General features: G+C 72.5%; 50 protein-coding genes and 1 pseudogene (1 of these 51 only partly in view). 26 read left to right on the top strand and 25 right to left on the bottom strand.

What is annotated here, in order from left to right; all coding sequences use genetic code 11:
• The 4 genes from AB0D46_RS18495 to AB0D46_RS18480 all read right to left on the bottom strand — a co-directional run.
• Positions 1-489, bottom strand: the 5' end (the start) of a protein-coding gene (locus AB0D46_RS18495; RefSeq protein WP_362878588.1) for a lantibiotic dehydratase C-terminal domain-containing protein. Its footprint begins 666 nt before the window's first position; 489 of the gene's 1,155 nt are visible here — the first part of the coding sequence; its start codon is at positions 487-489; its stop codon lies off the left edge, out of view.
• A 29-nt stretch (positions 490-518) separates the two neighbouring features.
• A complete protein-coding gene (locus AB0D46_RS18490) occupies positions 519-3,200 on the bottom strand; it encodes a lantibiotic dehydratase (protein ID WP_362878586.1) in 2,682 nt (893 codons plus the stop codon).
• A gap of 113 nt (positions 3,201-3,313) precedes the next feature.
• Positions 3,314-3,496 (bottom strand): thiazolylpeptide-type bacteriocin, encoded by a 183-nt coding sequence (locus AB0D46_RS18485; RefSeq protein WP_362878585.1) that lies wholly within the window; start codon positions 3,494-3,496, stop codon positions 3,314-3,316.
• Between the two features lie 60 nt (positions 3,497-3,556).
• Positions 3,557-3,748 (bottom strand): thiazolylpeptide-type bacteriocin, encoded by a 192-nt coding sequence (locus tag AB0D46_RS18480; RefSeq protein WP_362878583.1) that lies wholly within the window; start codon positions 3,746-3,748, stop codon positions 3,557-3,559.
• 530 nt (positions 3,749-4,278) lie between these two features.
• On the opposite strand from AB0D46_RS18480, the gene AB0D46_RS18475 reads away from it, so the two are divergent.
• Both AB0D46_RS18475 and AB0D46_RS18470 read left to right on the top strand, forming a co-directional pair.
• A complete protein-coding gene (locus AB0D46_RS18475; RefSeq protein WP_362878582.1) occupies positions 4,279-4,911 on the top strand; it encodes a TetR family transcriptional regulator in 633 nt (210 codons plus the stop codon).
• The gene (locus tag AB0D46_RS18470; RefSeq protein ID WP_362878580.1) at positions 4,908-5,651 is read left to right on the top strand and encodes a DUF2993 domain-containing protein; all 744 of its coding nucleotides are present in this window, start codon (positions 4,908-4,910) and stop codon (positions 5,649-5,651) included. Before AB0D46_RS18475 ends, AB0D46_RS18470 begins: the two co-directional genes overlap by 4 nt.
• A 29-nt stretch (positions 5,652-5,680) precedes the next feature.
• On the opposite strand, the gene AB0D46_RS18465 is transcribed toward AB0D46_RS18470, so the two are convergent.
• A complete protein-coding gene (locus AB0D46_RS18465) occupies positions 5,681-5,995 on the bottom strand; it encodes an SH3 domain-containing protein (protein WP_362878579.1) in 315 nt (104 codons plus the stop codon).
• A 221-nt stretch (positions 5,996-6,216) separates the two neighbouring features.
• Here AB0D46_RS18465 and AB0D46_RS18460 point away from each other — a divergent pair, with 221 nt between their 5' ends.
• The 3 genes from AB0D46_RS18460 to AB0D46_RS18450 all read left to right on the top strand — a co-directional run bounded on the left by AB0D46_RS18460 (position 6,217) and on the right by AB0D46_RS18450 (position 9,792).
• Positions 6,217-7,578 carry a DUF2252 domain-containing protein gene (locus AB0D46_RS18460; protein ID WP_362878676.1) on the top strand — a complete coding sequence of 454 codons (1,362 nt, stop codon included), beginning with the start codon at positions 6,217-6,219 and terminating at the stop codon, positions 7,576-7,578.
• Positions 7,579-8,094: 516 nt separating this feature from the next.
• Positions 8,095-9,051 carry an alpha/beta hydrolase gene (locus AB0D46_RS18455; protein ID WP_362878577.1) on the top strand — a complete coding sequence of 319 codons (957 nt, stop codon included), beginning with the start codon at positions 8,095-8,097 and terminating at the stop codon, positions 9,049-9,051.
• Between the two features lie 540 nt (positions 9,052-9,591).
• Entirely contained in the window at positions 9,592-9,792 is a 201-nt protein-coding gene (locus tag AB0D46_RS18450) for a hypothetical protein (RefSeq protein WP_362878576.1), read from the top strand.
• Positions 9,793-9,883: 91 nt separating this feature from the next.
• Here the strand turns inward: AB0D46_RS18450 and AB0D46_RS18445 are convergent, their stop codons facing one another.
• Positions 9,884-10,981, bottom strand: coding sequence for a LacI family DNA-binding transcriptional regulator (locus AB0D46_RS18445; protein WP_362878575.1), 1,098 nt, complete (start codon positions 10,979-10,981; stop codon positions 9,884-9,886).
• Between the two features lie 388 nt (positions 10,982-11,369).
• Here AB0D46_RS18445 and AB0D46_RS18440 point away from each other — a divergent pair, with 388 nt between their 5' ends.
• The 9 genes from AB0D46_RS18440 to AB0D46_RS18400 all read left to right on the top strand — a co-directional run bounded on the left by AB0D46_RS18440 (position 11,370) and on the right by AB0D46_RS18400 (position 22,232).
• Positions 11,370-12,695, top strand: a complete 1,326-nt coding sequence (locus AB0D46_RS18440) for an MFS transporter (protein WP_362878573.1) — start codon at positions 11,370-11,372, stop codon at positions 12,693-12,695.
• A gap of 173 nt (positions 12,696-12,868) precedes the next feature.
• The gene (gene surE / locus AB0D46_RS18435; RefSeq protein ID WP_362878674.1) at positions 12,869-13,765 is read left to right on the top strand and encodes a 5'/3'-nucleotidase SurE; all 897 of its coding nucleotides are present in this window, start codon (positions 12,869-12,871) and stop codon (positions 13,763-13,765) included.
• Between the two features lie 193 nt (positions 13,766-13,958).
• Positions 13,959-15,116: a saccharopine dehydrogenase gene (locus AB0D46_RS18430; protein WP_362878572.1), complete on the top strand. Its 1,158-nt coding sequence runs from the start codon at positions 13,959-13,961 to the stop codon at positions 15,114-15,116.
• Positions 15,113-15,748 (top strand): TetR family transcriptional regulator, encoded by a 636-nt coding sequence (locus AB0D46_RS18425; protein WP_362878570.1) that lies wholly within the window; start codon positions 15,113-15,115, stop codon positions 15,746-15,748. The genes AB0D46_RS18430 and AB0D46_RS18425 overlap by 4 nt, the downstream gene beginning before the upstream one ends.
• Before the next feature lie 624 nt (positions 15,749-16,372).
• A complete protein-coding gene (locus AB0D46_RS18420; protein ID WP_362878569.1) occupies positions 16,373-17,623 on the top strand; it encodes an MFS transporter in 1,251 nt (416 codons plus the stop codon).
• 182 nt (positions 17,624-17,805) lie between these two features.
• Positions 17,806-18,822 carry a hydroxyacid dehydrogenase gene (locus tag AB0D46_RS18415; protein ID WP_362878567.1) on the top strand — a complete coding sequence of 339 codons (1,017 nt, stop codon included), beginning with the start codon at positions 17,806-17,808 and terminating at the stop codon, positions 18,820-18,822.
• Positions 18,823-18,964: 142 nt separating this feature from the next.
• Positions 18,965-20,278, top strand: a complete 1,314-nt coding sequence (locus AB0D46_RS18410) for a sugar ABC transporter substrate-binding protein (RefSeq protein WP_362878565.1) — start codon at positions 18,965-18,967, stop codon at positions 20,276-20,278.
• 98 nt (positions 20,279-20,376) lie between these two features.
• Positions 20,377-21,309, top strand: a complete 933-nt coding sequence (locus tag AB0D46_RS18405; protein WP_362878563.1) for a sugar ABC transporter permease — start codon at positions 20,377-20,379, stop codon at positions 21,307-21,309.
• Entirely contained in the window at positions 21,306-22,232 is a 927-nt protein-coding gene (locus tag AB0D46_RS18400; protein WP_362878561.1) for a carbohydrate ABC transporter permease, read from the top strand. Before AB0D46_RS18405 ends, AB0D46_RS18400 begins: the two co-directional genes overlap by 4 nt.
• Positions 22,233-22,330: 98 nt before the next feature.
• On the opposite strand, the gene AB0D46_RS18395 is transcribed toward AB0D46_RS18400, so the two are convergent.
• Genes AB0D46_RS18395 through AB0D46_RS18380 form a run of 4 tightly spaced genes read right to left on the bottom strand, consistent with a single transcriptional unit; the run spans position 22,331 to position 26,305 of the window.
• Positions 22,331-23,161 carry a galactosyltransferase-related protein gene (locus AB0D46_RS18395; protein WP_362878559.1) on the bottom strand — a complete coding sequence of 277 codons (831 nt, stop codon included), beginning with the start codon at positions 23,159-23,161 and terminating at the stop codon, positions 22,331-22,333.
• Positions 23,158-24,150 (bottom strand): glycosyltransferase, encoded by a 993-nt coding sequence (locus AB0D46_RS18390; RefSeq protein ID WP_362878557.1) that lies wholly within the window; start codon positions 24,148-24,150, stop codon positions 23,158-23,160. The genes AB0D46_RS18395 and AB0D46_RS18390 overlap by 4 nt, the downstream gene beginning before the upstream one ends.
• On the bottom strand, positions 24,147-25,205 hold the full coding sequence (locus AB0D46_RS18385) for a glycosyltransferase (RefSeq protein WP_362878673.1): 1,059 nt from the start codon (positions 25,203-25,205) through the stop codon (positions 24,147-24,149). Before AB0D46_RS18385 ends, AB0D46_RS18390 begins: the two co-directional genes overlap by 4 nt.
• Before the next feature lie 5 nt (positions 25,206-25,210).
• Positions 25,211-26,305 carry a glycosyltransferase gene (locus AB0D46_RS18380; RefSeq protein ID WP_362878555.1) on the bottom strand — a complete coding sequence of 365 codons (1,095 nt, stop codon included), beginning with the start codon at positions 26,303-26,305 and terminating at the stop codon, positions 25,211-25,213.
• Between the two features lie 811 nt (positions 26,306-27,116).
• On the opposite strand from AB0D46_RS18380, the gene AB0D46_RS18375 reads away from it, so the two are divergent.
• On the top strand, positions 27,117-27,353 hold the full coding sequence (locus AB0D46_RS18375; protein ID WP_362878553.1) for a DUF5133 domain-containing protein: 237 nt from the start codon (positions 27,117-27,119) through the stop codon (positions 27,351-27,353).
• Between the two features lie 289 nt (positions 27,354-27,642).
• Positions 27,643-28,935 carry a cation:proton antiporter gene (locus AB0D46_RS18370; protein ID WP_362878672.1) on the top strand — a complete coding sequence of 431 codons (1,293 nt, stop codon included), beginning with the start codon at positions 27,643-27,645 and terminating at the stop codon, positions 28,933-28,935.
• A gap of 150 nt (positions 28,936-29,085) precedes the next feature.
• Here the strand turns inward: AB0D46_RS18370 and AB0D46_RS18365 are convergent, their stop codons facing one another.
• Together AB0D46_RS18365 and AB0D46_RS18360 are read right to left on the bottom strand one after the other, a co-directional pair.
• Entirely contained in the window at positions 29,086-30,075 is a 990-nt protein-coding gene (locus AB0D46_RS18365; RefSeq protein WP_362878551.1) for a glycosyl hydrolase, read from the bottom strand.
• 404 nt (positions 30,076-30,479) lie between these two features.
• On the bottom strand, positions 30,480-31,049 hold the full coding sequence (locus tag AB0D46_RS18360) for a hypothetical protein (protein WP_362878549.1): 570 nt from the start codon (positions 31,047-31,049) through the stop codon (positions 30,480-30,482).
• 56 nt (positions 31,050-31,105) lie between these two features.
• Between AB0D46_RS18360 and AB0D46_RS18355 the strand changes: the two genes are divergently transcribed.
• Positions 31,106-31,561: a hypothetical protein gene (locus AB0D46_RS18355; RefSeq protein WP_362878547.1), complete on the top strand. Its 456-nt coding sequence runs from the start codon at positions 31,106-31,108 to the stop codon at positions 31,559-31,561.
• A 14-nt stretch (positions 31,562-31,575) separates the two neighbouring features.
• Here the strand turns inward: AB0D46_RS18355 and AB0D46_RS18350 are convergent.
• A pseudogene (locus AB0D46_RS18350) lies at positions 31,576-32,435 on the bottom strand (IS5 family transposase).
• A 236-nt stretch (positions 32,436-32,671) separates the two neighbouring features.
• A complete protein-coding gene (locus AB0D46_RS18345) occupies positions 32,672-33,040 on the bottom strand; it encodes an ATP-binding protein (RefSeq protein ID WP_362878545.1) in 369 nt (122 codons plus the stop codon).
• Positions 33,041-33,483: 443 nt separating this feature from the next.
• On the opposite strand from AB0D46_RS18345, the gene AB0D46_RS18340 reads away from it, so the two are divergent.
• Positions 33,484-34,065: a TIGR04222 domain-containing membrane protein gene (locus AB0D46_RS18340; protein ID WP_362878543.1), complete on the top strand. Its 582-nt coding sequence runs from the start codon at positions 33,484-33,486 to the stop codon at positions 34,063-34,065.
• Between the two features lie 387 nt (positions 34,066-34,452).
• On the opposite strand, the gene AB0D46_RS18335 is transcribed toward AB0D46_RS18340, so the two are convergent.
• Complete coding sequence (locus AB0D46_RS18335) at positions 34,453-34,902, bottom strand: SRPBCC family protein (RefSeq protein WP_362878541.1); 450 nt, start codon at positions 34,900-34,902, stop codon at positions 34,453-34,455.
• 362 nt (positions 34,903-35,264) lie between these two features.
• Here AB0D46_RS18335 and AB0D46_RS18330 point away from each other — a divergent pair, with 362 nt between their 5' ends.
• From AB0D46_RS18330 to AB0D46_RS18320, 3 genes are all read left to right on the top strand, one after another.
• A complete protein-coding gene (locus tag AB0D46_RS18330; protein WP_362878539.1) occupies positions 35,265-35,819 on the top strand; it encodes a hypothetical protein in 555 nt (184 codons plus the stop codon).
• Positions 35,820-36,060: 241 nt separating this feature from the next.
• Complete coding sequence (locus AB0D46_RS18325; RefSeq protein ID WP_362878670.1) at positions 36,061-37,569, top strand: FAD-dependent oxidoreductase; 1,509 nt, start codon at positions 36,061-36,063, stop codon at positions 37,567-37,569.
• Positions 37,570-38,157: 588 nt separating this feature from the next.
• A complete protein-coding gene (locus AB0D46_RS18320) occupies positions 38,158-40,428 on the top strand; it encodes a catalase (protein WP_362878537.1) in 2,271 nt (756 codons plus the stop codon).
• Positions 40,429-40,600: 172 nt separating this feature from the next.
• Here the strand turns inward: AB0D46_RS18320 and AB0D46_RS18315 are convergent, their stop codons facing one another.
• The 5 genes from AB0D46_RS18315 to AB0D46_RS18295 form a co-directional block, all read right to left on the bottom strand.
• A complete protein-coding gene (locus tag AB0D46_RS18315; RefSeq protein ID WP_362878535.1) occupies positions 40,601-41,878 on the bottom strand; it encodes a peptide ligase PGM1-related protein in 1,278 nt (425 codons plus the stop codon).
• A gap of 232 nt (positions 41,879-42,110) precedes the next feature.
• Entirely contained in the window at positions 42,111-42,779 is a 669-nt protein-coding gene (locus AB0D46_RS18310; protein WP_362878533.1) for a DUF3618 domain-containing protein, read from the bottom strand.
• A complete protein-coding gene (locus AB0D46_RS18305; protein ID WP_362878531.1) occupies positions 42,755-43,189 on the bottom strand; it encodes a phage holin family protein in 435 nt (144 codons plus the stop codon). The genes AB0D46_RS18310 and AB0D46_RS18305 overlap by 25 nt, the downstream gene beginning before the upstream one ends.
• Positions 43,190-43,191: 2 nt before the next feature.
• Entirely contained in the window at positions 43,192-43,944 is a 753-nt protein-coding gene (locus AB0D46_RS18300; protein ID WP_362878530.1) for a hypothetical protein, read from the bottom strand.
• A 109-nt stretch (positions 43,945-44,053) separates the two neighbouring features.
• The gene (locus AB0D46_RS18295) at positions 44,054-44,299 is read right to left on the bottom strand and encodes a hypothetical protein (protein ID WP_362878528.1); all 246 of its coding nucleotides are present in this window, start codon (positions 44,297-44,299) and stop codon (positions 44,054-44,056) included.
• Between the two features lie 529 nt (positions 44,300-44,828).
• Between AB0D46_RS18295 and AB0D46_RS18290 the strand changes: the two genes are divergently transcribed.
• From AB0D46_RS18290 to AB0D46_RS18275, 4 genes are all read left to right on the top strand, one after another.
• Positions 44,829-45,569: a maleylpyruvate isomerase family mycothiol-dependent enzyme gene (locus AB0D46_RS18290; RefSeq protein ID WP_362878527.1), complete on the top strand. Its 741-nt coding sequence runs from the start codon at positions 44,829-44,831 to the stop codon at positions 45,567-45,569.
• A 297-nt stretch (positions 45,570-45,866) separates the two neighbouring features.
• Positions 45,867-47,060 (top strand): lycopene cyclase family protein, encoded by a 1,194-nt coding sequence (locus AB0D46_RS18285; RefSeq protein WP_362878525.1) that lies wholly within the window; start codon positions 45,867-45,869, stop codon positions 47,058-47,060.
• Positions 47,061-47,069: 9 nt separating this feature from the next.
• Positions 47,070-47,780: a class I SAM-dependent methyltransferase gene (locus AB0D46_RS18280; protein WP_362878523.1), complete on the top strand. Its 711-nt coding sequence runs from the start codon at positions 47,070-47,072 to the stop codon at positions 47,778-47,780.
• On the top strand, positions 47,777-49,330 hold the full coding sequence (locus tag AB0D46_RS18275; protein ID WP_362878522.1) for an FAD-dependent oxidoreductase: 1,554 nt from the start codon (positions 47,777-47,779) through the stop codon (positions 49,328-49,330). The genes AB0D46_RS18280 and AB0D46_RS18275 overlap by 4 nt, the downstream gene beginning before the upstream one ends.
• 45 nt (positions 49,331-49,375) lie before the next feature.
• On the opposite strand, the gene AB0D46_RS18270 is transcribed toward AB0D46_RS18275, so the two are convergent.
• The 5 genes from AB0D46_RS18270 to AB0D46_RS18250 form a co-directional block, all read right to left on the bottom strand.
• Entirely contained in the window at positions 49,376-50,368 is a 993-nt protein-coding gene (locus tag AB0D46_RS18270; RefSeq protein ID WP_362878520.1) for a DUF5914 domain-containing protein, read from the bottom strand.
• A complete protein-coding gene (locus AB0D46_RS18265) occupies positions 50,365-51,330 on the bottom strand; it encodes a phytoene/squalene synthase family protein (protein ID WP_362878518.1) in 966 nt (321 codons plus the stop codon). The genes AB0D46_RS18270 and AB0D46_RS18265 overlap by 4 nt, the downstream gene beginning before the upstream one ends.
• Positions 51,327-52,859, bottom strand: a complete 1,533-nt coding sequence (gene crtI / locus AB0D46_RS18260) for a phytoene desaturase family protein (RefSeq protein WP_362878517.1) — start codon at positions 52,857-52,859, stop codon at positions 51,327-51,329. The genes AB0D46_RS18265 and crtI overlap by 4 nt, the downstream gene beginning before the upstream one ends.
• Positions 52,856-54,064: a polyprenyl synthetase family protein gene (locus AB0D46_RS18255; protein ID WP_362878515.1), complete on the bottom strand. Its 1,209-nt coding sequence runs from the start codon at positions 54,062-54,064 to the stop codon at positions 52,856-52,858. The genes crtI and AB0D46_RS18255 overlap by 4 nt, the downstream gene beginning before the upstream one ends.
• A gap of 907 nt (positions 54,065-54,971) precedes the next feature.
• Positions 54,972-55,484 (bottom strand): hemerythrin domain-containing protein, encoded by a 513-nt coding sequence (locus AB0D46_RS18250; RefSeq protein ID WP_362878514.1) that lies wholly within the window; start codon positions 55,482-55,484, stop codon positions 54,972-54,974.
• A 132-nt stretch (positions 55,485-55,616) separates the two neighbouring features.
• Between AB0D46_RS18250 and AB0D46_RS18245 the strand changes: the two genes are divergently transcribed.
• Complete coding sequence (locus AB0D46_RS18245; protein ID WP_362878512.1) at positions 55,617-56,828, top strand: FUSC family protein; 1,212 nt, start codon at positions 55,617-55,619, stop codon at positions 56,826-56,828.
• Positions 56,829-56,961: the final 133 nt, after the last annotated feature.

Raw genomic sequence — 56,961 nt, 5'->3', positions numbered from 1 at the left:
CAGGTAGCCGGCGCCCGCCTCCAGCGCGCCGAGCCCGGTCCGCAGCAGGTCGTCGCGCAGGGCGGCGCCGTCGTCGCCGAGGAGGGCACGTACGGAGGACCGGTCGACGGGCTCGGTGCGGACGGTGTTGTCCGGGGCGATGGGCCCGTAGGGCGGGGCGACGAGTTCGGCGCGGCCGGCCTCGGTGGCCAGCTCCAGCAGCCGCGCTTCGGAGAGGTCGCCCCGCGAGGGGTGCAGGGTCATCCAGGCGCGGATCCGGTCGGCGGCCGCGGTCGCGGCGGCCGTCACCCGGGCGGGCGGTCCTTGGAGGCGCAGCCGCAGGTGGGGGCCGTGCAGCCAGTGCCGTTCGACGTGGGCGTCCAGGCCCGAGGCGGTCGCGGACCGGGCCAGGGGGAGCAGGACCTCGCGGAGCAGCGGTGCTTTGACCGGGTGGTGGTAGGAGGCGACCACGTCGCGGGCTTCGGTGGTGTGGGGGCGTGCTGCGCGCACGGGGTCCTCCTCCGTGGTCGGGGGGTGGGTCATCGGGGCCGCCCGGTCCGGTTGACCTCCAGGACGAGTTCGGCCGCGCGGGTCGGGGCGGCTAGGCCGCCGGAGGCGGGCAGCGCCTCTTCGAGGACCGCGCCGTCCTCGTGCCGGAGCAGCCATTTGGCCAGGCAGCGCAGGTGCAGGGCGTTCCCGAGGTCCACGAACTGCGGCTTGGGGCGGTTCAGTCGGCTGAGGAAGTCCTCGGCGCCGCGCCCGGTGGGGGTGGGCGCGGCCGGGTGCAGGAAGAGTTGTTCGGGCAGGTCCAGCAGGGCGCGCCAGCGGGCGGCCGCTTCCGCCGGGTGGGGGCCGGCGGCCAGGTCCGCGCGCAGGGCCCGGACCGTGTCGGGGGGCAGCACCCAACGGGCCCGCCGGAGCACGACGTGCCGGTGGCGCAGCCGGGGGCTCCGGGTCACCGTCCCGCCCGGCGCGGGAAGCGGCGTACGGGGGATGAGCGGGCGGAAGTCGACGGTTCCCTGGGGGTGGTCGCTGAGGTGGGCGCCGAGGCGGCGCGGCAGGAGGACGGGGGCGAGGAAGCCGGAGTAGAGGACGTCGAGGAGTTCGCCGGTGGCCCGTAGCCGGAAGCGCACCTGGTCGGTGGCCTGGTCGTGGACGAGTTCCAGGTCGGATTCGGTGAGGGAGGCGCTGCGGCGGTCGGTGCCGATCTCGTCGGGGACCAGCAGGGGGTGGAGGTTGGCGTTGAACCCGCCGACGGGGCGGATCTGCGCGGCCCTGGCGCCGGGGCCGAGGCCCCGGTCGATCTGTTGGGACGCGGCGGCGCGCGCGGCGGGGTCCAGGGCGTCCAGGAAGCGGCTGCTGAACCGGCCCCACCCGCCGTAGACGTGGTTGACGCAGAGCAGACCGCGACGCGGGTCCCGTTGGAGGAAGTACGCGTAGCCCAGGGGCCGTTCGAGGGCCCAGTCGGGCAGGTGCGCGCCGAGGGTCTTGAGCGGGTCCGGGGGCAGGACGAGTTCGGGGGCTCCGGCGGGCGCCGTGACCGCGGCGTCCCGGACGGCGTCGATGACGGCGGAGCGCAGGGCCAGGAGTGGGGCCGCCCCGGTGGGTAGCGCGGTACCGTCCTGCGGGTCGAGTACGGGGAGTCGTGCGGCGGCGTCCCAGGCGTCGGTGACCTCGGCGCCGAACTCCCAGGGGTGCCGACAGCTGCCGCCGAGCCCGTAGCGGGCGACGAAGCGGTCCCGGACGACGCGGCGGACGAGGTGGCCGAGGTCGAACAGCTCGGCCAGCGCCGTGACTTCGCCGAGTGCCTCGTGGTCGGCGGCGTCGAGGAAGCCGTCGAGGACGAGCGGGTCCGGGGCGACGACGTCCTCGGTGAGGACGGTGAGCGGCGCGGACACGGGCGGTACGGGGCGCCCCGCGTCGGCCAGTTCGGCCCGCCAGCGAACGGACAGGTCGGCGAGCAGGGCGGGGCGTTCGGCGGCGGGGGTGTCGGCGAACGAGGCGGTCAGACGGCCGAGTTCGTCGAGCCGGTCGGCGCGCGCCGCGTCCTCGGGGTGGCCGGCGCCGAACGTGCGCAGCCAGGCGGCGAGGCGGCGCAGCGGGTCGTCGTCCTGGGGCGGGATCGGGTCGGCGGGCACGAGCAAGCCCGCCTCGACGAGCCGTTCGAGGTATCCGGTGGCAGCCGCCGCCATGCCGTTCGCGTCGCCGGCCCCGCTCCCCGGGCCCGCCAGGGCTGCCGCGAGCACGTCCGTGAGGGCGTCGAGGGCGACGGGTTCCGCGGCCCGGCCGGTGAGCAGGTCCAGCGGACCGGCGTGGGCGAGCTCCGCCTCGTCCTCGCCCGCCACCAGGTAGCGCCCGCCGGCGAAGGCGGTCCGGTCGCGGGAGTACGCGGCCCGGCCTTCGGTGATCCGGGCCGTGCTGGTGATGCGGTGCGGCAGGGCCGTGCGGCGGTGGGGGGCGTCGAGGAGCGCCACGGTGAGGGCGGCCGTCAGGGTGCGGTTGACCTTCACCACGGAGCGCAGCGGGCCCAGGAGTTGGGGTTCGGCGCCCCACGACGGGACGGTCGGGTCGGTGGGGTGTGCGGCCAGGGGGCCCCAGCCGACGGCGGTGAACCAGGACAGCGGACTGGTCTTGGTGCTGGCCCGTAGGGCGTACCGCAGTACGGCGGGTTCCTCCTTGCGCGCCCGCCGGTCGGTCGCGCCGGTGGCGGCCCGCTCCACGGCCCGGAGCAGGTCGACGCTGGTGGAGGCGACGGCTTTGGCCAGGGCCGGCCGGCCGCACAGGGCGGCGAGTTGGGCGCGTTCGGCGGCCAGGGCCCGTTCGGTGGCGACGTCGAGCCGGGTGAGGAGGTGGGCGCGGCGCGCGCGCAGGGCGGTCCAGCCGGCGAGCGCCGGCAGCCGGGCGGGCAGGTCACCGAGGCGGGTGAGCAGGGCGGGTCGGGGTTCGCGCCCGTTGTGCAGGGCGCGGCGCAGGGGCAGGACGACGTCGCGGTGGAACTCTTCGGGGTGGCCGCCGCGGCTGTCGTGGAGAGCGTCACAGAGGGGCTCGACAAGACGCAGCAACTCCGTTTCGACGTGGTGGAGTTGGGCGGCCAGCGTACGGAATCGCGCGGCGTCGGGCGTCTGGGCGGGATGCGCGAGGACGGTGGCCCGGACCAGCGCGTACGGCGCGGACCGGACCGGGTGTTCGGCCTCGGCGGCGGTGTGCTGTGGCTGCGGCATGCCGCTCCCCGTCCTTTGTGTGGTGGCGCGGGCCTCCCGCCGCACGCGGGGTGCGGCGGGAGGCGTCCGGCATGCTGTGGGTCAGTGGTGCGTGCTGGGTGCTGGTGGCCCGGTCAGCCCACGGGGGCTTCGCCGGCGTCCGGGTGGGCGCAGGAGGAGGAGCCCTGGCAGGAACACGAGCCCCAGGAGGCTCCGCCTTCGGGGAGGGCGGCCGTGTCGCGCATGGACGTCACGGTGAGTTCGCCGAGGTCGAGGTCCTCGATCTCGAACGCGGGTGCGGGCCGGGATTCGGGCATGGATGTCTCCTTCGCTGAGTGATCGGTGAGGATGGTGCGCGGTGGGGTGACGGGCGGTGATCAGCCCGTGGACACACCGGTTTCCAGCTGCGGGTCGACGCAGCTGGACGAGGCGACGCAGGAGCAGGCGCCCCCGGCCGCGGCGCCCTCGGGCAGGGCGCCCTTGTCTCGCATGGACGTCACGACGAGGTCGCTGAGGTCGAGGTCGAGCGCCTTGAGGTCGAGATCGATGGTGCTCGCGAATTCGGGCACGAATGTCTCCCAGAAGTGGGTGATAGCCGAATGTGCACGGGAACAGGACACCGCACTCCGCGGCTCGGGTCGTCCGATATTCGGAGAGCGCTGTTCCAAAAAAGTATGACAAGGCCGATCGATCTGCGGCAAGCAATTGCGGAACGCATCGGACGCCCAGAAGAGTCACGTCCGAATAGCGCTTTCGGCGGCTGGAACACGGCGGTCCACCGACGAGAACCGGCCTCTTTCATGCAGGCCCAGAATTGCCGGGACCGCTATAAGCGTGCTGGAAAGCCCATCGAAGTGACGTCGACGGACACGGGCCGGCCCGGGGTGAAATGCACGGGGGAATTCCACCCCGGTCGGAACGGGAATCGGATGGCCGGTCTTTCGCCCGGCCGGGTGTTCACGCCCTGATGTGGCGGCAGATCCGGTCGAGGCCGCGCGACAGCCACCCATTGACCCGCGGCAGTACTGCCAAGGCGGACCGGGTCACACATGGCAGGACTGCCAATTGACATGGCTGCCGCGCTGGGTAGGGTGACTCCATGGCACCCGAGACCCCCCAGCCCGGCCTGCGCGAACGCAAGAAGGAGCAGACCCGTCGCACGCTGCGCGCGTGCGCGGCCCAACTCTTCGCCGAGCGGGGGTACACCGCGACGACGGTCACCGACATCGCGGCGGCCGCCAACGTGTCGGAGCGCACGTTCTTCCGGTACTTCGAGAACAAGGAATCCCTACTGCTGCCGGACAGCGCCGAGTTGTTCGCCTTCATCGAAGCCGCCTTGGCCGAACGCCCGCGCGACGAGGACCCACTCGACGCGGTGTGCCACGCGTTGTTGGAGGCCGCGGTGCCGTTCGCGCGGAGCACCCTGGCGGGTCTGACCCACTCGCTGGCGGGCGCGGAAGGGCAGGCGCTGATCCGGTCCCGGTTGATGCAGGCCTTCATCGAGTTCGAGGACCGGCTGGCGGTCCTCGTACGCGAACGCCTCCCGGCCGACCTGCCCGACGCCGACCTCCACGCGAACGTGGTCGCCTGCTCGGCCCTCTCCGCGGCCCGTGCCGTACTGCGCACCCAGCGGGCACGCCGCGAGGCCGGTACCGCCGGGGACACCGCCCCGCTCCTGCCCAAGGCCTTCGACCTGCTCGCCCTCGCCCGGAACGGAACACCCGCACCGTGAACAGCCCCCGTCGCAAGACCCTGCTCGTCACCGCCGCCGCCTGCCTCGTGGCGACCGCCGCGACCGGGACCCTGAACCTCGTCGTCCTCCAGCGGGCCGAGGGGGAGGTCGTCGACGCGGCGACCTGCCGGCTCGGCGCGGCCGGAGCGGTCAGCGCCGATCTCGACGGTCCCCTCGCCGGACTGCGCGCCCTCACCGGCGGCATCGAAACCGTGCGGGTGCGTGCGGAGGGCGTGCGGCGCGAGGGCGCCGACATGGACGTCGAGGCGGTCCTCAAGGACGTGTCCCGCGACGGTGTGGGCGGGGGCACCGCCACGGCCACCGTGTCCTACGCGTCGCTGAACCGGCGCGCGGAGCGCGAGGCGGGCGACGCCGCCTCCGGCCTGGCCCTCGGCACGGACGGCAAGGACCTCACGCTCACCGGCGACGCCGGTGGCACGGGGCTGCCCGTCACGGTCAGGACGACCCTGTCCACCACCGCCGACAGCGTCACCGTCACCCCCGCCGCCGTCCGGCTGTTCGGCCGGGACATACCGGTGGACCGGCTCGCGTCCCTGCCCTTCGCATCCGGCATCGCCGACAAGTTGAGGCCCCGTACGATCGGTCTCGGGGACCTCCCGGACGGGGTCGGGCTCACCGGGGCGCGCGCCACCGGTGCCGGGCTCGTCCTGTCGTTCTCCCTGGCCGGCGGGGAGCTGGGGACGTCGGGCACCGGCGACTGCGTCGCCCCGGAGGCCTGAGCGGGCTCAGCGGGGGGTCGGCCGCGGGTTCAACACCAGGGCACGTTGGTGTAGTTGTGCACGTACCGGGCGGACACCCAGCCGTCGCCGTGCAGCCGGTACCAGGTGTCGTTGCCCTCCACCCATTTGGCTTCGGTCCGGCAGGACAGTTTGACCTTCTGCCACGGGGCGAGGGTGCCGACGACCCGGGCCGTGGTGGTCGGGTTGGAGCGGACCTTCACCCCCGCCGAGCTGACGACCAGCCCCTCCGCGTACGACCCCGACGCCAGGGCCGTCCCGGCGAGGAGAACGGCCGAGACGGCGGCCACCGGCGCCGCCGCGGCGATCTTCCTGAACATGCGCATCCGCGCCTCCCCAAATTCCACTGCCGGACCCCGCCGGACGCCACCCGTCGTCGCGGGCACCGCCGGACACCGCCGGGCTTGCCGAATACCGCCGGCGGCCGCGTCGAACACGGCCGCCGGAAAGGACCTTGCGTCGCGGAGGGCAGCCCGCCGGTCCGGCGCACCGGGCGTTCCCCCGGACGGCGCACACCCGGAGCCGGTGATATGACTGGGGGATGGCAATGGCTCCGCCCCCGTCCCCCGAGGAACGGGCCCGCTCCGGTCGGGCGCGGCGCAAGCGGCTGCCCCGGTCGGAACACGCGGCGACGCCCCCGCCCGACAGCCGCCCGGACCCGGTGGCCCTGCTGGCGGCGCAGGGCGCGGACCGGCTGCCCGAGTTGCTGCCGTTGCGGTACTCCCGGATGGCGGCCGGACCGTTCCCCTTCCTGCGCGGCGCGGTGGCCGTGATGACCGCCGACCTGGCGTCGACCCCGCACAGCGGGCTGGTGGTGCAGTTGTGCGGGGACGCGCACCTGCTGAACTTCGGCCTGTACGCCTCGCCCGAGCGGGCCCTGCTGTTCGACCTGAACGACTTCGACGAGACGCTGCCGGGCCCCTTCGAGTGGGACGTGAAACGGCTCGCGGCGAGCGTGGCCGTGGCTTCCCGGGACAACGGGCACGGTGACAAGGCCGCCCGGCGCGCCGCCGGGGCGGCCGCCGCCGCGTACCGGCGGAACATGCGCCGGCTGGCCGGATTGGGTGAACTCGCCGTCTGGTACGAGCGGGTGGACAGCGCGGAGGTGCTGCCTCTGGTACGGCGACGGCACCGGGAGCGGGTCGCGTCGGGGCTGGCGCGGGCCCGGCGGCGGACCAGTCTCCAAGCGCTGGACAGGCTGGCCGAGGTGGTGGACGGCAGGCTCCGGATCCGGTTCGAACCGCCGCTGTTGGAGCCGGTCGACTCCCTCGACGAGGCGATGGTGGAGCAGGTGTTCCAGGAGTACCGGGCCTCGCTGCCGGAGGAACGGCGGCTCCTGCTGGACCGGTTCCACGTGGTGGACGTCGCCCGCAAGGTGGTGGGCGTCGGCAGTGTCGGCACCCGCTGCTTCGTGGTGCTCCTGACCGGCCGCGACGACGCCGACCCGCTCTTCCTCCAGATCAAGGAGGCCGTGCCGTCGGTGCTGGAGGCCCCCCTCGGACCGTCGGCGCACCGGCACTCCGGGCACCGGGTGGTGGCCGGACAACGGCTGCTCCAGGCGGCCGCCGACATCTTCCTGGGCTGGGCCACGGGACCGGAGGGCCGGCACTTCTACTGGCGGCAGTTGCGCGACATGAAGGGCTCGGCGGACGTCGCCGGCATGGACCCGCTGATGCTGGAGGGGTACGCCCGCCTGTGCGGCCGTACGTTGGCCCGGGCGCACGCCCGGACCGGCGACCGGTGCGCGATCGCCGGCTACCTGGGCGCCGGGGACTCCTTCGACGAGGCCGTCACCCGCTTCGCCCTGGACTACGCGGACCTGACCCTGGCCGACCACGCCGCGCTCACCGCGGCCCTGACCGACACCGACACCCCTTCGCGCTCCGCGCGCCGGTCGGGACGCCGCTGACCCGGGTCCGTTCGGGGCCGGAGCCCGGCGCACCGTGCGGTCGCCCGCGTCCGGAGCGCCCGGACCGACTCACCCCACCGGGCGTGCCCGGCCCGGAGCCGGAGCCGGTCCCGGCGCACCGTGCGGTCGCCCGCGTCCGGAGCGCCCGGACCGACTCACCCCACCGGGATCCGCACCCGTAAGGACCCGCCGGGGCCGCCCGCAACGGTGCGCGGGGATGGGGCGCAGCGCCGGCACGGCGCGAGGTCCACGGGTCTGCCGACCGGGGTGGGCATGGCGTGCTCCCGGAGGGGGAGGCGGCGCAGCCGCCCGAGCGGCCCGTACGACCGGCCGGGAAGTCATCCGACCCATGGGCTTGTGGTCAGCCGAAACGCGTCGCTAGTGTTCTGATTACACGTGTAACAAGTCATGCCTCCCCCAGCGGACCCACGCAAGCATTTCGGACAAACGTCACGAAGCCTGCGTCCGCGCCGGGACCCGCCGGCCGCCACGGCCGCGCCGAATCGAAGGGCCGCAATGACGCAATCCCCCACGGCCGGGTTGGACCTCGCCGACATGACCTGGCCGCCCCCGCCCTACCAGCCCCCCGTACCGCCCCGGACGGGCGCCGACGGCGTACGGCTCTTCGACGGGGTCACCTACGCGACCACGCCGGGGTTCCGGCCCCGGCTGCTCGACGTGCGGACCCCGGCGGGCGAGGGTCCGTTCCCGGCGGTCGTGTGGATCCACGGCGGCGGCTGGCTGGACGGCGACCGCCGCTACCCGCCGCCGACCGTGCCCGCCGAACTCCTCCACGGCGCGGTCCTGGACGCCGGGCTCGCCCTGGTCTCCATCGACTACCGGCACAGCCTCGAAGCCCCGTTCCCGGCCCAACTGCACGACGTGAAGGCCGCGATCCGCTACGTCCGCGCTTTCGCCGAGGTCCTGGGCATCGACCCGGACCGGATCGGCGTCTGGGGGGAATCGGCGGGCGGCCACCTCGCGGCCCTCGCCGGACTCGTCGGCCCCGGCAGCCCGGACGGCGCCGCCCTGGAGGGAGCGCACGGCGTCGGCTCCGGGGACACCGGAGTGCTGGCCGTCGTCGACTGGTACGGGGTCTCCGACCTGACCGCCCTCGCCGAGCACCCCATGCCGCCGATGCCCGGCGCCGACGGGTTCCCCGACCCGTACGAGGCCCTACTGGGCGGCACCGAGGCCGAACGCCCCGCGCTGGCCCGGGCCGCGAGCCCGGTGACGTACGCCGACGGCACGAACCCGCCGCCGCCGTTCCTCCTGGTCCACGGCACCCGGGACGGGCTGGTCCCGTACAGCCAGAGCGAGGCCCTCGCGCGGGCGCTGGAGGGGGCCGGTGGGGCGGTCACCCTGCGGCCCGTGGACGGCGCCGACCACATCTTCCTCGGCTCGCCGGACGTCGGGAGGATCGTCGCCGAGAGCGTCGCCTTCCTCGCCGGCCACCTCGGCGCCGGGGCCTGACCCGGGTCCCTGCCACGCGCCGACCGGAGGCGACCTCGGAGCGCCGTACGCCACGCGGACACTTCCGGTCGGCCCTACCCACACCCACGCCCCCACGCGCCCCCGCGCCCACGGCCGCGGCCGCTCCCGCGGTCCGGAAAGGCAGTCCTGTCCACCTCCCCCGCCACCACCACCGCCGACACCCCCACCGGCAGACCCGGCGCCTCCGGGGCGAACCGGGGCCGCGGCGCGCTCGCGTCGGGTCTGCTGCTCCTCGGAGGCGCCGCGCTCCTGGCCCTCGTCATCCGCCCCGACGTCGCGCATCCGCCCTTCCAGGGCCTGGACGAACGCCGGCTGCGCTGGATGGGCGGGCCGCACGAAGGGCCGTACGCCGCCGTGGCCGCCGCGTTCAACTAGGTTCGGCGGACCGTCAGGAACCGTCGTCCCGCTCGTCCTGCTCGCGTTGCTGCTGCTGGTACGGCGGCGACTGCTGTCCGCCGGTTTCCTGCTCGTCACCTACCTGGGCGCCCACATGCCGTCATCCAGGGGCTCAAGCACCTGGTGGACCGGCCGCGCCCGGTGAACCCGCCGGTCTGCGTGAACCACCGGCTGACCGACACCGCGGCCGGCGCGGCAGCCGGCGCCGGGGTCGGCCTACTGGCCTGGTGGCTCTGCGCACCCGCGCTGCTGCGGGAGCGGGCACGTGTGCACGACCGCCGGGGGGCGGCCGCGCACACGCCGGACCCCGTCCCGCAGGGCTGAAGGCGACGGGCGGGACCGGAGGGGAGCCCCGCCCGTCGTACGGACCGGCCCGAACGGCGCGGCCGGCGCCCGCCGGGATACCGGCCGTCGATCAGGAGGTCTCGCGGGGAACGAGGACGGCTTCGACGGGCGGCAGGTCCGGGGCCGTCCCCGTGGAGATCAGCTCGTGCAGGCAGTCCGCGATCCGCGCGGGCGACGGCAGTTCCAGGCGCACCGACGTGAGCGCGGGCTGCTGGAACGCGGACAGGACCAGGTCGTCGGAGCCCACGACGGCGACCTCGTCCGGTACGACGACGCCCTCGGCACGGAACGCGTGCAGCAGCAGGGTGGCGTACTCGTCGTTGTAGGCGAACACCGCGTCGAGCCCGAGGCTCCGCCACCGCCGGGCCAGTTCGGTCGCCGATGCGCGCGTGTAGGCCAGTTCGAGCGGAGTGACGGTCGCCATGTGCCGGGCCACGACCGATTCCGCGCCGGCCAGGCGCGGCCGGGCCAGCGTCCCGAGACCACGCTCCTGCGGCACGACCACGCCGATCCGGGTGCGGCCACGGGCGATGAGGTGCTCGGCCGCGGTGGCGCCGATGTGCGCGTGGTCGAAGCCGACGGTGTGCACGCCCTCGACGGGGTGCGCCGCGAACGCCAGCAGCCCGCGCACGCCCGCCCGGCGGAGCAGTTCGGCCGCCCGGGGCGGGAACCGGTCGCCGTCCAGGGCGACGACACCGGCCGGACGCAGCTCCGCCCAGGCCCGTGCGGCGTCCACGGGGTCGTCGAAACGGCCCGCGTGCAGCACGGCCGTGTAGCCGTGCCGGTCCAGCTCGCCGTGCAGGTCGTCGACCCAGTCGCTGACCAGGCGCCCTATGGCGGAGACCGAGGAGGGCATCAGCACGAGGTTGCTGCGTCCGGCCCGCAGGGACCGGGCCGCGGCGTGCGGTACGTAGCCCAGCCGGCGGGCCGCGTCGAGCACGCGGGCCCGGGTGGCCTCGCTGACGCGGTGGCCCTGGGTGTCGTTGAGGACGAAGGAGACGGTGGCGCGCGAGACGCCCGCGAGTCGGGCCACGTCCGCACTCGTGGTGGTGGCCGTGGCCGGCGGGGTCGTTGTCTCGGTCGCCGTCTTGGTCGTTGCCTCGGTCGTCGTCTTGGGCGTCGTCTTGGGCGTCGTCTTGGGCGTGGGGACCCGGGTTTCATCGGCCATGGCGTCCCTCGACGTTCCTCGTGCTCCGCGCGCGTTTCCTCGTTCGAGGTTACACGAGTCAGATCATGAGGCCCGGAGAGCCGCCCGACGGCACGCACTTACTCACAGCGGCCCGACCGCCCTCGCTGGGCCACCGTCCGGTCACGATCTGCACCGCGACCCTTCCCAGGCCCTGGCGGAGCCTCCGAATGGGTGCTACACAGTCTCCAGCGCCGTTGGTGACACGTGTAACAACACCCCACGTCGACGGGCCCGTCGGCCCACGGCTCCGGGCAACACCCCTGCCCTGCCGCCCGTCGCCCCGCTCCCGCCGCCGCCCACGCGGCGCCCCTCCCCCACGCTCGACCGCTGCTCGCCACCTCCCCGCACCGTCCCCCGAGGAGTCGTCATGGCCACGAACGAAGTCGCCGGCCCGCCCGTCCCCGCAGTCGCCGAACCACCCCGCCAGCGCGGGCTGTTGCCGCTGCTGCTGGTCGCCAACTCCGCGATGATGGCGGTGTACATGGGAGTCGGTTCCGTACTCCTGCCCACCCAGATCGCGGCGATCGCCCCGGACGACAAGGTCGCCCTGCTGGGCCTGATCGGTGGGATCAGCGCCATCTTCGCGACCGCCTTCAACCCCATCGCCGGTGCGCTCTCCGACCGCAGCGGCCGGCGCGGGCCGTGGGTGCTCGGCGGCGCCCTCGCCTCGCTCGTGGGGCTCGCGTTCCTCGGGAGCGTGAGCACCGCTCTGCTCGTGGGCATCGGCTGGTGCCTCGTCCAGGCGACCATGAACGTCTACCAGGCCGCCGTCACCGCCATCGTGCCCGACCGGGTACCCGCGGTCCGCCGCGGTACCGCGTCCGCGCTGGTGGGCCTGGGGTTGCCCATCGGGGGGACCGTCGGTGTCCTCGTCGCCTCCCGGACCGCCGAGCACCTGCGCGTCGGGTACCTCGTCTTCGGCGCCGTCATCGCCCTGGCCGCCGTGCTGCTCACGACGTTCTGCCGGGACGTCCGGCGCACGGAGCCGACGGATCGCACCGACGCGGCGGTGGGCGCCACGGCGGAAGCCGGAACCGGCCCGACGGATCCCTCCGGGTCGACGACCGCGGTCACGAGGGCGGCCAAGGGCGCCCAGTGGGCCGCCTTCCTCTCCGCGCTGGCCAACCACGACTTCCGGTGGGCCTTCATCGGCCGGGCCCTGATGGTCCTCGGCTACTTCTCCGTCGTCGGCTACCAGCTCTACATCCTCGGCGACCACATCGCGCTGCCCCAAGGACTGACACCGCCCGCCGCCATGGCCGTCCTCACCCCCGTGTCGATGGTCGCGATGGCCGTGTCCACGGTGGTCGGTGGGCTGCTGTCCGACCGGTGGAACCGCCGCAAGGTGTTCGTCGGGGTCTCCGCCGCGCTGGCCGGTCTCGTCATGGTGGTTCCGGTCATCAGCCCGACCTGGACGGGCATGCTCGTCTTCAGTGCGCTCAACGGGCTCGCGTTCGGCTGCTTCATGGCCGTCGACACCGCCCTCGTCACCCTGGTCCTGCCGCGGGCCGAGGACGCCGCCCGCGACATGGGCGTCCTCAACGTCGCGAACGCGGGGCCGCAGATCATCGCCCCCTTCGTCGCCTCCGCCGTGGTGACCGCGCTGGGCGGCTACACCCCGCTGTTCCTCGTCGGCGGAGCCCTTTCGCTGATCGGCGCCCTCGCGATCCTCCCGATCCGCAGCGTGCGCTGATCTCCCCCGGGCCCGTCCGCGCGACGGGCCCGCCCGCCCCGCACTCCGGCGGGCGGGCGCCGTGGGTCGCCCGCCCGCCGGTCACCACCCGGCCCGGCCCCACCCTCACGACCCTTCCGTCCCGCACGTCCCTCCCCGCACCTCCCTCTCCGAAGGAGCACTCCGTGAGACGCATGCGAGTTCTGTCCCTGGCCGCCCTGGTGCTGTGCGCGCCCGCCCTGGTGGGTACGGCGCCCGCCACCGCCTCACCGCAGGGCCCGCCCGCCGGCCCGCTGCGCATCCTGCTCACGAACGACGACGGTTACGACGCTCCGGGCATCCGCAAAGCGTACGAGCGCCTGACCGCGGCCGGGCACGACGTCACGATCGTCGCCCCGCTCACCAATCAGAGCGGCACGGGGACGAAGATGACGAACGCCCCGTCCGTGAGCGTGAAGCACCCCGAGCCGAAGGTGTGGGCCGTGGACGGCACGCCCGGCGACTCGGTGGCCTTCGGGCTCGCGGCGGTCTTCCAGGGCCGCGCTCCGGACCTGGTGGTCTCCGGGACGAACTTCGGCCCGAACGTCGCCGGGCTCGCCACCCATTCCGGGACCGTCGGCGGCGCCGTCACGGCGCTGGAATCGGGGGTCCCGGCCATCGCCCTGAGCACCGGCGGCCTGACCGCGCCCGACCCCGTGACGACCGTCAACGCGATGGTTCCCACGATGGACTTCGCCGTGAAGCTGATCGACCGGCTGCGGGCCCGCGCCCGGTCCGGTCCGCTGCTGCCCGAGGGTGTGGGCCTGAACGTCAACCACCCGGTCATCGGCGCTGACGGCAAGGGCACGGCCGCCGGGGTCGCCACCACCTTCCAGGACCCGCAGACGGTCCTGGAACCGGAGTTCACCGACGCCGGCGACGGCACCTGGAAGGTGGCGGTCAAGGTGTCCCTGCGGCCCGCCGCCAAGGGTGGTGACCTGGAAGCCGTGGCCGCCGGCCGGATCGCCGTCAGCCCCATGAACGCCGACTGGAACACCGGCACGGCCGACCGGGTCGTGACGTCCGTCCTGCTGGCCGGGCTCCGCCCGTAGGCCTTCCCGTCCACCCGCCGGGCCGGGGGCGGGGGCGGAACGTTCCGTCCCAGTCCCCCGGCCGGGCCGGCGCGTCCGGCAGCCTCCCGACGGTCGGCGGTCCTCGCCGTTCGGGTGGGACGTCCGGGCGCTCCGGCCGCTCCGACGACCACCCCGGTCGCATTTCTAGGTCGTCTGACCTAAAGTAGGACCCATGATCACCGAATCGATCGACGAGCTGCGCCATGACCCCTCCGGCCCCGTGCTGATCACCGGCGGGTACGGCACGGTGGGTGCCGAAATCGCCCGCATCCTGGCCGTGGACACCCCGACCCTGCTGACCGGCCGCACGCCGGGCCGGGGCGCCGCGCTGGCCGCCGAGACCGGGAGCGAGGTGCGCGCCTGGGACCTGGCGGACCCGTCCCCGTTCCGGGCGGCCGTCCGGGCCGTGATCAGCTCGGTCAACGACCCTGAGGACAGGGTGCTGTTGGCCGCCGCGGCGGCGGGTGTCCCGTACGTCGACATCACCCGGTGGACGGGTCGGCTGCAACGGGCCGTCACCGTCGCCGCCCTGCTCCGCCCGACCGCACCGGTGCTGCTGTCGTCCGCCTGGATGGGCGGGGTCAGCAGCCTGGTGGCGGCCGTCCTGGCCGAGGAGCTGGGCGGCGCCGAGCGGGTGGAGATCGCCATTCGCTGGGACATGGCCGACCGGGCGGGCGCGGACTCCGTGGAGTTCATGGACCGGCTGGGCGTGGCCTTCGAGGTGGTGGACGGCGGTAGGCGCCGGTTGGCCGCGCCGATGACGGAGTCCCGTACGGTCCGCATCGACGGAACCTCCGTACGCGTCGCCCGCATCGACACCCCGGAGCAGTACACCCTGCCGCTGACCCTCGGCACGGCCACCGCGGCCACCCGCATCGGATTCAGCTCCCCGGCCGCGACCCGGGCGCTCCTCGCACTGCGCGGCACGGGCTTCTTCCGCTGGGCCGACGGCGAACGCTGGGCTCCCGCCCGTCGGGCGCTGCTCCACTCGCCGGGCGAGGGCGGCACCGCCCGGCTGCGGATCGACGTCGGCCACGGCGGGCGCTCGCGCACGGCGACCGTCGCCGACCCGCGCGGGCAGCACCACTTGACGGCTGTCGGAGCCGTTCTGGGCCTGCGCCGCGTCCTCGGCACGGACGGCTCCCCCGCCCCTCGGGGCTTGGCCTTCCCGGAACAGCATCCGGATCCGGCGCGCGCGCTCGTCCAGCTCGCGGCGCACGGCGTCGAGGTCACGGTGGACGGGGAATCGGGCACGGGCTCCGAGCGACGGGAAGCACCCCACGAACACGGCGCCGGGAGCGGTCGGGCCGGGACGCGGGCCGCCGCGTGAGCGCGGGACCCACGCCCAAGGGGCAGCAGCGCCGAGCGGCCCTCCTCGACGCCGCCGAACGCGTCCTCACGTCCGCCGGCGGATCGGAACTCACCTTGCGGGCGGTCGCCGAGGAGGCCGGGGTCCGCCTGGGGCACCTCCAGTACTACTTCCCGGCCCGCACCGACCTCTTGTCGGCGCTCCTGGAGCGCGTCCTGACCTTGTCCCTGGAACGCGTCACCCACCTCACCGACACCGCTCGCACGGCGGAGGCCGGCCCCGGTTCCGGACGGGGCGCCGGCCTGGACGCCGCACTCGACGCCCTCCTCGACGGTGTCCTCTCCGATCACGACGACCCGCGTCTGGTGCGGTTGTTCACCGAGGTGTGGGCCCTCGCCGCGCACGACGAGGAGGCGGCCGCGGCGGTCCGTGCCTTCTACGACCGGTACGCCGCGCACGTGGCCTCGTTCGTCCGGGACAACGCACCCGGGGTGTCGGCGGCCGACGCGCACCACCGGGCGGAGGTCTTCGTCATGCTGATGGAGGGGTCCGCCCTGTTCCGCTCCGGCATCACGGGGCGCCGCAGCACCGGCACCGACGCCCGCCTGCGCTCGGCCGCCCGCACCCTGCTGGGAGGCGGCGCGCAGTCCTGATCGTCGTCCGCGCGCGGATGCGACCGGATCGGGGCGCGGCCCAGGGTGGTGTACGGCCACGAGGACATCGGCCTCCGGACGGGTGGTGGTGCGCGACGGGACCGGGGTGACGGGCAGCGGCTACGGCCGGCACTCGGCGGCGCGGCACGTCGGCATCGGGACCGCGCTGGACATGCTCGACCGGGCGGTGGCGGCGCTCCCGCTGCCGGACGAGGGACGGGCTCTGCGGGGGGCCGACCCGGGTGCGCCTCGGATGGCAACGCGTTGGAGCCGATGGCCCGCGTCGTGGCCGGCGCCCGCGGCCGGGCGCCGGGCATCGCGGTGGCGGTCACGCACACCGACATCCGGGGGAACGATTTCAACGCGCTGGTGGAGACCCTCGCCGCCCCGGAGAGCTGCTCCGGGCGTTCCGGTCCGGCCTCACGACCCGGGTGCGGGCCCGCCCGGCGGACGCCCGCACGAACTGGCGGGTGCAGTTGCTCCGCGCGGCCCGAACGGACACCCCCTCGCCCGGATAGCGACCGGCAGCGGTACGGGTCCGGCGATCCCGGACCGCGGTGGTAAGGGCCCGGCGGCCTCGGTCGGCGTCCGGCTGGTTCCGAGCCCGCTGTTAGCCTGCCGTCCATGATCAAGGGGGGCCTGTCCGGCCGAATAAGCGGCGTGGCGGGGGACAGCGGGCCGGAGCGCGTGCTGATCGCCGCCAGTTTCGTCAACCGGGTCGGCAACGGTCTGTTCAACGCGGCGTCGGCGCTCTACTTCACCCTGGTCGTGGGCCTGCCCGCGGCGCAGGTCGGCGCCGCGCTCACCATCGCCGGGCTGATCGGCCTGGGCGCGGGGATACCCGGAGGGCATCTCGCCGACCGGCGCGGGGCCCGCACGATCATGATGGCGGCCCTCGCGGTCCAGGCGCTGTCGATGGCCGCCCTCGTCCTCGTCGAGAGCTGGGCCGCGCTCACGATCATCGCGACCGTCGACCAGATCGCCGCGGCGGCGGGTGGGGCGGCCTGGGGCGCGCTGGTGGTCCGGGTCGGGGGTGAGCGCCCCGCCCTGTTCCGGGCCAGGTTGCGCACCTTCGTCAACCTGGGCGTCATCCTCGGAACCGTCGGTGCCGGGTTGGCGCTGGCCGTGGACACCCGTGGCGCCTACGTCACGCTGATCCTCGGCAACGCGGCGAGCTTCGCCCTGTGCGCGGCGCTCCTGCTCCGCCTGCCCCGCTATCCGGTGCTGCCGGCGCCGCCGCGCCGGCGCCGGTGGGTCGCCTTCTCGGACCGCCCGTTCCTGACGTTCACCGCCCTCTACGGGGCCATGGGACTGCAATACCCGGTGGTCTCCCTGCTCCTGCCGATCTGGATCTCCGAGCACACCGAAGCGCCGCGCTGGACGATCGCGGCGCTGTTCGCCGTCAATGCCGCCTTCTGCGTGCTGACGCAGACCAGGATCGGCTCCCGGATCGAAACCCCGCACGACGGCGGCAGGGCGTTTCGCATCGCGGGTCTGCTGTTCCTCGTCAGCTGTCCGTTGATGGCGCTGGCGGCGCACACCCCGGTGTGGGCGGCGGCGGCACTGGTCCTGGCCGCCGTCTTCGTCCACAGCCTGGCCGAGGTATGGGAGTCCTCGGCGGCCTTCGCCCTCGGCTTCGGTCTCGCTCCCGACCACGCCCAGGGCCAGTACCAGGGCCTCCTCGGCCTCGGCTTCAACGCGGGCCAAGCCCTCGCCCCGGCGATCCTGACGACGTTGGTGCTCGGCCTCGGCACGACGGGGTGGCTGCTGCTGGCGCTGTTCTTCGCGGCGCTGGGCGCGGCCGGCCCCGCCCTCGCCCGCTGGGGCGTGCGGACCCGGCCCCAGCCGGGCGGCGTCGCCGCGGACGTGAAGTGATCGGGCCCGACGACCTCCCCGGGACACGGTTCCGCGACAACGCCATGAACGGACCAGCACGGGAACCAGACCACCATACGATCGTTTTGAGCGAATAGAGCTTTACGATCGATAGATCTTGACGATCGGAATCCGGCTCCATAGAGTCGGCGCGGCCTCACCCCGCCGCAAGGAGCACCCAGATGCCCGGTCGCCGCCCGCGGACCCTGCTCGCGATGGATCCCGCACTCCTGCCCCGCCTGCTCGACGAGGCCGGTTCCCGGCGCCTGCTCCAGGTCGCCGAGTCCGATCTCGACGTCGTCGCCGCCGACTTCACCACACCCGGGATCTCAGGCGCCCTGGCCGGGGCCGAGGTGCTCCTCACCTTCTGGGGAGCCCCCACGATCGACGCCCGGGCGCTGGCCGGGGCGCCGCGCCTCAGGGCCGTCGTGCACGCCGCAGGGTCCGTCAAGCACTTCGTCACCGACGCCTGTTGGGACCGCGGCATCACCGTCTCCTCCGCCGCGCACGCCAATTCCCTGCCCGTGGCCGAGTACACCGTGGCCATGGTGCTGCTCTCCAACAAACGGGTGATGCAGGTCCGCGAGGAGTACCGCCGCCTTCGCGGCCGGCCGCACGACTGGCACCCGGGGTACGGGCGGGCGGGCAACTACCGCAGGACCGTCGGCATCGTGGGGGCCTCGCGGATCGGCCGCCGGGTGATCGAGCTGTTGCGCCCGCACGACCTCGAACTCGTGCTGTACGACCCGTACGTGACCGAGGGGGCGGCCGATCTCCTCGGAGTCCGCGCGGTGGGGCTCGACGAGTTGTGCCGGATCTCGGACGTCGTCAGCCTGCACGCGCCGGAGTTGCCCGAGACGCGCGCGATGATCGACCGCGGGCGGTTGGGGCTGATGCGCGACGGCGCCACCCTGATCAACACGGCGCGCGGCTCGCTGGTCGACGGCCCGGCGCTCACCGACGAGTTGACCGCCGGCCGCCTCCAGGCGGTCATCGACGTCACCGAACCGGAGGTCCTCCCGGCCGGCGATCCGCTGTACGACCTGCCCAACGTGGTGCTCACGCCGCACGTCGCGGGGTCGATGGGCAACGAGCTGCACCGGATGGCCGATTCCGCGATCGCGGAGATCGCCCGCTACGCGGCGGGCCTGCCCTTCATGCACCCGGTGCTCCGCGAGGACCTGACCCGTACCGCCTGATCCCCGCCCGCACGGAGCCCCGAACGCGCCCCTCCATACCCGGAATTGATCATATTGATCATTTGTTCATATGCTCTTGACGTTCATCTCGTGGGGGCGAATGATTCGAGCCGTTCAGCCCACTCGCCAAGGAGCAGTTCACATGACGTCCCAGTCCTTGCGTACCTGCGGTGCGGTTGCGGCAGCGCTCTCCCTCGCCCTCCTGGCCTCCGCGTGCGCCGGTTCCGACTCCCCCGCGGCCTCCGGCGCCGGCGGCGACAACGGCGGCAAGCCGGTGACCCTCACGTACTGGACCTGGACCAGCGGGGCCGAGGCCGCCACCGCCGAGTTCAACAGGACCCACACCGACATCCAGGTCCGGTTCTCGCAGATACCCGGCGGCCCGGACGGCTACAGCAAGATCAGCAACGCCATCAAGGCCGGTGACGCGCCGGACGTGACGACCGTCGAGTACAGCATGGTCCCGGAGTTCGCGAGCCAGGGTTACCTGAAGGACCTCACGGCGTCCTCCGGCGAGTTGGTCAAGAAGAGCTTCCCGGCGGGTGTGCAGAACCTGGTGACCTTCGGCGGCAGGACCTGGTCGGTCCCCTTCGACGCCACCCCGCAGGTGTACTTCTACCGCAAGGACCTCTTCGAGAAGTACGGCGTGAACGTGCCGACGACGTGGGACGAGTACCGCACGGCCGCCGAGAAGATCAAGGCCGCCGACCCCGCGGCGCGCATCGGTTCCTTCCCGACCGACGCCCCGCTCCAGGCGACCCTCTCCTGGCAGGCCGGCGCCCGGTGGTTCCGCGTCGAGGGCGACGCCTGGAAGCCGGCGATCGACGACGCCCCCTCGCAGAAGGTGGCCGCATTCTGGCAGGGAATGCTCGACGACGACCTCGTGTTCCGCCACGGCGCCGGCACGCCCGAGGAGAGCAAGTCCAGGGCCGACGGGACGAGCGCGGGCGTCATCGGCGCCTCGTGGAGCGCGGGCCCGATGATCGCCGCCATGCCCGACCTCAAGGGCAAGTGGGGCGTCGCCCCGATCCCCCACTGGGGCACGCCCGCCAGCGGGATGTACGGCGGCACCAGCTTCGCCGTGCCGAAGGGAAGCCAACACGAGTCGGCCGCAGCCGAGTTCATCAAGTGGATGACCACCGATCCCGCCTCGATGCGGGCCCGCGTCGGCGCCCTGAAGAGCCCGAGCAGCGCCCTGCCCGCGAACCCCGCGATGGCCGAGGTCGCGGCGCAGGCCTTCGACACCTCCTACTTCGGCGGCCAGGACCTGTACGCCCTGACCCGCGCGCAGGTCGCCACCATCGTCCCCGGGTGGACCTGGGGCCCCGTCTGGGGCAAGGTCGGCGCCGACTTCAAGGACGAGGCCGCGCGGGGCGGGCTGCCCGGCGCGCTGGCCAAGGCGCAGCGATCGGCCGCGACGGCCATCACCGACCGCGGTCTCGAACTCGCCGGTTGATCCCCCGGGGCGGCCGCCGACACCACCCCGCGCCGCGCCGACACCGCCCCGGACAGCAGCCCTCACCGGATCCGCACCCACGGCCAAGGAGCGCCCCCGTGGCACCGACCTCCCCCGCCCCGACCCCGCCCACGACCGCGAACCCGTTGCGCCGCCAACAGCGTTTCGCCGTCGTCCTGTTCCTCGCCCCGTTCTTCGTGTTGTTCATCCTCGTGACGATCGCACCGGTGGTGTACGCGGGATGGACCAGCCTGTTCCAGGAGCGCTCCTCGGGCCTCGGGTTCGGCGGCGTGGAGCGCACGTTCGCGGGGACGGCCAACTACACGGCCGTCCTCGGCGACCCGGTGTTCCGGGCCTCGTTCCTGCACGTCGGCGCCTACTGCCTGGTCTACGTACCGGTGATGATCGGCGGGGCCCTGGGGTTGGCCCTGCTGGTCGACTCGGCGTACGCGCGGGCGGCCCGGTTCTTCCAGCTCGCGTTCTTCCTCCCGCACGCCGTGCCGGGGCTGATCGCCGCGCTCATCTGGATCTACCTCTACACGCCCGGACTCAGCCCGGTCATCGGCTGGATCGACGCCGCGGGCGGCAGCTGGGACTTCTTCTCGCCCGGCAACTCCCTGGCCTCGATGGTGAACATCGCCGTGTGGCAGTGGATCGGCTACAACATGGTGATCTTCTTCGCCGCGCTCCAGGCCGTGCCCCGCGAGGTCATCGAGGCCGCCACCGTGGACGGGGCCGGCGCCTGGCGCATCGCCCTGCGCGTCAAGGTCCCCGTCATCCGCTCCTCCGTGGTGATGACCGTCCTGTTCACCTGCGTCGGCGCCGTCCAACTGTTCACCGAGCCGCACCTGCTCTCCACCCGGGCCCAAGCCCTCGGCAACGACTGGTCACCCACCATGTACATCGTCAGCAAGGCCTTCGTGGACCAGGACTACGCGGGCGCGGCCGCCGCGTCACTGCTCCTGGCGCTCGTGGCCGGGGCACTGTCCTTCGTGGTCACACGGACGGGGAAGCGGTGGCAGGAATCATGAGCACGGACACCGTCACCCGCCGCCCGGACCGCCGGCCCCGCACCGCACCCGGCCGGCCCGCCGCCGCCCGTCCGCGCCGCCGGGCGCCGCGCGCCCTGGGCTCCAAGGCGGCCGTCAACACGGTGCTGGCCGTACTGGCGCTCTACACCCTGATGCCCGTCAGCTGGCTGTTGATCGCCGCCACCAAGAACCGTCGCGACCTCTTCGGCACCGACGGTTTCGCCCTCGGGGAGTTCCACCTCCTCTCGAACCTGCACGCGGTCTTCACCCATGACGACGGCATCTACGGGCGTTGGCTGCTCAACACGCTGCTGTACGCCGTGGTCGGTTCGGTCCTGTCCTCCCTGATCTCGATCGCCGCGGGGTACGCCTTCGACACCTACCGGTTCGCGGGCAAGGAGAAGCTCTTCGGACTGGTCCTCGCCGGCGTCCTGGTGCCCGGCGCGGTCCTGACCCTGCCCATGTACCTGCTGGCCTCGCAGGCGGGCATCTCCAACACGTACGGGGCGCTGCTGCTCCCCTCCCTGGTCAACCCGTTCGGCGTCTACCTCGCCCGGGTGTTCTCCGAGGGCTACGTCCCGTACGAGGTGATCGAGGCGGCGCGGGTGGACGGCGCCGGGGAGGTCCGGACGTTCCGCACCATCGCGCTGCCGATGCTGGCACCGGGGTTCGTGACCCTGTTCCTGTTCTCCTTCACCGCGAGCTGGAACAACTTCTACGGTGCGCTGGTCATGTTGAACGACGAGGAGCTGTACCCCGTGAGCCTCGGGCTCCACATGTGGAACCTGTCGGTGGCCGAGAGCCCCGAGATGTACTCGTTGGCCATCACCGGCTCGCTCGTGGCGGTGGTCCCGTTGGTCGCCGCGTTCCTCCTGCTCCAACGCTTCTGGCGCTCGGGCCTCACCGCGGGCGCGGTCAAGTAGCCGCCGGTGCGCCACCACCAGCGCCGTCCGTCGTTCCCCCAGGCGCCACAGTGCCTCCTGGACGGGGGTGCCGCTCTCGAAGTCCAGCGCCCCCGGCCCTACTTGCGACGCCACGTGTCGGTGGCCGGTTCGTATGCGGCCATGCCTCGGCTCGCGAATTCGCGCAACCAGCCCTCCATCGGCCAGGTGCCCCACCGTTCCCGGTAGATGGCGCCGTTGCGGAGGATGTCATCAACGTGTTGAACGGGCGGGTGTTGGGTGGGGTGGTACTGGTGGTACGCAGGAGCGCCGCCCACCCACCACAGGTCAACGCCTCGCTCGGCCGCGGTGGCGGCGAAGTCGGTGTCCTCGCCGCCGTACCCTGCGTAGGCCTCGCAGAAGCCGCCGATCCGTTCCCAGGTGGGGGCGGTGAGGGCGAACGACAGCGACCAGAACAGTCGGGGATCTCCCCCGCGCACCACCTGACCGTCCGCCGGTACGGGACGGGCAGGGTGCGGCCGGGCCATGCCGTGCAAGGAGTCGAGTCGGTAGCCGCCCGCGGGCGCGGGCGGCAAATAGGCGACGGTGCCGCAGAGCAGGGCGCCGTCACGAGCGGCCCGTGCGTAGCCGTTCAGGAGTCCCGGGCCGGGGACACAGTCCACGTCGAGGAAGACCAGGAGGTCCGCGCCGAAGGAGAGGGCCCGCGCGGCCCCGGCGTTGCGGGCGGCAGCCAGCGGCAGACGCCCGTCCTGCCGGGGCACGCCGATGACGTCCGCGGCGGGCTTCCTGCCGGCGGTGAGGGCTGCGATGGCGGGGTCCGCCATGGAGACGACCACGTAGTGGTCGGGGCCGGCCGGGCTCGCGGCAAGGCCGTCCTGCTGGAGGAGCAGGTGCTCGTGCCGGCCGGCCGCGAGGGTGATCACCGCGGTGCGCGGACGGGTTCTCGTCATGTTCGCCGAGCCAGGTCGGTGAGCAGGCGTGCCGCCTTGTGCGCGCCGTCGCCGGGCGACCAGTGCGCCCAGCGGTCGGGCCGTGCGGCGGCCTCCGCCAGGAGTGTCGGCCAGTCCTGCGGGTCGGGCCAGGCGTCCCGCACGGTGGTCAGGCCCGCCGCCCCCAGCGCCCGGGCCGTGGCGTGCTGTTCGCGATGGGGCCGTTCCTGGGGGATGACGAGGGTCGGGACCCGTGCTGCGGCGCATTCCGCGACGGCGTTCTGCCCGGCGTGGGTGAGCACCACGGTCGCGCCGCACAGGACAGGCCACGGGTCCTCGACCCAGGGTGCTCGATGACCGCCGATAACGGTCCACGCCCAGTCGGGGGTGGCCCAGGCCGCTTCCTGGATCTGCGGGACGGTGACGCCGGCCCCTCCCGCGCCCAACATCACCACGACCTCCCGTCGCGAAGGCGACGTGCCGCTGTCGGGGGTGGGGCGGGGCCGTCCGTCGTAGCGCGAGATGCCGCCGGTGTGGACGGTCTTGGCGTACCAGTGTCCGGGCCAGCCCGGTTCCGGGAGGCTGGACGGCCAGGGGGCCAGGAGGGCGTCCGCGAGGTCGTAGGCCAGGCGGTGACCTTCGTCCTGGCGGTCGCCCCGCATGGCGGCGACCACGACGGGGATGCCCATGAGGCGTGCCAGAGTGGCGGCCTCCACCGAGACGTCACTGACGAACAAGGCGGGGCTCTTCCACCGGATCCACTCGGCGATCGCTGCCATGCGCTCGCGGTGGCCGGGGTGGTGGGTCGGAACCCAGTGCAGCCGGCCATGTGCGGTCGGGTCGCCGGGGGCGTCGGCGGTGTCCTCCGGCAGCGGTACCCAAGGCCCCGGCCAGTCTGCGGGCCGGGGCAGGGAGGAGAGGATCGTGACCTCTTCCTCCACGTGTGCGGCGATGCACATGGCACGGTGCAGGTGTCCGCGCCCCTGGTGGTGGACGTAGTAGCCGATCACCGCATCACCTCTTCGTACAACCGGGTGTAGGCATCCGCTGTGCGGCCGAGGCAGCAGAAATCCTCCGCCCGTCGGCGGGCGTCCCGGCGGTCGAGTTCCATGACGCGCGGAATGAGGGCGGCCAGGGCGTCCACGTCCCCCGGCGGTGCCAGCAGCCCGCATTGCGGGGTGAGGATTTCCGCGAGGGCACCGCGGTCGAACCCGCAGACCGGTGTTCCACAGGCAAGTGCCTCGGCGACGACCAGACCGTACGGTTCGTCCCAGCCGGGCGTCACGAGGGCAGCGGCGCAGGACCCCAGAAGTTCGCCGAGCTGTCGGCGGTCCAGGTGCCCGGCGTAGACGGCGTCCTGCCCCAGGAGAGGGGCCACCCGCTCCTCGAAGTACCGCCGGTCCGAGATGGGTCCCGCCAGCCGCAGGGGCACACCGGCGGTGCGGGCGGCGAGGATGGCGAGGTGCGGCGCCTTCTCGGGGACGAAGCGACCCGACCACGCCAGTGCGTCGCCGCCGGGGCCCGGTTGCCAGAAGTCGATGTCGATGCCGTTGCGCACGACGTGTGCGGCGGGCACCGTCGGCTGCCAGGCCGTCGCGGTGAAGCGGCTGACCGCGGTGAACGTCACGGGGCACGCGTCGTGGCTACGGATGGCCGATTCCAGCCATGGCGTGGGCGGTGTGTGCAGCGTCGTCACCACCGGTATGCGCAGAGCCGGAGCCATGGCGACGGGGAGGTGGTGCAGGCTGTTGTTGTGCACGACGTCGAAACGGTCCTCGCCGTCACGAGCGAGGTCCAGCATGAGTCCCAGGTAGGCGTGGTGTTCCTTCATCCATACTTCGCTGGGCATACTCGCATCCGCGCGCGCCGCCGCGGAGAACTCGGCTGTGCGGACCGGGAGTTCGCACGCTCCGAGGGCGGGGTCGGAACCGGGTGCGGCGAAGAGTTCCACGTGGTGGCCGAGGCGGGTCAGGGCGTGTGCGAGGGACCAGGTGTGGGCTTCGAGACCTCCCGCGAAGGGTTCCGCGATCGGATGGCGCGCGGACGCGATGAGAGCCACCCGCATCGTGCTCACCGCAGAACGCTTTCGTAGAGGGCGCGGTGGGCGGCGGCGATCTCGGCGCGTTCACGCGTACGCTCCTTCGCGGTCGCGCGGCGGGCCGGTCCCTGCTCGTACGCCATCCGCACGGCCTTGTGCAGCGACTCGGCGTCCAGGCCGCCGTGCTGGTTGTGGCCGTAGGTGAGGCAGGGGTGTTGTTGGGCGTAGAAGCCGCAATCGGGGGCCACCACGGCGGTACCCAGGTCGTGGCACGCTTCCAGCCATCCGGAGTGGGTGCCGAACCGGTAGGGCAGCACCGACACGTCCAGTGAGGCGAGGTAGTCCCAGAGCTGCCCGTCGTCGAAGTAGTCGTGGACGCGGAGCGTCAGCCGACCCCGGTCGGCGAGTTCGACGAGTTCGCGCATGACGTCCGGGTCGTGCGCGGGAGCTGCGGGGTCCGCTACCTCGCGGTGGACGTCGACCTGGAGTTCCGCGTCCGGGAACTCGGCCAGCGCGTCGGCGAGGACGCGTACGACGGGCAGGACGGCCATGTTGGGGCGCAGGCTCTTGGCGTGTACCCCCACGCGGAACCGGTCGTGGGCGGGCCGGGGCCGGGTCAGTCGCGGCAGTTCGACCACGTGCGGGTGGGGCAGCACGGTCGCCGGCCGGTTCCAGCGGCCGCGGATGGTCTGCGCGGCGCCCGGTGTGAGGGTGATCAGCCGGTCCGCGGCCGGGATGACGACGTCGAGGGCGGCGTCGTGAAGGGCCGGGTCCGACTGATGGGGGTTGCGGAGGTCGTGCACGGTGTAGACCAGCGGTTTGCCGTGGTGTCGGAGGGCGTCCACCAGTGCGGACAATTGAGCGGGGCTTTGCGCGTCGAACCCGAAGTGCAGGTGAAAGACGTCGAAGTCCTGGTGGTGCGTGCGCACCCAGTCCGGGTCCAACATGACCGGGGGCCACCAGCGCTGCGAGGTGCTGGGCGCCCCAGTGGGACGGGGGTCTGCCAGGCGGCTGACGCCGTCGGGTTCTTGCGCGGAGCAGTGCCGGACGTAGACGTGGCCCGCGGGAACCGAGGCGACGCGGATGTCGGGGACACTTCGGGGCTGTCGGGGTGGCTGTTCGGCCACGGTCTGCTCCTTCGATGGGCGACGGACGCGTGACCGCAGCCCGTAACAGCGACGTACTCAGTGTCGTGCGCTTGCGGCCGGCCCGCGCACTCGGACGCGACGGTTCCGGTCGGTCATGGCCGACTGGAGCCCTCGGACACCGGCAGGAAACGTCCGGAGGGGCCCTCCCCCGGACGGGTGAACCACCAGCAGGCACCTCCACCGCGAGAACAGCGTTCGCCATCAGGGACCCGCACCCGCTCCTCCCAGCGCGTACCCGGTTCATCCCGCATCACCCCTACGCATGTGCCGGGAGGGCGTTCGGCGGCAGCAGCACCGCGCGGACATCAGAACTGCTCCGCCGGGCATACGTCTCACGCGCGCCCCGCCGGCTCCTCACACCGACTGCCGACTGCGACTGCTGAATGCCGATGCCGACGGGCGGGGACGACGATCAGGCGCACCATGGACACACGACACGTCTTCATCGACCGGGGGCCGTCGGCCCGGCCCCCGCCGCATCCCAGGAGGTGGGCCCATGGCCATGACACAGCCCGGCCCGCAGGCAGATCCGCACCGCCTCTCGCCTGCTCACCCCCTCCCCGCAGATGTTGACATCGCCCGTGCGATCGGAATCCTCATGTCGCTGGTGCCGTGCGGGATCGAAACAGCCCGACACCTCGTGGTGCGTACTGCGAGGGCGACCGAGGGCGACGCACACCGAGCGGCAGGAGCGGCACTCGCCCTGATCCGTGGCCCCGATCCCCGCGACCCGGTGCAACAGGTGCTACGCACGGCCATCGCGGCCGCTCGTACGGTACGGGGGCCGGAGGTGCAACGGATTCATCCCGACGCGGACGTACTGCGCGCGCATCTGGCCCGCTTCCAGCGGCTGCGGCATCTCGCCCTGACCGCTCCCGCCGACCCGGCCGTCCAGGCCCGGCTCGACGACGCCGCCTACACCCTGTGCGTACTCGTCGGGCGCCGGACACCCCACGCCGCACTCCGGTCCGCGCGCCAACTCCTCGCCGGGCGGCGTTACGACGTACGCGCCTCGGTCGCAGGCTGAACCATCCCGACGTCCGGATCGTACGGATGCGCCCGGGCTTCCCGGTAGAACCGGTATTCGCCTCGGAGCAGCACCGGATCTCGCCGGGCTGCGGCGCGGGCACCGCCGGTTCCGCCGGCACCGGGTCGGCCGGCACCGGGTCGGCCGGCACCGGGTCGGCCACGTCCGTGGCGTCCCGGCGGTCCTCGCGTACGTGAGCCGCAGGGCGGGTTGAGGCTGGCCGTCGCAAGATCGGGTAGGCGGGCCCCACGAGGGCTTCGCTGGGGAATGGTGATCCGACTTGCTGGGTTTGACCGGAATTGACGTGGTGTACGCCTGCGCGGGACTGGGGGCTCTGGGCGCGGCCGTGCTGCCCACCGCGCTCGCGAAGCGGCCCCTGTCCCTGCCCATCGTGTTCCTGGCGGCCGGGTTCCTGGTGTTCCTGCTGCCGCTCGACGCACTTCCGACGCTCGACCCCGTCCGGCACCGAAGCGTGGTGGAGCACCTGACCGAGGTCTGTGTCGTCATCGCGTTGATGGGCGCGGGTCTGGCCATCAACCGGCCACCGGGCCGGCGTGCCTGGTCGACGACCTGGCGGTTGCTGGGTTTGGCCATGCCGCTGACGATCCTGCTCACCGCGGCCGTGGCGGGATGGCTGGTGGGGTGGCCTCCGGCCGTGGCCCTGCTGGTGGCCGCTGCCCTCGCTCCCACGGATCCGGTCCTGGCCGCCGAGGTGCGCGTGGGAGAGCCCTCCGACGACGAGGACGACGAGGACGAGGTCCGCTTCGCGCTGACCAGCGAGGCCGGGCTCAACGACGGTCTGGCCTTCCCTTTCGTCCTGGCGGCCATCGCGCTGACCACGGCTTCGGCGACGGGCTGGTCCACCGATGGACTCTGGCACTGGGTGTGGAGTGACATCCTGGTGCGCAGCGTGGTCGGATTGGCGGTCGGGTTCGGCGTGGGACGGCTCCTCGGCTGGATGTTCTTCCAGGCCTCCTGGAAGGCCCTGCGGCTCTCCGAACACCGCGAGGGCTTCGTGGCGGCGGCCGCGACCTTCACGGCGTACGGGCTGACCGAGATCTTGCACGGCTACGGCTTCCTGGCCGTCTTCGTCGCCGCCTGCACGATCCGCAACGCCGAACGCGGCCACCGGTACCACCGCGTCATGCACGCGTTCACCGATCAGATCGAACGGCTCCTCACCGCCGTCATCCTCTTCCTCGTCGGTGGCTACATCGCGGACGGCGGCCTCGCCGCGCTGACGTGGCGTGGAGCCGTTCTCGGACTCGTGCTCTTCCTGCTGATCCGGCCGGCCGTCGGTTGGGCCGTCCAGATGCGAGGTAGAGCCGTGGGCAAGGAGCGTGCCGCCGTAGCCTTCTTCGGGATACGGGGCATCGGTTCGTTCTTCTACCTGGCGTACGCCTTGGGCGAAGCAGACTTCGCCGCCCCTGCCCGTGAGTTGTGGGCGGTGGTGACCTTCACCGTGCTCCTATCGGTACTCCTGCACGGCGTCGCGGCCACACCCGTCACCACCCGGCTCGACCGCTCCGTCCCGGACGGACCACGAGCACGACGCGGCGATGCGCAGGTTCGCCCCGCGTGATGGCTCTCCCGGACGGCTCGCACCTGGCGTGCAGGACCGGGGTCCTCCCTCCGCCGCGGGGCGCGGCCAACCGCAGCCGAACGATGCCTCAGCGGCCCCCGACCTCACTGGGCCATACACCACGGGTCCCTCATCGGACCGTCGGCCGAGTCAGTCCGGCGGCCGGAGACCGGTGGCCGATCGGCCTTCCCGTTCAGGGGACAGGAGCTCCTGGAAGACTTGGGCGGAGCGTGGGTTCTCGGTGCACTGCCACACGCCGTGGGGGCAGTAGTCGGTGATGCTGTGGTAGAGGGGCCGGTGCTCGGCTATCCATTCCAGCATGTCCCGCATGTACTCGGGGTTGTCGCCGTTGCGGAACAGTCCCCACTCGGGGTACGAGATCCGCTTGCCGTGCGCCTTCGCGAAGTCGACCTGCTGCTGGAGTCCGTAGGGCTGGGTTATCTGCTCGTCGAAGGAGTGGCCGGGCGGTTGGTCGTAGGAGTCCATGCCGATGATGTCGACCACGTCGTCGCCGGGGTAGCACCGGGTCCAGGCGATCGCGTCACTCCCGCGGTTGGGGGCGAAGTCGAAGCGGAACCGTTGGCCCTTCACCGTGCGCATGGCGCCCACGATGCGCCGCCAGTACCTCTTCCAGTTCTCGGGGTCCGGCCGGCAGCGGTGGCTGTAGTTGAAACCGTTCATCTCCCAGCCGAGCACGATCACCGTGTCGGGTACCCCGATGGCGACGAGCCGCTTCGCCAGCCGCTGGAAGTGGTGGTCGTTCTCACCGCGCGCGCCGGCGCGGATCAGCTCGGCGACCCGGGCGTCGGGCACGCCTGCCTCGTTGCGCTCCTGCATGGGCACGTTCAGGACGAACAGCCGGTCGACCCTCGCCTTGCGCCATCGTGCCCAGCTGTGCAACGAATCAGGCGCACCCTCGATGTTGGCCCAGGTGTCGCCCGGCAGGTAGGTGTGACCCGCACGCAGCTCGGTACCCCGGAGCCAGTGGGAAAGCCCTTCCATCCTGTCGACGCCGGGTGAGCCGTAGTGGAGGTAGGCACCCACCGCGACCTCGGGCCGGGCGTCAGCGCCGGCGACCTGTCGCTGCGGCGGGGCAAGGGTGCCCCCGGTGAGCAGCAGGCCGGCGGCAACCGTACTCACACAGACGCCCGTCATCCAGCGCCTTCTCCCAGACATGACACCTCCGTCCGAGTGGTGGAGCAGGGCCGGGCTCACTCTCCGGCGCATTCGACTGCGGGGCCGCCCTCGGGCGGCGGTCGGCGCCCTCACGGGAGAACCGCCTGCCGGGCCGGGCCTTCGGATGCGGCCGGGGCTAGGACGAGGGCCGGCGCCGGTATGGCGTAGTCACTCATGGATCGCTCCGTCCGTATGCGCCTGCGTGCGCGGCACCGCGGGGTACCCATGCCCGACGCGGGGCACAGCACGCGATAGCGGCTACTCCACGTAACGATGCGCGAGGTTGGACGCCTCCACCATGCGAAGCAACCAAACGGGGTGCGGGCCGTGGCCCGACCGGCCACACCATCAATTGGTCGAGAAGCCGGTCAGAGCACTTCCGCGTCCACATGATCCATGAACGCCTCCACATTCCTTTTGAATTCTTCGACCGCTTTGAGCATTTCATCGCCCCACTTCTCACCCGACTTGATTCCGAGGTACCCATTCGCCACTTCTTGAACTGCCGCTTCGCGTGGCGCCACGGACCTTGCCAGCCACTTTCGGGCCTCAGCTGTCCCTACCAGGCGTACCGTCACTTCTGCTTGACGGATCCGCTGGAGTGCGGGGATGTACTTGTCATTGTGCTGCTGCGTGAGTTCCTTGAGGGAAATGTCATTCGGATACTGAAGTACGAAATTTCGCACGCTGGACATTTCCGTTGCCAGGTCCTGGGCCTCGGTACCGAACTCGACGTATGCCTGTCTGCGAATATCAGCTCTTCTGGCTTCTACCTCAACCTCCCTCGCCCTCCCGGCTTCGTAGTACCCGAGGACGCTCCCTGTCAGACCGGCCACAGCCCCGATCAGGGTGCCGGTCAATGCTGCGCCCGCCGTGCTCCACTTCCTGGCACGGCTTCTCTCCTGACCTGCGTTCTCCTGCTGCTGTTCCGCCTCCACACTCGGGGTCTACAGCGTGTCTCCTTGGTGCTGTCCGCCGTGCGAAGCTGTGCGTCATGGAGCCTTCGATAGTCCGTGGACTTGCTCTGCCCGCCCTGCTGACGTCGCTCATCGATCGCGGCCTCTGGTGTCACCCGGGCGATGCGGTGCTGGCGAAGGCCATTCCGTGGTTCAAGGACCCACTTGGCTTCGTGTCGAACCCCGAGCAGATGGCGTACGCGTCCCAATCAATGGACATGTTCGCCGATGATCCACACTCCGACTTCTTTCGCCAGGCACGCGGAAGCAGGAGCGTCGCCCCGCTCGAACTTCCTTGGCTTGACGTTGACCAAGCAGTGCTGATCGCCACCACTCGCAATCCCGGTGATGATGGCGCCTTGGCTCTCGACTACCGGACTGACCCCTCAGATCCCCGCATCGTCGGCAGTGACTTCTGGACGGATCCCCTTCTGTGCGAGTGGCGGGTCGTAGCGCCTACTTTCTCGGGTTTCGTCTCGAGTTTGGGCCTGTAGCTTCCGCGGTCGTGTCACTGCCGCGCCCAGAGAAGGATGGACGCGACGTGGAGTGTGCGGCCTGGTAGGCGATGGCGAGTTTGTCCGTCCGCAGGGCCAGGCCGCGCCACTGTTTGAGGCGGGCGATGCACCGCTCGACGACATTGCGCTCTGTATTTCACGGCGTCGAAGCTGGGTGGGCGGCCTCCGGCACGGCCTCGACGCAGGCGGTGACCGATCTGGTCTGCGGGCTGCGGGATGACAGCCCGGATGCCTCGGCGACGAAGGTGTCCACGGATCGCGCGGGATGAATAGGCGCGATCCGCCAGGACGGTTGTCGGGCGCGTTCTTGGCCTTCCGGGCCCGCTGCGCGGGATCCGAATCCTGGCCATGACCGCCTCGAAGGCCGGCGCGTCACCAGCCTGACCGGCGGTGACGTGGATACCCAGAGGACGGGCCCGGCTGTCACTGGCCAAGTGGACCTTCGTGCTCAGCCCGCCACGGGAACGTCCGAGCGCGTGATCCTCAGGCTCCGACCGGCCGGGCGCCCCCTTTTCCTGGCTCCGGCCGAATGTTGGTGAGCCCGGCAGACAGTGGAGTCCACAGAGACCGTCCAGTCCACATCGTCACCCTCATCCGCCGCAGCAAGTGGTGCCGCGAAGATGCGTTCCCACGTGCCGCCCACGGCCCACCTCATCAAGCGCTTGTGAGCGGTCTGAAAAGACCCGAGCTCGGTGGGCAGGTCCCGCCAGGGCGAGCAGGTGCGGTACTTCCACGCAATGGCCTCAAAGGTTCGGCGGTGGTCAGCCCACCGTCGCCCACGGGCCGGATCGTCCGGCATCAACGGTTCGATCCGGTCCCACATCGCATCGGTGATCACCAATCGGACAGACACATCCGATCAACTGACCAGCCCATCAAAGAGACACGCTCTAGCTCCTCGCTGTGCACCTCGCACGACGAGTGCTCCACGCAGCGTAAGGACGGGAGGATTACCGCCGACCGTCTCTCCAACCGGGGATCCCTGGAAGAGGCGGCACGGGGGCCGCTCCCAACGCCCCAGCCACAGAACGCCCCCGGCAAGCGCCGTGCCTGGTAGCGACCGCCCACAACCCCAAGGAGTCCGGCCCTCTACATGAGGGGGAGGTAGGCGGTGATCGTCTTACCGTGACGGTCGGCATGGATTTCGGTGCGGGTGGCCATCTTGTTCACCAGGAGCCAGCCGAAGCCGCCCGGCACCGTGGACGGCGTTCCCGGGGAGACGGGTAGGAGTGGGGAGGCGTCCGACACCTCGACCGCCACTTCGTCCTGACGGTGACGCACGTCGAAGGCGGTCACACCACCCGCATGTCGAGTGGCGTTGGACACCAATTCGGCGACCACCACCAACACGTCGTCCAGCACGCGCTGACTCACACCGTGGGGAGCCAGAACCTCCTGAGCGAGCCGTCGGGCATCCACGCCTTCAAGACCAGCCGCGTGACGTGGCGTCCCAGTCATACCCGCTCCTCCCACACCCTCCGCCTTCCCCCCGTCCACGCCATCCACCCCACCGGCGGTTCCCCACCTTCGACAATCCGGCGCTCGCTCGCTCGCCCGCCATGCCCTGCCCGGGGCCGGCCACACCGCTCCTGGGGCCTCACCCGACGGAGCCGAGGACGACGCGGTGCCCAGCGGAGGCTTCGCTTGACGGTGGGGCGGCCACCGCGTTAGCCGACGCCAACACATGGCCCGACCTCCGAGCCACTGCCACCCGCATCTGTCCCCTGCGGGCCGGGGTTGGGCCAATCCGGATCCGGGCGGTCCCGAGGGTGGTGAAGGGGCGGGCGGGGAGCAGGGCATTACCGGCGCTGTCGGTACCAAGCCCCGGCGTAGCTCAATTTTCGCTCTGAGGTGGCGGCAGGAGGGTTGGCTGCTGTGCTGTCAGGTGACACTGCCGGCAGGTGAGGTGCGGCGAACGGGGGGCTGTTGTGCGGTGGGTGTTTCGGAGGTCCTCAAGGGGCTCGGGTGAGGTGCGGGATCTGGATGTGTACGAGATCGCGTTCTTGGGCGGCGGGGTGGGGCGGGTGGCGGACTGTGCGATCGTCGCGCTGAACAGGCGCGGTCTGCTGGTGGTGCACGCCGCGCGGGTACGTACGGTGGACGGGGAGCTGCCCGGGCACGCGGTCGAGCGTCGTGTGTACGCGTACTGCGGGCGTGAGAGGAGCATCGGTGCCGTCCACAGCGATCTGCAACGCTCGCGGGAGATCTGGGAGATCGGCCGTCGGCTGGCCGCATGGGGGCTGGTGAGGGGCGCGGACCGCCGGGTGACCCGTGAGGGCAGACGACACCTGGAAGCGGCCGGGCGTGACGCGAGCATCCCGCAGTACGTCCTGCACGGGGCCGCCGGTCTCCTGGACTCGACGGCTGGGCGCCCGATGGGCCCCACACCGGTGGCTGCACCCCGTCCCCACCCGACGCCGCAGACGCAACGGCGCCAGAGCCGGACGACCGGGAGCAAGTCCCCGCGCCTGGACGCCGACTAGGCGAGTGAACCGGCCCATCGCGGGTGCGCCGGCGGACCCGGTAGCCGTGGCCGGTTACCGGGCCGGCATCCGGGCCACGGTCCCGTACGCGCAACACCCTCCGCGATCCACGGCGAGCGCGCCGCGCACAGCGGAGAGAAGCCCGGACCCACCTCCAGCAGGTTGGTGCGGCTGCTGGAGGTGGGTCGGGTTGGCGCAGCACGTCACTCCCCCGCCCGGCCCCGCACTCATCGAGGAACGTGCCCACCGGGCCGTGACCTCGCCGCGACCGGCGGGCCGGCCGACTGAGGCCGTCGCGCCGCGGGCCGGTCCGTCCCGGCCCGCGGACCCCGACGGCGGCCCGGACGCCGCCGTCGGGGTCGAGCGGGCGTTGCGTCCCCGGGGCTCTCAGACCTCGCCGCGCCAGGACCCGCTCTCGCGGCCACGCTCCTCGATGTACTCCTTGAACCGCTTCAGGTCGCCGGTGACCTGCCGCTTGACGAAGCCGAGCTTGTCGCCGACGTTCTCGGCGAAGCCCTCCGGGTCGTAGTCGAGCTGCAGCATCACCTTCGACTTGTTGTCGGCCAAGTGGTGGAAGGTCACCACACCGGCCTGCTTCACCTCGCCGCCGACGGTGGTCCAGGCGACCCGCTCGTCGGGAATCTGCTCGGTGATCTCCGCGTCGAACTCCCGATCCACCCCACCGAACTTCGTCACCCAGTGGGTGAGGGTCGGGGTGAGCTGGTCGATGCGCTCCACCCCGTCCATGAAGTGGGGGAACGACTCGAACTGCGTCCACTGGTTGTAGGCGGTACGCACGGGAACCTCGACCTCGACGGACTCCTCGACCTTCGACACAGAAACATCCTTCCTCTTCGTCGGCCGGACAGGTGCCCGGCCCGTACCCGGGGAGACCTTCCCCCGACCTCGCCCCTGCCCCCGTTCCCGGCGCCCATGACCCACGAACAGACGCACGATCGCGCGGACAGGCCGGAACTCTGCTGCCCCTACGGAGCGGGCGGCGCCAGGTGTTCCCACCCGCCGCGCAGCGGTGAAAGCCTGCTCCCGAAGCTCGAACGGTGCCGCGAAGCGGTCCCCTTCCCCCTTGGCGGCTGCGCCGATCCGCTGACATTCATCCGACAATCGGCCTGTCATCGCCCCGCTTCCCGCCCCGCGCGCCATGCTCCCCTCGGCCACCACCACGAACGAGGAGCAGCACAATGCAGGGAGTTCCGAAGACCACGCGGCGCATGCGGCCCCTGGCCCTTGTGGCCGTGCCGCTGGCCCTGAGTCTGACCGCTCTCGCCGCGCCGGCACTCGCCGCCCCCGGCACCGACACCGGCGGGGCGAGCACGGCGCAAGCATCGGACGGGCCGCACGCATCGCGCGGCAACGACGGACCACGCGGTCCCCAGGGCGCGAAGGGGCCCAAGGGGCCGAAGGGTGATCGCGGTCCGGCCGGGCCCGCCGGCCCGTGCGTCGACGTCGCCGTCGTCGCCGGTACCGCGCCCGGCAGCGAGTACAGCGCCGCCCTCACCCGCGGGAAGACGTTCGTCGGCTACCGCCCCACCCTCACCGGCGCCTACACCTGGCGTGACCTCACCCTGCCCGCCACCCCCGGGTACCCGCGCAACACCTGCAGCGTCGGCATCAAGCTCAACGGTGAACGCGTCCACGTCAAGGTCCTCACCGCAGGCGGCGACCTCTACGAAACCTCCTGCACCGCCCCCGCCCTCTCCTGCACCCTCGGCTGGACCGCCATCATCAAGCCCTGACCGCCGGAGGTCTTCAGGCCCCCGACCCGGCGGCGGGAACCGTCGGACCCGTGTCGACGGCCGCGACGGAGCACCGCCCGTCCCCTCGTTCGGTCGTCGGGGAGCCGGACCCTCCGCGGCATCCGTTGTCCCCTCCTGGGGACTGTCCTGGCAGGCTTTCGGAAGCGTCATGCTTTGAGGGCTCGGTTTCGGGCAATCGCCCCACATGAAACCCTCTGACGTTTCCGGCTCCTCCTACTGGATGCGGACGACCGACTTCCCGTCCTTCCCGTCTCTGACGGCCCCCGTGGAAGTGGACGTGGCGGTCGTCGGCGGCGGCATCGCGGGCCTCAGTACAGCGTGGGAGCTAGCCCGGGCGGGTCTGGGCGTCCTCGTGCTGGAGGCCGACAGGATCGCGAGCGGTGTAACGGGGCATACCACCGGCAAGCTCACAGCCCTGCACACGGCCGTCTACGAGACGCTGCGCACCCGGCACGGCGGCGATGCCGCCCGCCTCTACGCGGTGTCGCAGAGTGCGGCACTGGCCCACGTCATCGAGGTGGCCGAGGAACTCGGCGTCGACTGCTCGCTGGAGCGCCGCCCCGCCGTGACCTACTGCGAGGACCCGGCCGGGGTCGAGGCCCTGCGCGCCGAGGCCGAAGCGGCCCGGGCGGCCGGACTCGACGCATCCTTCGTCACCGAGACGGGACTCCCGTATCCGGTGGCGGGGGCGGTCAGGCTCGAGAACCAGGCCCAGTTCCATCCGCTCGCCTACCTGCGCGGCCTGGTCGACGACCTTCTCGCCCGCGGAGGCCGTATCCACGAGGGTACGCAGGTCACGAAGGTGGAGGGTGGCGATCCCTGCCGGCTGACCACCGCCTCGGGAGCCACTGTCCTCGCCCATCACGTGGTCGTGGCCACCCACCACCCGGTCTTCGACCACGCACTGCTGGCCACCCGCCTGACCCAGCACCGGGACCTGGTGATCGCGGGGCCGATGCCCGCGGATCTGGACCCCGACGGGATGTACATCACCCAGGAAGGCGGGAAGCGGTCCGTGCGCACCGCCCCGCTGGCGGACGGGCAACGGCTCCTGATCGTCACCGGTGAGGCCTTCACCCCGGGCACCGGTGACGACACCCGAGTCCGTTACGCCCGTCTGGAGGCCTGGGCCCGGGAGCGTTTCCCCGGTGTCTCGATCACGCAGCGCTGGGCGGCACAGGACAACAGCTCCACCGACGCCCTCCCCTTGATCGGCGGCCTGCCCACCGCGGGTGACAACGTGTACGTGGCCACGGGCTTCGCCGGCTGGGGCATGACGGGGGGCGTCATGGCCGGACAGCTCATCGCTTCCCTGGTCACCGGCGTCCGTCGGCCGTGGACCGAGCTCTACGACCCCCACCGTTTCGGCCCCGCCGTCCGCTCCGCGCCCGCGTTCCTCAAAGCCCAGTGGGACACCGGCAAGCACTTCGTCAAGGATCGCCTGGACACCCTGGGCGACGGTACCAACGGGCCCGTCAGTGGGCTACGGCCGGGCGAGGGCACCGTGGTGCGGGCCGGTGGGAAGCCGTGTGCCGTCCACCGCGACGACAAGGGTGAGCTGCACGCCGTATCCGCGGTGTGCACCCACATGGGCTGCCTCGTCGCGTTCAACAATGCCGAGCGGACCTGGGAGTGCCCCTGCCACGGCTCGCGCTTCGGCATCGACGGCGCCGTGCTGCAGGGACCGGCGCTGGAACCGTTGGAACGGCGCACGTCCGAAGACCTTTGACGCAGGAGACGCGGGAGACGCGGGAACTGAACGAAGGCACGCGGTGAGCGTGCCGCGTACCGGCCACATCGCTCCAGGAGGACAACGGCAGTGGACGCCAACCGAGACGAACGAGAGAACGAGCAGCAGTCAGCCCCGCCGGTCGCGGACAGGGGCGTTCCGGTCGACGAACACGGTCGTCCCCCGGGGGATCCATCGAGGGTGGGCGCCGACGGATACGCGCCGGCGGACGCCGATCGGGTCCGGCGCGCGAACGAGAACCGCGAAGAGGATCAGGTGCGGGATGACCGGTCCCTGCCCGACGGCGAGACGGCACCCGAACGGGGGCAGGCGCCCTGACCGCTCTCACCCTCTCGGACGGTTCACAGTTCGGGCCTGCCGCCCTGTTCGAGCGAGCCGGTCGCTGACCTGTCGTTAGCTCCGCTCACCTGGGAATTCGGCAGAGCCGCGTGCCCTGACCGGTAGATCCGCCGGCTGCGGTTTTCGGGCGTGGCGCGGGTCGGCCCTGGGTTTCGTCGTGCGTTGCTCGGGTCACAGATGCAGGGCCCCCGAGGGGCCGTGGTCCGCCCCCCTGCATCTGGAGAACTGATGTCCGAGAAGAACCCGGTGAAGGCCGTCGCCGACAAGATCAGCGACATGCTCCACACCGACGCGGCCGAAGGACCCGAGGAAGGGATTCCCGGGAAGCCGGCTCCTGTCTCCCCGCAGCTCGTCGAGCCCACGACGCCGGTGGAGCCGTTGCCGCCGAAGGCGGATCAGAGCGGACCGGAAACGGTCAGCCCGACCGGGCAACCCACCGGCGCGGAGCAGGCCCGCATGGCACAGAGCGGCGCGTACCTGACGAGTGCGCAGGGTGTGCGGCTGCCCGACAGTGACCATTCGTTGAAGGCGGGCCCGCGGGGGCCGGTACTGCTGCAGGATCATCACCTGCGCGAGAAGCTCATGCACTTCGACCACGAGCGGATCCCGGAGCGCGTGGTGCACGCCCGCGGCGCGGCCGCGCACGGTGTTTTCCAGTCCTACGGGACCGCGCAGGCGGTCAGCAAGGCGGCGTTCCTGGCCGGGGAGGTGGAGACGCCGGTGTTCGTGCGGTTCTCCACCGTCCTGGGATCGCGCGGCTCCGCCGACACCGTGCGCGACACCCGGGGGTTCGCGACGAAGTTCTACACCGAGGAAGGCGTGTTCGACCTGGTCGGGAACAACATCCCGGTGTTCTTCATCCAGGACGCGATCAAGTTCCCCGACGTCATCCACGCCGGCAAGCCGCATCCGGACCGGGAGATCCCGCAGGCCCAGTCCGCGCACGACACGTTCTGGGACTTCGTCTCCCTGCACACCGAGGCCACCCACCACACCCTGTGGAACATGTCCGACCGGGGCATCCCCCGCTCCTACCGGATGATGGAGGGCTTCGGCGTCCACACCTTCCGCCTCGTCAACGCCCAGGGCGCCACCACGTTGGTGAAGTTCCACTGGAAGCCCAAGCTGGGCGTGCACTCCCTCGTGTGGGAGGAGGCGCAGATCCTCGCCGGGGTGGATCCCGACTTCCACCGGCGTGACCTGTACGACTCCATCGAGGCGGGCGCGTTCCCCCAGTGGGAACTCGGCATCCAGACCTTCCCCGACACCGCCGACCAGACCTTCGAGGGCATCGATCTCCTCGACCCCACGAAGATCGTCCCGGAGGAGCTCGCGCCGGTGAAGCCGGTGGGCCTGCTGACCCTCCACAAGAACCCGTCGAACTTCTTCGCCGAGGTCGAACAGGTCGCCTTCCACACCGGCCACCTCGTCCCCGGTATCGACGCCACCGACGACCCGCTGCTGGCCGGTCGCATGTTCTCCTACCTGGACACCCAGCTCACCCGGCTCGGCGGCCCCAACTTCCCGCAGATCCCGATCAACCGCACCCACGCGCCCGTCAACGACATGCTCCGCGACGGCTTCCACCAGACGGCCGTGCACCGCGGGGTGGCCCCCTACAAGCCCAACAGTCTCGACGGCGGCTGCCCGTTCTTCGCCGGCGCCGACACCGGCGCGTTCATCGAGGTCCCGGTCGAGGTACCGGCCGGACGCAAGGTCCGCGAAGCACCCGCCTCCTTCAGCGACCACTTCTCCCAGCCGCGCCTGTTCTGGCTCAGCATGACCCCGGTCGAGCGCGAGCACATCATCGCCGCCTACACCTTCGAACTCGGCAAGTGCTACGAGCAGGCCATCAAGGAACGCACCCTGGGCGTGCTCGCCAACATCGACCCCGAACTGTGCGCCCAGGTCGCGGCCGGGCTCGGACTGCCCGCCCCCGCTCCCACCGAACCCCTCGTCGACGTCGCCCCCAGCCCCCGCCTGTCGCAGGTCGGCGACACCTGGCCGCTGGACGGCCGCGTCGTCGGCATCGTCGCAGGCCAGGACATCGACATGATCGGTGTGGACGCGCTCCGCCAGGTCATCCTGGACGCGGGGATGGTCCCGCTGGTCATCGCCGCGGCGGGCGGAGTGCTCGGCGGCGCCGAGCCGGTCACCGTGCAGCGCACCTTCGCCACCGCGCGCTCCGTCGAATTCGACGCGCTGATCTTCGCGGGCGTACCCGGAGCGGGCGCCGACGCCTACGGGGCGCGCGATGCCAAGGCCGGCGCCCCACGGCCGCCCGTCAGCGACCCCCGTGTCCTCGCGCTGCTCACCGAGGCCTACCGGCACGGCAAGGCACTGATCGGTCTGGGCGACGCGGGGACCCTCTTCGAGGCCGCCGGGATCTCGGTCGGCGAGCCGGGAGTCCTCGTCAGCGACGGCGCTCAGGGGATGCGCCGACTCATGGAACTGCTGGCGGCCCACCGCGTGTGGGAGCGCTTCCCCGCCGTGACCTGATCCGACCGCGCGCCCCCGGCGAGGGGCGTCTTCGCGGGTGCGAGCCCCGGACCTCCAGGGTCCGGGGCTCGCCGTTCATGACGCGGTTCAGGCCGCCCGCGTCTTCGTCCGTGCGCGCACGCGGTGCGGTACGAACGCCACGTGCTCGGGTGGCTCGGGGCACGGCGGCCGCTCACTCCAGTCCAAAGGCTTCTGCCAGTCCTCTTTCCCACTCCCTCGCCCCGTCCGCATCCGCCGCGATGACCGCGTAGCGCCATGCGCGGCCGTCCGGTGGGGCGTCCGCGTAGAGCACCACCCCCTCCCCGCTCGCCGGGTCGAAGGCGAGCCGGTGGGTACCCAGCCGCTCAAGGGCTTCCGCCAGCCCGAAGGCCGTCCGGGTGCGCCCCTTCGCCACCATCCACGCCCGGGAGGCCGCGCCGGACGCGGCCGTGAGCCGGGTGACCATGTCGTGGGGCGTGGTGGTTGCGGTCCGGCGGACGTTGCTCTCGCCGGCGTACGGCACTCCGTCCGTGTCGACGAGCGCGTCGAGTCCGAACGGGCCGAGGTGGCCGTGAGCGGCGAGGTGGCGGCCCAGTCGCATGCCCCATTCCTCCAGTTCACCGGCCACGTGCGCACACGACGACGGCAGGGGTGACACGTAGCCCGTGAAGGATCCCTGTTCCGTTCGCATGGCCCCGCTGAACAGGGCGCGAGGGCCCGAAGCCGTGTTCTCCATCTGGATGCTCACCGACTCGGCCACGGTCAGGCACTCCTCCACCAACCACGTTCCTTGCGGGCCACCGACCGCTTCCAGCGCGAGGCTCGTTCCGGCCAGGTCCTGCCGGGAGAGGAAGCGCATCCCGTGGCCCCCCGCGGAGCGGTCGGGTTTGACCACCACCTGCTCGTACCGGGTGAGCAGCCGGCGTACGACACCTTCGACCTCGGGTCGGCGGCACACCTGTCCCGCGGGCAGGCGCATGCCCAGTCGCGCGGCCGCTCGACGGAAGCCCGACTTCGTGTTCAACAGCATCGTGACCGGCACGGCGGCGGCGGCTTCGTCGACCGTCGCGTACGGGTGCACGGTCAGGCCGAGATCACGCGCGAACGCGACGGCGGATGCGTCGGGGGCGGTCGGCAGCAGTGCCGTTCCCGGCTCACGCACGTGAGCGGCGACCCGTTCCATCAGCCCGGCCTGGCGAACGGCCTGGGCCAGCGGGACCGCACCGGCCGGCGGCACTTCGATCACCGCCGTCTGCTCGCGGGGCACGCCCGTCAGGTCGTGCACGTACCGCAGGAACTCCTCGCTCAGCGATCCGGGGGTCACCAGGACATCGCCGGCTCGCAACAGCCATGCCTTGCGCGGCGCCTGCTGAGCCCACTGCGCCAGCACTTCGCCCGCCTCCAGGTCGACCGCCAGGTCCGAGAGGAAATTGGCGAACACCAACAGCGGACCTGCGTTCCGCTCCTTCACTGCTGCTCCTCTCACGCCGTCTCGCCCCGCTCCGGGGGCCGTGCCCTACCGCCTCCATGGTGCGCCGTTCGGTGGGACGAAGTTCAGTAGGCGCGAGATGCATCGGCCGCTCTCTGATGGGTCACTTGGCGGCCGGGGCAACCACGAAGACCGGGGCAGTGGTGACGCGCTCGGGGCGGAGGCCCCGGACGGCGCCGCCTGCGCCCCGGCCCTGTGGCTCTGTCGACCGGCTCTACTGGGGAGGGCGCCGCGTTCCGGGGTCGTTGCGGACCTCCGCGGCGGTGTCCTGCCCGGCCTGACGCAGTCCGTCGGCTGTTTCACGGCCGGCGCTCTGCGCGTGTTCGCTCGTGGTCGCCACGGCCTCCTGGGCTGTTCCCTTGACCGATTCAACGGCATCGGCCACCGGTTCCTTCAGCTCGTCGCGGACTTCGTGTACGGCGTCCAGGGCGGTCTGCTTCACCGGTTCGAGCAGTTCGTCTGAGTGTTCTCGCAGGCGCTGTCCCGCCTGCTCCTCGACTTCGGAGGTCGGCAGCAGGGCGGCGGCGAGCATACCGGCGCCGAAGGCCATCAGGCCCGCGGCGAGCGGGCTGCCCTGGGTCTGCCGCTTGATCTTCGCCGGTGCCTGCTGGATGGCCTCCTGGGCGCTGCTGCCCGCCTCGCGGGCCGTTTCGCCGACGCTCTCGGCGGCTTGGTGCAGGCTTCCGGTGGTGGTGTGCGCCGTGTCCTGTGCACTGCCCATGACGCGCTCCTTCACTCCGCTCACCCGGTCGCGCATCGAGTCGACCTTGCGCTGGGCGATCCTGCTCGGGGTCATCCTGTCGGCGAGGAGGTCGACATTGCGCGCGAGGTGTGCGCGTCGGTACTCCACGTCGGTCCTCAGCTCGTCGGGTGTCGGGCCCATCGGGCATCCTCCTTCAAGGTTTCCACGGTCTGTTCGGGCTTGAGGTTGACGGTCCGCAGGTGTTTGCGGCCGATGACGTAGAGGACGCCGCCCACCACGGCCCACAGGACGGTGACGATCAGTGCGGCCCAGGCCGGGTCCATCACGTTGGCGAGGGCGAAGACGACGGTCAGGCTCGCGAAGAGCAGTACGACGTGTCCGGCGTAACCCGCTCCGCCGAGCAGGCCGACGGCCTTGCCCGCCTTGGTGGACTCCTGCTTGATCTCGGCCTTGGCCAATTCGATTTCATCACGGACGAGTTGAGAGAGGTCCTGGCCTATCTCGCCGATCAGGTCACCGAGGGAGGCTTCGGTGGGTGCCGGTGGGGGCGGCGCGGGCGCCGCCGGTCGTTCGTGAGAGGAGAGGGCCATGCTCAGATCCCTCCTCCGGGCCTCGGGGTGCCCGTGGGCGGTGGGCTCGCCGGCGGGTAGGCCGGGGGCGTCGGGGTGACGTGCGGCGGCTGCGACTGGCCGTAGGTGTCGAGGGGGTCCTCGTACCCGGCGGGTATGCCGCCGCGGTCGGGGGCCGGAAGGCGACCTGCGGCCGGGGTGCTGCTGGCGGTGACCGGGCGGCCGACGGGGGGAACGCCGCCGTTGTCGGCAGGGGTGCCGCTCTCCGAGGAGGCAGCGGCGCTGATGCCCTTGCCGGCCCGTGCGACGACGAAACCGGCCAGGGCCGCTCCGGCGAGGAAGACGCCGGGACGGCGGCGGGCGAAGGTCTGCAGATCGCTGACCAGGCCGTCGGGACCCCGGGTGTCCATGCGCGAGGCGACCTTCTGTCCGCCGTCGGCCAGCTGACGGGCGACGCCGGCCATGGTCGAGTCGGGCTTGCCGTTCTCGCCGAGCTCCCGCAGCTCCTGTGAGAGCCGCCGTACGTTTTCCGCGAGACGTTGCGTCTGGGTCTCGGCCTGGCCGGTCAGCTGGGTCCGCAGCTCGCCTACGAGATCGCGTGCCTGCGCGGTGGCCTCACCGACCACGTTGGCGGCCTGCTCCTTTGCCGTACCGCCTACCTCGGCGGCCTTGTCCCCGACCAGCGAAACGCTCTCGCCGGCCTTGTCCTGCACCGTGTGTGCCGCAGCCGTCGTCCTGCTCTCATCCTGACGGCGCGCATCCTGGAAGTCACTCAAGGCTCCTCCTCCTGATGAATGGCGGTGATGCGTCTCACACCGCCGCCTGCCCCCCTTTCACCGCTTCACCCATGGACGTCGAACATGCCATGGGTACGGATACTTCTCCTCACCCGACGTCGCCCGTTTCCGGTGGACCGATGCACGCGATGCACTCCGCGTCGATTTGATCGGCCAGTTGCCGGATGGCGCCGGCCGCCTCGTCGACCGGACCGGGAGTGGAGGTCTCCTCGACGGCTTCGGGCGGGGTCATCCAGTCGCTTGCCAACGTGCGCAAAAGTGCGGTCACCTCGGTGGCGGGAATGAGGAGCTGGCCGTCGGCGGTGGGGATGAGCGATATGGACACCGAGATCATGATTCCTGCCTTCGCTACGCGTAGGCCGCCGTGGGTGTGGTCGCCAACCTCGACGGCTGAGGGCACGGTACGGGGGCGCGGGAGTGGGGTCACGGGCCGGGTCCGTGTGACAGGTGGCGAGTGCGCCCCCGCCGGCCCGCGATCCCGCCGGAGCCCGGGCCTCCCTGTGCTCCGTCCATTCCGTGCCTACCCAACGGGCACCGAGAAACGCCACCCCCTGACCGGTAGGCCCCCACGCCCCGGCCGTCACCCTCCGTCGCCGGGTCGTTGCGCGCGCCGGCAGCTCCTGGGTCGGAACCATCCGCAGTGTCCGGTCCGGGTGGCCGCGGAGCGGTCCGTCGGTCAGTGGCGGGGAGCAAGCGCGAACGGTAATGGTGGGGGCGGCGTCGGGCATGCGGCTCAAACCGGGGATTTCGGTTGCGTTGCCCCGGCGGCCTCCCGAGGCACTGCACCGTGCCGGGCCGAGGAACAGTCGACGTCCGATCACCCTGCCGTACGTCGCACGACTCCATGGGAAAGGTGACCCGCCATGACCGAACCGGACCGCGTCGGAGAGGACCAGCCCCACGTTCTGCTGCCCCTCCTGACCACATCGGCCGAACAGTTCCTGTCCACCGCCCGCTCTCTGACAGCGCGGCAGACGCGTGCTGCCTCCCCGCTGCCCGGCTGGACCCGGGCACACGTGTTGGTTCACCTCGCGCGCGGCGCGGATTCTCGTGTGCGTCTGCTGACGGCCGCGCGGACCGGCGACGACCATCCCCAGTATCCCGACGAGGAAAGCCGGGCCCGCGATATCGCGACCGGAGCCCTGCGCGAGCCGGACGTCATCCGCTCGGATCTGACGAAGTCGCTCCACGGCCTCTTGAAGGCCATCGCAGCTCATCCCGCCGCGGCCTGGGACGTGCCGGTGCGGTGGCTGGGAGGAGGTAGGCGCCCGGTCCGCGGGGTGCTGTGGAGCCTCCTGCGCGAGCTGGAGGTGCACCATGTGGACCTGGCCGCCGGCTACACGCCCGCCGACTGGCCACACGCCTTCGTCATCCGTGAATTGAACGAAACGGTGCTGCGGCTGCAGCGCGATCCGTCGATGCCGTCGGCGCGGATCCACGTCGTCGATGAGGGTTCGACCCACAGCACCGGCGATGGTGCCGGCCCGCACGTGGCCGGTTGCGCGCACGACGTTCTCGCCTGGCTGACCGGTCGTACGGACGGCAGCAACCTCACCACCGGGCGAACGGACACCGTTCCGACCGTCCCCGCCTGGCGGCGCTGAGCCCTCGGCGCCGCGGCGTGCTGCGCGGGGGCGCCTCACGGGCCGGGCGCCGGCGCACCCCCTTGTCACCGGCTACCGGGCTCCGGGCGAGGTGGTTGGTCCGGGGCTCGTGTCCCGTGGAGGCCGCCCTCACGGGGTGGTGCCAGAGGGCCATGGGGATGGTCCTTCTGCCGTCTGTCGTGGTCCTTGGGGGGCTGCTCCCGCCGGAGGGGTTGACTGCATCCGCGGGGGTGGTCGGCGCGGAAGAGGGAAGGTTGGCGCGATGGGCGGGAGGTCGGGGTGAGCCGGGATGCGGATGTGACCGTGATCGGGGCGGGGGCAGCGGGCCTGTCCCTCGCGGTCCGCCTCGCGCGGCCCCTGTCCGGGGCCGGCCCGGCACCGCGCGTGGTGGTGGTCGAGGCGCCGCCCGGTGCGTTGCGGCCGCCCACCCGGACCTGGTGTTTCTGGGAGACGGGCGCCGGTCCGTACGACGGGCTGCTGACCGCGAGCTGGAACCGACTGCGTCTGTACGCGCCGGACGGCGCGGTGATCGACCGGCCGCTGGGGTCGGCGCGGTACAAGATGCTGCGGTCGGACCGGTTCGGGACAGCCATGACGGGGCGGCTCGGTGCGTACGGGGTCGATCTGCGGCTGATGACGGTGGAATCGGCGCGGGACGCCGGTGATGGTGCGGTGGTCCACGGCAGCGACGTGTCGGGGGCGCCCTCCGTGGTCCGATCGCGGCTGGTCTTCGATTCGCGGCAGCCGCAGCGGCTGCCCGCTGCCCGGACCACGCTGCTCCAGCACTTCCGGGGGTGGTTCGTGCGGACCGCGGAGCCTGCCTTCGATCCTGACGCGGCAACCCTGATGGACTTCCGCCTCACCCAGCCGCCCCGGGGGCTCGCCTTCGGGTACGTGCTGCCGCTCAACCGGTACGAAGCACTGGTCGAGTACACGGAGTTCTCCCGCTCGGTGCTCGACGAGGCGGCGTACGAGCGTGCCCTGCACCACTACTGCACGTCGGTCCTGGGCCTCGGCGACTACACGGTGGGTGAGCGGGAGCAGGGGATCATCCCGATGAGCGACGGCGCGTACCCCCGTCGCGACGGGCACCGGGTCCACTTCATCGGCGCGGCCGGCGGGGCGACCCGGCCTTCCACGGGTTACACGTTCTCCGCGATCCAGCGTCAGAGCCATCACCTGGCCGAAGCGGTGCGGGCGGGGCGCTCCCCCGCCCGGGCACCCGCCGTGCACGGGCGCCGGGCCCGGGGGATGGACGCGGTGCTGTTGCGCGCGCTGGACACGGGGCGGATCGACGGCGGGGCCTTCTTCTGTCACCTCTTCGCATCGGTGCCCATCGAGCGGGTCCTGCGGTTCCTGGACGGCGCGACCTCGCCCGTCGAGGACTTCGGGATCGGTCTGCGCACGCCCGTCCTGCCCATGCTGCGGTCGCTCCTGGAACTGCCGCTCCTGCGCCGTACCGTCCCCGCCTTGGGGCCGGGACGGTACTGAAAGGTTGTCATGTCACTGCTACGCGACGACTCCCTGTCGGTCGCCTTCGACCACGCCGCGGCGCGCTACGACCTGCTGGTCGCGGCGAGTCCCGGTTACCACGGGCATCTGCGCCGATCGGCTCGCCGGCTGGGGCTGGTGGACGCGGGCCGCGGCGTCCGCGTCCTGGACCTGGGCTGCGGCACCGGTGCCTCGACGGCGGCGCTGTTGTCGGTCGCGGGCGCGGCCCACGTGACCGGGGTGGACGCCTCCGCGGGCATGCTGGAACGGGCCGCGGCCAAGAACTGGCCCGCCGGCGTCGACTTCGTGCAGGCGTCGGCCGACGGGCTCGGCGAAGCCGGCGTCCGCGGGCCGTTCGACGCCGTCTTCGCCGCGTACCTCCTGCGCAACGTGCCCGATCCCGACCTGACGTTGGCCCGTGTGCGGGCCGTGATGGCGCCGGGCGCGAGGATCGCCGTGCACGAGTACGCGCTCAGCGGGAAGCCGGTGCACCGGGCGCTGTGGACGGCCGTGTGCCGGACGGTGATCATGCCGCTGGGGCGTACGGGCGGGGACGCCCGACTGTACGAGCACCTGTGGCGCAGCGTGCTCGGTTTCGACACGGCGCCGCGGTTCGCCGCGCGGATGCGGGCGGCCGGGTTCGCGGACGTGCGGGTGCTGCCGCTGCCGGGGTGGCAGACGGGGATCACCCACACCTTCGTCGGGCGGGTCGCCCCGTGAGCGGGGCCTACCCGGGCCGGGACCGGCGGGCCCGGCGCGTGGATCCCCGCGGTGGGCGGCCGCGGGTCGAGGAGAACGGACCGCGGGTGGCCGTGGTCGGCGGGGGCATCGCGGGCCTGTCGGCGGCCACGGCCCTCGCCGAACGCGGTGTGCGCGTCGTCCTCTTCGAGCGGGACGGGCAGCTCGGCGGCCGGCTCGCGGGATGGCGGACGCGGCTCGCGGACGGCACGGAAGCGACGATGAGCCGCGGTTTCCACGCGTTCTTCCGGCAGTACTACAACCTGCGGGCGCTGCTACGCCGGACCGATCCGGGGCTGCACGGGCTGACGGGGCTGGCGGACTACCCGCTGCGCCACCGCGACGGCGGGCAGGACAGCTTCGCGCGGGTGCCGCGCACTCCGCCGCTGAGCGCGCTGGGTTTCGTCGCGCAGAGCCCGTCGTTCGGCTGGCGTGATCTGGGCCGGATGAACCCGCGCGCGGCTCTGCCTCTGCTGGATGTCGGTGTCCCGGAGGTGTACGAGGCGTTGGACGGGGTGAGCGCGAGCGAGTTCCTGGCGTCGATCCGTTTCCCCGAGGCGGCGCACCATCTGGCGTTCGAGGTGTTCTCCCGGAGCTTCTTCGCCGATCCGGCGACGCTGTCGGCGGCGGAGCTGGTGCTGATGTTCCACATCTATTTCCTCGGCTCCAGCGAGGGGTTGCTGTTCGATGTGCCGCGCGAGCCGTTCCCGCAGGCCCTGTGGGATCCGCTGGCCCGCCATCTGGACGGGCTGGGCGTGGAGTTGCGTACGGGCACCCCGGTCGACGAGGTGCGCCCCGTCGGTGAGGTGGAGGTGGAGGTCGTCGCTGGGACGGCGGTCGAGCGGGTCGACGGGGTGGTTCTGGCACTGGACACCGGGGGGCTGCGGGCGGTGGTCGGCGCGTCGCCGCGGCTCGTGGGTCCGGCGTGGCGGGCATCGGTGGCGGGGCTGCGGACGGCGCCGCCGTTCCTGGTGTCGAGGCTGTGGTTGTCGCGCCCGGTGGCGGGCGGCCGGCACGGGTTCCTGGGCACGAGCGGTTTCGGTGACCTCGACAACGTGAGCGTCCTGGACCGGTGGGAGGGCGAAGCGCACCGGTGGGCGTTGCGCACCGGTGGTTCGGTGGTGGAGCTGCACGCGTACGCGGTCGATGCGGCGGAGCGGCGGCGGGACGTGGAGGAACGGCTGGTGGGCCGGCTGCGTGAGGTGTACCCGGAGACGGCGGACTCCGGGATCGTGGATGTGCGGCACGAGTGGCGTGAGGACTGTCCGCTGTTCACGGTGGGCGGCCACCGCGAGCGGCCGGGTGTTCGGACGGGTGACGCGCGGGTGGTGGTGGCCGGTGACCTGGTGCGTACGGGTTTGCCGGTGGCGCTGATGGAGCGGGCGGCGACGAGCGGTTTCCTGGCGGCGAACGCGCTGCTGGAGCGGTGGGGTGTGCGCGGCGAAACGCTGTGGACGGTGCCGGACCGGGGCCGGTCCGCGGCGGGCCGGTTGTTGGCGGGACTCGGGCAGCGGTCGCCCCGCGCGCGGTAGCGGGGCGGCCCGCCACCGGGCCGGTGCCGGCTCCTGGCGCGGGGGTCAGCCGGGGAAGCGGCCCGTGCCGCGCAGGTGCATGCGGCGTTCGGCGTAGGCGAGGTCGTCGCGCCACAGCCGGGCGGCCGTGCGGCGTACCAGGGGCCGCAGGAGGGGGGCGGCGGTGCGGGCGAGGGTGAAGCCGGGCCGGTGGGAGGTGGCGATGACGGCTTCGGTGACCCGGGTGCGGGGGCGGTCGTCGCGGCCGGGCCCGAGCGGGGTGGCGTGGGTTTCGACGACGGAGCCCCGGCCTTCGCCCTCGGTGATGCGCATGACGACGGTGCGCGGACCGGGGGCGGTGAACTCGGCCGTCACGGGGACGACGATGCGGCGGGCCACCTTGAAGGAGACGCGCACGGTCAGGACGTCGGTGTCCGCGCCGTCGTCGAGGACGGTGAGGTCGACGAAGGAGTAGGGGTGGAACCACGCCCCGTGCCAGGGGTCGAGGCGGTTGGCGACGATGTCCTCGGGCTCGCAGACGCCCGTACCGGTGTAGACGGCGGCCAGGGAGCGGGCGGCGGGTGGGCGGACGGGTACGGGGGGCGCGTCGAGGGGTTCCTCGCCGCCGTGGTCGTCGAGCCGTACCCAGGCCAGGACGCCGTCGTCGTGGGCGGGGAAGGGGTTCCATCCGGCGAAGGGGGCGCCGGTGAGGGCGAGTCCGTGCCAGGGGCACACCAGGGCGCCGCAGCGGACCGGGGCCTGGGCCAGCGCGGCGCCCAGGTGCGGGCAGGCGCCCGGTCCGGCGACGAGCGTTCCCCCGGCGTCCCGCCAGGACACGATCTCGATGCCGTCGACCGTGACGCCGTACCCGGCGCCCGTACGGACGGCGCTGCTGGGGCCCAGCACGTACCAGTTGCCCGTGGGCCGGGCCTGCGCCCGTTTGAGGGCGGCGTCGATGAGCCGGGGCGAGGCGCTCCGCCAGGTCGGTTCCTGCCGGTGCCAGGCCACGGGTTCGCGGCGCAGGCTGACGGGGATGCGGCGGCGGGCGCGCGGGCTCATCGGACCGGCTCCTTGGCGGTGGGGGCGGCCGGGGCGGTCAGGCGGCCGGCTGCGATACGGGCCAGTCCGGCGGCGGCGACGGCCGCCCTGCGGGTGAGGGGGACGGCGGAGCGGCGGTGGACGCTGGTGTATCCGTCGCGGGCGACGGCGTCGAGGATCTCGCCGTAGAGGACGAAGGCGGTGCGGACGCAGGGCCGGGAGCGGGGTTCGAGCATGGCCAGGCCGGGCTCCGCCCTCGCGTAGAAGCGCCGGGCCAGGGCGGCGGCGGCGCGCAGGGCGTTCGTGACGCGGGGGTCGCTGCGGCCGGTGCGTCTGCTCCACAGCAGCAGTTCGCGGTCCACGCCCTCGGCGGCGAGGAGGTCGGCGGGCAGGTAGACGCGGTCGCGGTCGAGGTCTTCGCCGACGTCGCGGATGAAGTTGGTGAGTTGGAACGCCTCGCCGAGGGCGGCGGCGTGCGGGGCGGCTTCGTCGCGGGGGGCGGTGTGGCCCAGTACGGGGAGCATCTGGAGGCCGATGACGGCGGCGGAGCCGTGCATGTAGCCGCGCAGTGCGTCCAGCGTGTCGTAGTCGGTGACGGTGAGGTCGCTGCGCATGGAGGTGAGGAAGTCGTCGAAGTGGCGGTGCGGGATGCGGTAGTGGTGCGCGGTGTGGGCGACGGCGGTGACGACGGGGTGGTGGCCGGTACCACCGGTGATCGCCGTGTGGAGGTCTCGCGAGAGGGTGTGGAGCCGCTCGGCGCGGTCGCCGGGGTCCGCGGGGGCGGTGAGGTCGTCGACGATGTCGTCGGCGAGCCGGGCGAAGGCGTAGAGGGCGTGCACGGCGGGCCGGCGGGAGGCGGGCAGCAGCCGGGTGGCGAGGAAGTACGTCTTGCCGTGCCGGGCGTTGAGGCGGCGGCAGCGGTCGAAGGCCGCGCGCAGGGCGGGGTCGGTGATGGCGGCGGCGTCGAGTTCGCGTCGCGTCATGCGGGGCTGCCTTTCGCTGCGGGGAGTGGCGCCGTGGTGCGGGGGCCGGCGGGCAGGCCGGTGATGCGGGCGGCGGCGAGGCGGCCGGAGATCAGGACGGTCGGGACGCCGACGCCGGGGGTGGTGCCGCAGCCCGCGAGTACGGCGTTGGCGGTGCCGCGCACGAGGTTGCGGGGGCGGAAGGGGCCGGTCTGGGGGAAGGTGTGGGCGACGGAGAAGGGGGTACCGTCGGCGTGGCCCTGGGAAGCCCAGTCGGCGGGGGTGATGAGGACCTCGGTGTCGATGGCGTCGGCGAAGCCGGTCAGGCCCCGGGCCTCCAGTTCGCGCAGCATGCTGTCGCGGTAGCGGGGGGCGAGGTCGTGCCAGGAGGCGGCCGAGGGGCCGACGGCCGTGTTGGGGCAAGGGGCGAGGACGTAGTGGGTGTGCTTGCCGGGTGGGGCGAGCCCCGGATCGGTGGCGGTGGGCCGGGTGATGAGGAGGGAGGGGTCGCTCATCAGGCGGCCGGTCCGGGTGAGTTCGTGGAAGGTCTGCTTCCAGGCGGCGCCGAAGGAGATCGTGTGGTGGGCCAGCTCCGGCCAGGTCCGGTCCGTTCCGACGTGCAGGACGACGGCCGACGGGGAGTGGCGCAGGGCGAGCGGGCGGCGGGGGCGGGCGCCGAGCAGGCGGTAGGAGACGGGCAGGTCGGGGGTCAGGACGACCGCGTCGCACGGGATGCGCTGCCGGTCGGTGACGACGGCGGTGATGCGGTCGCCGGTGCGTTCCAGGCGGGTGACGCTCTGCCCGTAGTGGAGGGTGGCACCCGCCTCGGTGGCGGCGGTGGCCAGAGCGGCGGGGACGGCGTGCATGCCGCCTTCGGGGAAGTACACGCCGGCGATGGTGTCCATGTAGGCGATGACGGCGTAGGCGGCGAGCGCGCGGGCCGGCGGGACGCCTGCGTACAGGGCCTGGAAGGAGAACACGCGCTGGAGCCGCTCGTCGGTGATGAACCGGCCGATGGCGGGCTGGAGACGGCCGAATCCGCCCAGGGCGGCGAGGCGGGCCAAATCGGGGTGCAGGAGGGAGAGCGGCGAGTCGAAGTTGGTCTCGATGAAGCGGCCCATCTGCGCCCGGTACAGGTCGTGCAGCCAGTGGCGCAGGCGCCGATAGCCTGCGGCTTCGTGGCCGCCGGCGAAGCGTTCGATCTCGGCTTCCATGGCTTGGGCGTCGGTGTGGACGTCGAGGCGGCTGCCGTCCGCGAAGCGGGCGTGGTAGGCGGGGTGGAGGGGGCGCAGGGTCAGCCGGTCGGACATGGTCATGCCGACCGCGGCGAAGGCCTCCTCCAGCAGGTGCGGCATGGTCAGGACGGTGGGGCCGGCATCGAAGCGGTAGCCGTCGCGTTCGATGAGGCCGGCCCGGCCTCCGGGGAGGCGGTCGCGTTCCACGAGGGTGACCTGCCGGCCGGCGCCGAGCAGGTGGAGGGCGGCTGAGAGACCGGCGAGACCGGCGCCGACGACGACCACGTGGTCGGTGCGGCCGGTGACCTTCCTCATCGGGTGCCTCCGTAGCGGGCGGCGGGTTCATCGGTCGGGACATCCGGCGGCGCGGGCGAGGCGACCCGTCTGAGCAGTTCGGTCAGGTGCCGGGCGGCGGGGCCGTGCAGGCGGGCCGCGGCGAGGTGGCGTTCGGAGGCGCGGGCCAGGCGGTCGATGCGCCGTTCGACGTGAGCGGGCGCCCCGGTGGCGTGAAGGGCCGTACGGACCGCGGCCAGGTCGGGGCCGGAGAGGGCTCCGCTCCCCCGGCAGGCCTCGAGGAGGTCGACGGCCGCGTGGTTGCCGGTGGTGCGGGCGGCCGCGTGGGCGAGGGCGACCAGGTAGGTCGCCTTGCCGGCGCGGATGTCGTCGCCCGAGGGTTTACCGGTGACCGCGGGGTCGCCGAATACGCCGAGGAGGTCGTCGCGGAGTTGGAAGGCGATTCCGGCGCACCGGCCGGCGGCGGCCAGGGAGCGGCGGGTGGCGTCGTCGACTCCCGTCAGCGCGGCGCCCAGGGCCAGAGGCTGTTCGACGGTGTAGCGGGCCGTCTTGAGGCAGACGGTGCGGATGGCGCGGACGGCCGAGCGGGAGGAGGTCGCCTGCCCGTGGAGGTCGAGGTACTGCCCGGCGACCATCTCGGTCCGCATGGCTCGCCAGATCCGCAGGATGTCGGTGCGTACGGGCGGGTCGAGGTCGGCTCCGGCCACGAGGTCATCCGCCCAGCACAGCGCGAGGTCTCCGGCGAGGACGGCGACGGACTGGGCGAAGGATGCCGGGTCGGCTTCGTCCGGGCGGGTGTTCGCCGGGAACTGGAGGCCGACCTGCGCGTGGAAGGAGGGCCTGCCTCGGCGTACCGCCGATTCGTCCATGACGTCGTCATGGACGAGGGCGCAGCTCTGGATGAGTTCGAGCGCGGCGCCCAGGCGCAGCGCGCCGGCGGCGTGGGCGTCGGTGCCGCCGCAGGCGCGCATGGCCCACCACAGGAAGCGGGGTCGGATCCGCGAGCCGCCGCCGAGGGTGAAGTCGGCCAGGCGTTCCGCGACGTCGGTGGCGAAGACCGGGTCGAGCGAGCGGCTGTACGCGACGGAGTCGGCGCACAGGCGCGCCAGCTCGCCGGTGACGGCGTGGTCGACATCGGCGTCGACGGTTGCCGCGGTGGGGGGCCGGGAGGCGTGTGCGGTGGGGCGGTGGGTGATGAGGTGGCGGGCGACCGACTTCGCGTGCATAGAGTCCTCCGTGTCGTGAAGTGGTGCTTGCCACCTGTTCCGCGTTCACCGGGCGCACGGATGCGTTCTCCCGCAACCGCTGCCGGTCCGAGGCATTTGTCCCCCGTGGACGGAGGGGCTCAGACAACGCACGCGGCCCGTCCACCTGATGGGTGCACCGGATGCGGGCCGAGCGGCGGCCGGGGGCGTGGGAGGGGGCGCGCCGGATGCGTCGGCGTGACCGGGCCGGCAGCGGGCGAGCTCCAAGGGCGCGGGATCCCGGACGGGCACCTGCTCGGTGTCGAGGAATCGGCCGGGGACCCGGACCCGAAGCGGGCCGTCGCCCGGCGGGGGTGGTCGGTCCGTACGGGCGGATCGGGTGGGCGCGGCGGGGCGCGGCGGGGCGGGACGGACGGGGGCGCGGCCGGTGCTGTGCGCTGTCGCCGACCGTGCCCCAGCCCGACGGAAGGACCATGCGGATGCGCGTGCGCCGTGGCAGCGGGTGGCCCTCCTGGCCGCCCTGCTCGGGCGACGGGCGACGGGCGACGGTAGCGACGGCGTGGCCGCGTTCCGTCCGCAGGGGAACCCGGAGCGTACGGTGACCGGCGGCGGGCTGCGCCGGCCGATGGGCATCGCGGCCGACAGCCGGGGCAACCAGTGGGTGTCCAACAGCGGTGGCGTTCGCAGGCCGTGCGAGGACTACACCCCGCAGGACCTGGCCGATTCGGCGGGTCCGGCCGGCGGCCCGGCCGCGGACGGGGCCTCGGTCATCCTGCTCGCCCCCGACGGTTCGCCCCGAGGCCATCGTTCACCACGGGCAGCCTGCCGCTGCCCCGGGGCATCGCGGGGGGGCACGGCAGCCGTGCCGCCCCCGCACCACCGCGGGGGCGGGGGCGGGCTGCGAGGCGGCCGCCCGTCCCGTTCACGGCTACTTGCCGACGACGGCCCGGACGTTCTCGACGCTGCCGCAGTCCGCGGCCAGGTGACGGGCGCGTTCCTCCAGGAAGGCGGCGCCGAGCTCGGCGCGCCGCTCGTCGGGGACGTTCTCCCTGGCGCCGTTGAGGATGGTCCGTTCCTCCTCGTCCAGGTGGTGGGAGACCGCCTTGACCAGGTCCTCCAGCTTGGAGTCCCACTCGTCGGATCCCACCTCGTCGACTTCGAGGAGGGCCAGCAGGGCTTCGTTGCCCTCCTCGTGTTCTTCCGTCCCGTGCTCGACTTCCTCGTTGTCCACGCCCTGGAAACGCTTCAGGGCGCCGTACACCTTCGACTCCTCCGCCTCGCCGTGCGCGATGAGCAGGGCGGAGAACTTCGCCAGCGCGTCCGCACGGTCGGACTCCACGCTCCGCATCCGGCGGAACAGGTCCTCCATCCTGCGGTGGTCCTTCAGGATCAGCGCCACGACGTCCTGGTCCTGATCCTTGTGCTGCCGGTCGGCTGCCATGCCGGCTCCCTCCTGGCTGGGGTCACTTGCCTCGTCCGGCGCGTGCTCGGCGCGGCGCGGTTGAAACGTCCCGGGCCCCCCAAACCTGCCGGTCACGGGTTTCCGCCGCCGCGCGCGGGCAGGCGCACGAGCATGACCCACGCACTTGCCTCGCTCCTGCACGTCGTACGTCGAGAACCAGCGGTCGTCCAAGCGCTCCGCTCGACGGCCGCCGCCGTCGTCTCCTATGCCGTCGCGCTACGGCTGAGCAGTGAACCCGCGCCGTTGACGGCGCCGCTGACCGCCCTGCTCGTCGTACAGGTCACGCTCTTCACCACGCTCACCACCGGGATCCGGCGGGTGAACTCGGTGGTCGCGGGGGTCCTCGTCGCGATCGCGTTCAGCGCGCTGGTGGGTCTGACGTGGTGGAGCCTCGGCCTGGTCATCCTGGCCTCGCTCGTGGTGGGCCGCTTGGTGCGGGCCGGGGAGTTCGTTCCCGAGGTGGCGATCAGCGCCATGCTGGTCCTCGGGGTGACCCGGGTGGCGGACACCGCCTGGGACCGGGTCCTCGAAACGCTGATCGGCGCGGCGGTCGGGCTGGCCTTCAACGTGCTCGTCGCCCCGCCCGTGTGGGTGGAGCCGGCGAGCGCCGCGATCACCGGTCTCGCGACGCGGATGCGCACGCTCCTCCTGCACATCGGGAGCGAGGCGGAGCACGCCACGACCGTGGAATCGGCCGCCGCCCGGCTGCACGAGGCCCGCCGCCTCGACAACGACGTCGCCGAGGTCGACGCGGCGCTGCGGCAGGCCGAGGACAGCCTGCGGCTCAATCCCCGCGTCCGCGAGGGCCTGCTCTTCCGGCTCGTGCTGCGCACGGGTCTCGACACGCTGGAGATCTGCGCGGTCGTCCTGCGGGTGTCCTGCCGGACCTTGACCGACATGGCCCGCTCCCGCGGTCCGGAGCCGTTGTTCCCGCCCCTGGTGGCGGAGGCGCTCCAGGAGGTGTACGAGCACTTGGCGGGCGCGGTCGAGTCCTTCGCCCAGCTCGTGACGGCCCAGGTCAGCGCCAACGCGGAGGCGGCCGAGGAACGGCTGAACGAGGAGCTGGCCATCGCCCGCCGCAGCCGCGAGCGGTTCGCCGCCCTGCTGCCGGGGCAGATCGCGCGGCACCCCGACGAGTGGCAGCTCTACGGGTCCCTGCTGGCCGACGCGGACCGGGTGCTGGACGAGCTGGGGGTGGAGAAGCGCTCGGCGCGACTGATGGAGGAGCTGGACCGCCATTCGCGCGAACGGCGCGCACGGTATCCCCGGCTGCACGCGCTCGCCGGCCGGGCGCCGCGGGGTCGGGCCCGTGCGAAGGTCTGAGCACGGGAGCACGGGAGCACGGGAGCACGGGAAGGCGGGAGCACGGGAAGGCGGGGATACCGTGCGCGCCGTTCGCGCGAATGGCGGTCCAGCTCCTCCATCAGTCGCGCCGAGCGCTTCTCCACCCCCAGCT

The organism is Streptomyces sp. NPDC048383 (assembly GCF_040651775.1).
Taxonomy (GTDB): Bacteria; Actinomycetota; Actinomycetes; order Streptomycetales; family Streptomycetaceae; genus Streptomyces.
The sequence above is the reverse complement of the archived record's forward strand: the minus strand, read 5'-3'. Positions and strand labels throughout refer to the sequence as shown.

Coding starts and splice junctions, on each gene's coding strand:
- AB0D46_RS18490 (WP_362878586.1), bottom strand. CDS start 3,200: ATGCCGCAGCCACAGCACACCGCCGCCGAGGCCGAACACCCGGTCCGG.
- AB0D46_RS18485 (WP_362878585.1), bottom strand. CDS start 3,496: ATGCCCGAATCCCGGCCCGCACCCGCGTTCGAGATCGAGGACCTCGAC.
- AB0D46_RS18475 (WP_362878582.1), top strand. CDS start 4,279: ATGGCACCCGAGACCCCCCAGCCCGGCCTGCGCGAACGCAAGAAGGAG.
- AB0D46_RS18465 (WP_362878579.1), bottom strand. CDS start 5,995: ATGCGCATGTTCAGGAAGATCGCCGCGGCGGCGCCGGTGGCCGCCGTC.
- AB0D46_RS18460 (WP_362878676.1), top strand. CDS start 6,217: ATGGCTCCGCCCCCGTCCCCCGAGGAACGGGCCCGCTCCGGTCGGGCG.
- AB0D46_RS18455 (WP_362878577.1), top strand. CDS start 8,095: ATGACGCAATCCCCCACGGCCGGGTTGGACCTCGCCGACATGACCTGG.
- AB0D46_RS18445 (WP_362878575.1), bottom strand. CDS start 10,981: ATGGCCGATGAAACCCGGGTCCCCACGCCCAAGACGACGCCCAAGACG.
- AB0D46_RS18440 (WP_362878573.1), top strand. CDS start 11,370: ATGGCCACGAACGAAGTCGCCGGCCCGCCCGTCCCCGCAGTCGCCGAA.
- surE (WP_362878674.1), top strand. CDS start 12,869: ATGCGAGTTCTGTCCCTGGCCGCCCTGGTGCTGTGCGCGCCCGCCCTG.
- AB0D46_RS18430 (WP_362878572.1), top strand. CDS start 13,959: ATGATCACCGAATCGATCGACGAGCTGCGCCATGACCCCTCCGGCCCC.
- AB0D46_RS18420 (WP_362878569.1), top strand. CDS start 16,373: ATGATCAAGGGGGGCCTGTCCGGCCGAATAAGCGGCGTGGCGGGGGAC.
- AB0D46_RS18415 (WP_362878567.1), top strand. CDS start 17,806: ATGCCCGGTCGCCGCCCGCGGACCCTGCTCGCGATGGATCCCGCACTC.
- AB0D46_RS18410 (WP_362878565.1), top strand. CDS start 18,965: ATGACGTCCCAGTCCTTGCGTACCTGCGGTGCGGTTGCGGCAGCGCTC.
- AB0D46_RS18400 (WP_362878561.1), top strand. CDS start 21,306: ATGAGCACGGACACCGTCACCCGCCGCCCGGACCGCCGGCCCCGCACC.
- AB0D46_RS18395 (WP_362878559.1), bottom strand. CDS start 23,161: ATGACGAGAACCCGTCCGCGCACCGCGGTGATCACCCTCGCGGCCGGC.
- AB0D46_RS18385 (WP_362878673.1), bottom strand. CDS start 25,205: ATGCGGGTGGCTCTCATCGCGTCCGCGCGCCATCCGATCGCGGAACCC.
- AB0D46_RS18355 (WP_362878547.1), top strand. CDS start 31,106: ATGGAGCCTTCGATAGTCCGTGGACTTGCTCTGCCCGCCCTGCTGACG.
- AB0D46_RS18345 (WP_362878545.1), bottom strand. CDS start 33,040: ATGACTGGGACGCCACGTCACGCGGCTGGTCTTGAAGGCGTGGATGCC.
- AB0D46_RS18330 (WP_362878539.1), top strand. CDS start 35,265: ATGCAGGGAGTTCCGAAGACCACGCGGCGCATGCGGCCCCTGGCCCTT.
- AB0D46_RS18325 (WP_362878670.1), top strand. CDS start 36,061: ATGCGGACGACCGACTTCCCGTCCTTCCCGTCTCTGACGGCCCCCGTG.
- AB0D46_RS18320 (WP_362878537.1), top strand. CDS start 38,158: ATGTCCGAGAAGAACCCGGTGAAGGCCGTCGCCGACAAGATCAGCGAC.
- AB0D46_RS18310 (WP_362878533.1), bottom strand. CDS start 42,779: ATGGGCCCGACACCCGACGAGCTGAGGACCGACGTGGAGTACCGACGC.
- AB0D46_RS18305 (WP_362878531.1), bottom strand. CDS start 43,189: ATGGCCCTCTCCTCTCACGAACGACCGGCGGCGCCCGCGCCGCCCCCA.
- AB0D46_RS18295 (WP_362878528.1), bottom strand. CDS start 44,299: ATGATCTCGGTGTCCATATCGCTCATCCCCACCGCCGACGGCCAGCTC.
- AB0D46_RS18290 (WP_362878527.1), top strand. CDS start 44,829: ATGACCGAACCGGACCGCGTCGGAGAGGACCAGCCCCACGTTCTGCTG.
- AB0D46_RS18280 (WP_362878523.1), top strand. CDS start 47,070: ATGTCACTGCTACGCGACGACTCCCTGTCGGTCGCCTTCGACCACGCC.
- AB0D46_RS18270 (WP_362878520.1), bottom strand. CDS start 50,368: ATGAGCCCGCGCGCCCGCCGCCGCATCCCCGTCAGCCTGCGCCGCGAA.
- AB0D46_RS18265 (WP_362878518.1), bottom strand. CDS start 51,330: ATGACGCGACGCGAACTCGACGCCGCCGCCATCACCGACCCCGCCCTG.
- crtI (WP_362878517.1), bottom strand. CDS start 52,859: ATGAGGAAGGTCACCGGCCGCACCGACCACGTGGTCGTCGTCGGCGCC.
- AB0D46_RS18255 (WP_362878515.1), bottom strand. CDS start 54,064: ATGCACGCGAAGTCGGTCGCCCGCCACCTCATCACCCACCGCCCCACC.
- AB0D46_RS18250 (WP_362878514.1), bottom strand. CDS start 55,484: ATGGCAGCCGACCGGCAGCACAAGGATCAGGACCAGGACGTCGTGGCG.
- AB0D46_RS18245 (WP_362878512.1), top strand. CDS start 55,617: ATGACCCACGCACTTGCCTCGCTCCTGCACGTCGTACGTCGAGAACCA.